Below are 53,578 nucleotides of genomic sequence, written 5' to 3' on the forward strand. Positions count from 1 at the left end.
TGGAACAACTCCCACAACTCATCCGGCACCAGCCGCTCAACGATCCCCACCACGGCCCATAGCCTACCGAGTCAGCCAAATGAGATGACCTCTAAAGCCGTGGAGCCGACCGGCCCCAGCGCCATGCCGGCCTTTCTCTGACGGTTGGTGTCCGCGCTCGGTGCGCCGCCGCCCGGCCGGGGGCAACCGGGCGAAGACAGAGGCAAGCCCGCGGCCGGGGGCCGCGGCGCGCGCCGCGCTTGAACCCGTAGAGAAGGTTTCTACTCACCCCCGACACAGCCTTGGGTCCAGTGATCGTCATCTGTTGGCGGTCAGCCCCGGCAGCTACGCTGGTCCGCGCCAGCTGATGACATCAGGGAGTGGGCTCAAGGGATGGGACCGAAGTCGGAGCGGGTCTACCGCACGATTCGCGAGTGGGTGGCCTCGGGGCGGCTCAAGCCCGGCGAGAAGCTGCCCTCTGAGCGCACGCTCGAGAAGGAGCTGGAGATCGGCCGGACCCAGCTGCGCACAGTGCTGGCCAAGCTCGTTGCAGAGAAGGTCATCGACGCTCCACGGTCTACGACCTCATCCGCTCGCGCCGCCTGACCTCCATCACCATCGGCCGGTCCCGCCGCGTACCCGCAGACGCCGTAAGGGACTTCGTCACGCGCGAGATCGAGGAGGCTGCGTGATGGCCTCCCAGCGCAAGCGCAACCCCAACGGCGCGGGCACCATCACCAAGCGCAAGGACGGCCGCTTCCAGGCAGCCGTCTACGTCCTCCAGCCGGACGGCACCCGCGCCCGCAAGTTCGCCTACGGCAAGACCTGGGCCGAGTGCGACGCCAAGCGCCGTGACCTCCTCGACAAGGTGGCGAGCGGCACCCCGGTTCCCACCCGGTCGGCCAAACTCTCCGACTGGCTGGCGTACTGGCTGGACAGCGTGATCAAGCCTCGGCGCAAGCTCAGCACGTACGACAAGTACGAAGCACACGTGCGCCTCTACCTCGCCCCGATGCTCGGCACAAAGCGCCTGGAGTCCCTCAGTGCTCCCGACGTCCGCCGCTTCCTCCTCCAGCTGGAGAAGAAGACGACTGCGGCGACGGCCAAGGAATCGCATCGCGTGCTGCGTACGGCCCTCTCTGCCGCCTGCCGCGAGGAACTGATCACCCGGAACGTGGCCAAGCTCGTGGAGCCTCCGCGGGCCGCCCCGCGCGAGCTGAGTCCGTGGTCTCTCGACGAGACCCTGGACTTCCTCGCAGCGGCCCGCCGCGACCCGCTGTACGCGGCCTTCGTGCTCGCCATCGCCATGGGTCTGCGGCGCGGTGAGATCGTCGGTCTGCGCTGGCAGGACATCGACCTGGAGAACCGCGTCCTCCTGGTCCGCCAGCAGGTACAGCGCCGACGCGGGGTGCTCTACAACGACGAGACCAAGGGGCGTCGCTCCCGTGCCGTGCCCCTGCCGGCCATGTGCATCGCTCCCCTGCGCTGGCACCGGATGCGACAGAGGACGGCATACGCGGATGCCGGGATTGACTGGAACGCCAGGGGCTACGTCTTCACCACCCGTACCGGACGGCCGGTCGAGCCGCGGAATGTGCACCGGTCGTTCGTCCGCGTCAGCGAGGCGGCCGGTCTCCGGCTCGTCCGGCTGCACGACGCGCGCCACGGCTGCGCAACCTTGCTCACGGCCGCCGGGGTCGCTCCCCGCGTCGTGATGGAGATCCTCGGCCACAGTCAGATCAGCCTCACCATGGACGTCTATACGCACGTGGTGCAGGACACACAGCGAGAGGCGATCAGCCACATGGACCGGCTGCTCAAGAGGCGGCCCGGCCGTGAGTGACCGCAGCTGTTGATGTCAGCCGTGGATGTCAAAGACCCCCAGCCTTGATCAGCTGGGGGTCTTTTCGCTGGAGCCTCCTGTCGGGTTCGAACCGACGACCCCCGCTTTACAAGAGCGGTGCTCTGGCCAGCTGAGCTAAGGAGGCAGCCGTAGCAGTGTAACCAACCTCCGCGCCGCCCCGGTCGAGAATTTCACCGGCCCACGGCTGCTGACAGATCCCGCATCGCCAGGTAGCGTCACGGCAGGTCCACTGCGGTGGACTGGACCACTCCCCTTACAACGGATCGTCCGGCACGTTCCTGCCGGTGAAGGGAGCCATGCACCATGGCTACTGTCACGTTCGACAAGGCAACCCGGATCTACCCGGGTTCCGAGAAGCCCGCCGTCGATCAGCTCGAGATCGAGACGGAGGACGGCGAATTCCTCGTACTCGTCGGCCCGTCCGGCTGCGGCAAGTCCACCTCCCTGCGCATGCTCGCGGGTCTCGAGGACGTCAACGGCGGGTCCATCCGGATCGGTGACCGCGACGTCACGCACCTGCCGCCCAAGGACCGGGACATCGCCATGGTGTTCCAGAACTACGCGCTCTACCCGCACATGAGCGTCGCCGACAACATGGGCTTCGCCCTCAAGATCGCGGGCGTCAACAAGAGCGAGATCCGCAAGAAGGTCGAAGAGGCCGCGAAGATCCTCGACCTCACCGACTACCTGGACCGCAAGCCCAAGGCGCTCTCCGGCGGTCAGCGCCAGCGCGTCGCCATGGGCCGTGCCATCGTGCGTGAGCCGCAGGTCTTCCTCATGGACGAGCCGCTGTCGAACCTCGACGCCAAGCTCCGCGTCTCCACGCGTACGCAGATCGCGAGCCTCCAGCGCCGCCTCGGCATCACCACCGTGTACGTCACGCACGACCAGGTCGAGGCCATGACCATGGGCGACCGGGTCGCCGTGCTCAAGGACGGTCTGCTCCAGCAGGTCGACTCGCCGCGCAACATGTACGACCGCCCGGCCAACCTCTTCGTCGCCGGCTTCATCGGCTCCCCGGCCATGAACCTGGTCGAGGTCCCGATCACCGACGGTGGTGTGAAGTTCGGCAACAGCGTCGTCCCGGTCTCCCGCGAGGCCCTGTCCGCCGCCGCCGACAAGGGCGACACCACCGTGACGGTCGGCGTCCGCCCCGAGCACTTCGACGTGCTCGAGCACGGCGGCGCGGCAGCCAAGTCCCTGTCCAAGGACAGCGATGACGCCCCGGCCGGCCTCGCCGTCGCCGTGAACGTCGTCGAGGAGCTCGGCGCCGACGGCTACGTCTACGGCTCCGCCCAGGTCGGCGGCGAGCACAAGGACCTCGTCGTCCGGGTCGGCGGCCGCAGCGTGCCGGACAAGGGCAGCGAGCTGCACGTCGTGCCGCGCCCGGGCGAGCTGCACGTCTTCTCGACGTCGACGGGCGAGCGCCTCAGCGACTGACCCCGCAGCAACAGGCACCAGGGCCGGGCCCCGCACTCGACGTGCGGGGCCCGGCTTTTCGTGCAGTCCGCAGAAAACGGTCCGCACAAGGGCAATTCAACCCCGGTCGTCAACACGCGATTCGAAAAGTGGTCTCGAACCATCCCCCGCTTGAGTGACTAAATGTCGCCAAATCATCACTGGCCGCTACGCTCGCTCGCGTGACCCACACAGCCCGCCGAATCGGCCGCACTCTCGCCCTTGTTCTGCCCGTCGTCCTGGTGCTCTCCGGAACGCTCGCGATCTCCAGCGTCCCGTGGGCGGGCCAGGCCACCGAGTCGCAGATGCTCACCGCCTCGTCCGAGAAGGTGTCCACACGCGCCGCGTCCCGCGCCCCGCAGGATGTTCTGCGCGAACAGCTGCTCACCGAGCTCCAGACGAAGGACCCTGGCGTCGCGCTCACGCATCTCCAGCGCGCGGTCGAGGCGCGTCCCTCGCTCGCCCACCACTGCATGTCGATCGCCCAGTCGCTCGGCCGGGCCGCCGTCGACCGCTACGGCCCGACGCAGGCGCAGCGCTTCTCCCGGCCCGTCTGCGACACCTCGTTCGCCACAGGCGTCTCGCAGCAGGCCCTGGGGCACTGACGTAGGGGGCGCCGAGGCGCGAGGCACCCGGCCACGCCGGTTCACGGACCGGACCCGCCCAGGCGGGTCCGGTCCGTGTCGTGTCCGCGGGGGCGCATATCGTTCACGGCATGCAAACGCCTACGTATCCGACGCAGGCCGTGGTCCTGGCAGGCGGCCAGGGCTCGCGGCTGCGCCCGTACACCGACGACCGCCCGAAGCCGATGGTCGAGATCCCCGGCACGGGGACGCCGATCATCGGGCATCAGCTGGCCTGGCTGGCGGCCGAGGGCGTGACGGACGCCGTCGTCTCCTGCGGACATCTCGCCGAGGTGCTCCAGGATTGGCTGGAGAGCGCCGAGTTGCCGCTGCGGGTGACGACGGTCGTGGAGTCGGAACCGCTGGGCCGCGGCGGAGGTCTGAAGTACGCGGCGGCGAGCCTGCCGCACCGGGATCAGCCGTGGTACGCGACGAACGGCGACATCTGGACCCGTTTCTCGCTGCGCGAGATGGCCGCCTTCCACACGGAACGGGATGCCTCGGCGACCCTGGCGCTGGCCCGTCCACGGATTCCGTGGGGCGCGGTGGAGACGGACGCGTTCGGGCACATCACGGACTTCATCGAGTCCCCGCCGTCCCCGTATCTCATCAACGCCGGCGTGTATGTGTTCTCCGCGGAGTTCACCGGACTGCTGCCCGATGTGGGCGACCACGAGCGCACGACGTTCCCGCGGCTGGCGCGTGAGCGGCGGCTGGCGGGCTATCCGCTGCCGCAGGGGGCGTACTGGCGGGCGATCGACACGGCGAAGGACCTGACCGAGGCCGCCAAGGAGCTTGCGTCGCAGACGCGTTGAGGCGGGCGTACGCGCGGAGGGCGGCCACCGGTCCGGTGGCCGCCCTCCGCGCGTGTGGGTCGGTGTTCCTCAGCCCAGCAGGCCGCCGATCACCCTGCCGCCTTCGGACGAGCCGCCGCTGCTGCCGCCGGATCCCGACGAGCCGCCGCTCGAGCCGCCGGTGGTGCCCCCTGAGCCGGTCCCGCCGCTTGCCGTGGGGCCGGAGCTGGTGGACGGCGGCGGGGCGGGCTGTGAGCCCGTCGGCGGCCGCTGGCCGGTGCCCTGGGTCTGGCTGGGCGCACTGCCGGCGCTTCCGCTCTCGCGGACCGTGCCCTCGGCGGGTGTCGAGGTCTTCGCCGAGGGGGTCTTGGAGCGGGTGGCGGACGGGGACGGCTTGTCCTTGCGCACTCCGGAGGAGCTGCGCTCGGCACCCGGCTCCTGCGGGAGCGGGGACCCGGGCAGGTGGTTGACCGGGTCCTGGCCGGGGCCGGGGACGGTGACCATCTGGGTCGAGCGGACGGCGCCGCCCAGCATCGAGCCGATGAGCATGGTGAGACCGACGACGACGGCGGCGACGAGGCCGCCGCGACGCAGGACGCGGCGGCGCAGGTCCCAGATCTCGGAGCGCGGTCCGAGGGTGCGCCAGGCTTCGCCCGCGAGGCGGCCGTCGACGGAGTAGACGGGTGCGCCGGCGATGACCAGCGGGGACCAGGCGGCGAGGAAGATGAAGTCCGGCGCGTCGTAGACGGGGACGTTCTTCCAGCTGACGGTGAGGATCAGCGCGGCGGACAGGAGGGCACCGACGACGGCGGCCACGCGCTGCCACAGTCCGAGGACGGTGAGGACGCCGACGACGACCTGGAGGAAGGCGACGGTGAGTCCGGCGCCGACGGGATGGGCGAGGGCGAAGTCGCGCAGTGGTTCCGCGAGGGCCCAGGGGTGGAGCGAGCTCAGCCACCTGACCATGGAGCCACGGTCGCCGCCCTCGAAGTAGACGGGGTCGCAGAGTTTGCCCATGCCGGCATAGATGCAGATGAGGCCGAGGAAGACGCGCAGCGGCAGAAGCACCACGCCGAGGTTCAGCCGGCGCCCGGGGTAGTAGGCGTGCCGTGTGGGGTCGCCGGCCGGCCGCTGGTCGGCGGGCGCGTCGGCGGTGGTGGTGCGGTCGATCTCCTCCTCGTACGGCTCCGGTCCGTAGTCGTCGTACGGATCCGGGGCGTAGGGCGTGGCGGGGGCGTCGTAAGCACCGACGGCCTGGCGCATGGGCGGCAGCAGGGGCCTGTCACGTTGCCCGGGCATACCGGTGCCGGTGACCGCGGGGTGCTGCACGGTGTCGGTGCCGAGGTCGATGCGCGGGATGACCTGGGTGGCGCCGGCGTTGTACGGATCGTGCTCCAGGGTGGTGTTGCGCACCGCCTGGAGGAGTCCTGTCGCCCCCGAGTCCCCGGGGGCGGACCTGCCGCTCCACACGACGGGTGCCCTGCGGCGTGCGGACGTGCCCGCGACGCCGACGGAGGCGAGCAGTGCGGTGTCCGTGAGGGCACGTGCGGGGCGCGGGCTCCGGGCGAGCTGCACCCGGAAGCTGGCGTGGCTGACGATGACCTGCGCAGGATCGCAGTTCACCTTGACCATGCTCAGCGCAGGCTGATCGTCGAACCCGGACCGGGGCGTTCTGGTGTCCACACTCATCTAACCGAGTGACGTGTGTTTAGGGCACGGCCCTGACGGGCCCGATCTGTCCGAGACCCGTCAAGAGCGCCTATTGAACCTTTTCGACCGTCCGTTACCGGGTCTGTCCGCGTGCGCGACGCCGGAGGAATCAGGCGCGGTGCTTGGCCGCCTCGTAGAGGACGACACCGGCCGCGACTCCCGCGTTCAGGGACTCCGCGCCGCCCGGCATCGGGATGCGGACGAGGGCGTCGCACGTCTCGCCGACCAGGCGGGACAGGCCCTTGCCCTCACTGCCGACCACGATGACGACCGGGCCGCCGAGGGCTTCCAGGTCGCCGACCTCGGTGTCCCCGTCGGCGGCGAGGCCGACGACCGTGAGTCCGGCCTTCTGGTACGCCTCCAGGGCGCGGGTCAGGTTGGTGGCGCGGGCGACCGGGGTGCGCGCGGCGGTGCCCGCCGACGTCTTCCAGGCGCCTGCGGTCATGCCGGCGGCGCGCCGCTCGGGCACGACCACGCCGTGGCCGCCGAACGCGGACACGGACCGCACGACGGCACCGAGGTTGCGCGGGTCGGTGACCCCGTCGAGCGCGACGATCAACGGGTCCTCGCCGTCGTCGAAGGCGGCGGCCGCGAGGTCCTCGGGGTGCGCGTACTCGTACGGCGGGACCTGCAGCACCAGACCCTGGTGGTTGAGCCCGTTCGTCATCCGGTCGAGCTCGGGGCGCGGCGCCTCCATGATGTTGATGTTGCCGCGGCCGGTCGCGAGCTGGAGGGCCTCGCGGACGCGCTCGTCATTGTCGATGAACTGCTGGACGTAGAGGGTGGAGGCGGGCACGCCGTCACGCAGCGCCTCGAAGACCGGGTTGCGGCCGACGACCATCTCCGAGCTGCCCTTGCCGCCGCGGCGGGCGACGGGACGCCGTGCGGCCTGCTTGGCCTGGGCGTTGGCGACGCGGTTCTTCTTGTGGCCCTTGCGAGCCGATGCGGGGGGTGTGGGGCCCTTGCCCTCGAGGCCGCGGCGCCGCTTGCCACCGCTGCCGACCGTCGCGCCCTTCTTGTTGGACGTGCGGCGGTTCCTGCGCTGGCTGTTCCCGGCCATGACTACCTGTTTCCCTGATTCTTCGTGGATCGTGAATGCGTACGTGGGTGAGGTGCTGCCGGCCCGGGGGCCGGCCCCCGGGCTCCCTGCCGATCCGGAGTGCCGGGAGCGGGCCTCACTTGAAGTGTGCCGCCCGGGAGGCCGGGCGGCACATTGTTGCGGGTCAGCGCGGTGCGAGCGTCCACCGCGGGCCGTCATGGCCGTCCTCGACGACGAGTCCGGACTGACTGAGCTGATCGCGGATTGCGTCGGCGGTCGCCCAGTCCTTGCGGCTGCGGGCGGCCTCGCGCTGCTGCAGCACCAGACGCACGAGCGTGTCGACGACTCCGTGCAGGTCGTCGCCGCGGCCGCCGTCCTCGCCGGCCCAGTGGTCGTCGAGCGGATCGAGGCCGAGGACGCCGAGCATGGCGCGGACCTCGGCGAGGCGGGCGACAGCGGCTTCCTTGTCGTCGGCGGCGAGTGCGGAATTGCCCTGGCGGACGGTGGTGTGGACGATCGCGAGGGCCTGAGGGACCCCGAAGTCGTCGTCCATGGCCTCCGCGAACGCCGGCGGCACCTCCTCGGCGGGCGCGACCACGCCCCCCGCCTTCTCGACCACGCGCTGGATGAAGCCCTCGATGCGCGCGAACGCGGATTCCGCCTCGCGCAGCGCCTCCTCGCTGTACTCGATCATCGAGCGGTAGTGCGGGGTGCCGAGGTAGTAGCGCAGCACGATCGGGCGCCAGTTCTTGACCATCTCGCTCACGAGCACCGAGTTGCCGAGCGACTTGGACATCTTCTCGCCGCTCATGGTGACCCAGGCGTTGTGCACCCAGTACGAGGCGAAGTCGTCGCCGAAGGCCTTGGCCTGGGCGATCTCGTTCTCGTGGTGGGGGAAGATCAGGTCGAGACCGCCGCCGTGGATGTCGAAGGCGGAGCCCAGGTACTTGTGGGCCATCGCCGAGCACTCCAGGTGCCAGCCGGGACGGCCGCGTCCCCAGGGGGTCCCCCAGTCGGGCTCGCCGGGCTTGGTGGCCTTCCACATGGCGAAGTCGCGGGAGTCGCGCTTGCCCGTGATGCCTTCCTCGGCGGGCTGACGCAGATCGTCGATGTCCTGGTTGGACAGGGACAGATAGTCGGGGAAGGACCGCACGTCGAAGTAGACGCTGCCGTCGGCCTCGTAGGCGTGCCCGCGCTCGATGAGGCCCTGCATCATCTCGACCATCTCGGTGACATGGCCGGTGGCGCGCGGTTCGTAGGTGGGCGGAAGGCAGCCGAGCGCCTCGTAACCGTCGTTGAACGCGCGCTCGTTCTCGTAGCCGATCGACCACCAGGGGCGGCCCTGCTCGGCCGACTTGTTGATGATCTTGTCGTCGATGTCCGTGACGTTCCGTACGAACGTCACGTCGTAGCCGCGGTACTCGAACCAGCGGCGCATGATGTCGAAATTGAGGCCCGACCTGATGTGCCCGATGTGCGGAGCGGCCTGCACGGTCGCACCGCACAGGTAGATCGAGACACAACCCGGCACGAGGGGGGCGAAGTCACGGATCTGCCGGGCGCTGGTGTCGTACAGGCGAATGGTCACGCAACAAGGGTAGTGGCCCACCGGCAGTGCCCCGCGCCCCTTGTGGAGGACGCGGGACAACAATGTGACGCGGCAGACAGGCACCGCCGAAGCGGAGTCAGGCGGTCCGGACCACGAGCGCGGTGGCGATGGCGGCGAGCCCCTCGGCCCGGCCGGTCAGGCCGAGTCCGTCGGTGGTCGTGCCCGACACGGACACGGGTGCTCCGGCCGCCGCGGAGAGCGCCTTCTGCGCCTCCTCGCGCCGCTTGCCGATCTTCGGCCGAACGCCGATCACCTGAACGGAGACATTCCCGATCTCGAACCCCTCGGCACGCACGATCCGCGCGGCCTCGGCGAGCAGGCTGACGCCGGACGCGCCGGACCACTCGGGCCGCGAGGTGCCGAAGTGCGCACCGAGGTCGCCGATGCCGGCGGCGGAGAACAGGGCGTCGCAGGCGGCGTGGGCGGCGACGTCACCGTCGGAGTGGCCGGCCAGGCCGTAACCGTCGGCGTCATCCCAGAGGAGCCCCGCACACCACAGTTCGCGGCCCTTCTCGAAGGCGTGCACATCGGTGCCGATGCCGACGAGCGGGATCGGCGGGGTGCTGCGCTGCGGCTCAGAAGCCATCGTTGGCCCTCCTGCGGGCGAGTACGGCCTCGGCCAGTACGAGATCCAGCGGCCGGGTCACCTTGAACGCTTCCTCGTGGCCGGGTACGACGACGACCTTGACCCCGAGCTGCTCGACCATGCTCGCGTCGTCGGTGACGTTGTCGGTGACGGTCTCGTGCGCGCGGACCAAGGTGGCGTGCGCGAAGCCCTGCGGGGTCTGCACAGCGCGCAGCCGGGCCCGCTCGGGGGTGGCGACGACCGGTTCGGGCTCGCCCTGCGGGGCGGGCTCGATCTCCTTGACGGTGTCGGCGAGCGGCAGCGCGGGGACGACCGCGGGGGCGCCGTCACGCACGGCCTCGATGACGGCGTCCACGGTGTCGACGGGCACCAGCGGGCGCGCGGCGTCGTGGACGAGGACGATGTCGACGCCCTCGGGCAGCGCGTCGAGGCCCAGGCGCACGGACTCCTGGCGGGTCTCGCCGCCGGGGACGACGAGGTAGTCGGTCCGCTCGGGGAGCGCATGGGCGTCGAGGAGGCGCTTGACGTCGGGGGCGCCGTCGGGCGGAGCCACGACGACGACGAGCGAGACAGCACGGGATGCGGCCATGGCGCGGACCGCGTGGACGAGCATGGGCGTGCCGTTCAGCACACGCAGAGCCTTGGGGGCGCCCGGTCCGAGGCGTACGCCCCGGCCGGCGGCCGGGATCACGGCTGCGGTGCGAGGGGGGCGCGGTTGGTCTGACATCGGTTGCACTCCGGCAGGTTTGTTTCCGCGGCCGACATGGGTATGGCCTGGGGGTACCCCCGGCCCTGGGTCGGGGGAGTGCCGGGCGCGACGCTTGACCGGACCCTTCCGTGACCCCTGGTCTGCGCCAGCCGCCCGGGCCCGGCACACCACAACATCGCACGGTGCCGTGCACCTGCGACGGCCGACGGATGTACGGGCAGTGGACGGACATGCCGCAGCGCCCGGCGACATACTGGATTTCTCCAGCGTGTCAGCGGGCACCGCGGCATTAATCGTGCGTCAGGACGCGAGGACCTCGTCGAGCAGAGCCTCGGCCTTGTCTTCGTTGGTGTTCTCCGCGAGGGCGAGCTCGCTCACCAGAATCTGGCGCGCCTTGGCGAGCATCCGCTTCTCACCGGCGGAAAGCCCGCGCTCACGCTCGCGGCGCCACAGGTCACGTACCACTTCGGCGACCTTGATGACATCGCCGGAGGCGAGCTTCTCGAGATTTGCCTTGTAGCGACGGGACCAGTTCGTCGGCTCCTCCGCATACGGTGCACGCAGCACCTCGAAGACCCGGTCCAGTCCGTCCTGACCGACCACATCGCGCACACCGACGAACTCCGCATTGTCCGCCGGCACACGAACCGTCAGGTCGCCCTGAGCGACCTTGAGCACCAAGTAGGTCTTGTCCACGCCTTTGATCTGACGAGTTTCGATGGCCTCGATCAGCGCGGCCCCGTGATGGGGATAGACCACGGTGTCGCCAACCTTGAACGTCATGTGACAGGTACCCCTTCCGTGGCTATCCAGAGTAACACGGATACGGCTTCTTCTGAATGGCGTTTTCGCAGGTCAGGGCATATCTCGGGGCTTGACAACAGCGATACCAACGTGCTGCGGGCGACTAGCGGAAGGGGGTATTCGCAGGTCGGGAGGGCTGCGCGGGCGGGCAGAAACGCGCACGTTACACACCGCACAACCCCCTCCCAAGGGGTCGAACGTCCCGATTTGCCGGGTTGTCGACCGGCCGGTTCCCGTAGTCCGTTCGCAGATCGCTCACCCGTACGGACGGATGAGCCGCCGAATCCCGAATTCGATCACCGGCGCTATTTCGTAAGGAAAGCGTGGCGGCGCCGGAAATTGATCACCGGAGTTTTGCGAACGGCGTGCGTATCGCCATGATCGGCTCCCTTCCGGAACACCGCGACGCCCTCGGAGCGACGGCGTGCCGACGAGCGGTCCCGGCAAAGGGCGGGTCGGGTGCGGGGCACGACCTGCGGCTCGGTAACCTGAGCGCGAGCTGACGCCATCAGGCCGGTGACAGCCGCCCATCAGCCGTCCGTACGTCCAAGGAGATGCCGCCGCCGTGAGCAGCAGCCTTCGACGCGGTGCCCTTGCCGGCGCTGCCATCGTTTTCTCGATCGCCTCGCTCTCCGCCTGCGGTGCGGGCAACGACGCGCAGACCCTCGGGGTGAAGCCGGACAACGCCGCGACCGCGGTCGACAACCTGAAGCTTCAGAACGCGACCGTCATCACGCAGCCCGAGATCGACGCCGAGGGCCCCGCGGTCGTCGCCCTGACGATCTTCAACGACGGCACCACTGCGCAGACCCTCGAGTCGATCACGCTGCCCGGCTCCGACTCGCAGGTCGCGCTCAAGCCCGCCAAGGGCTCGGGCAAGATCACCGTCCCCGCGGGCGGCTCGGTCGTCCTCGGCGGCAAGGGCAATGCCTCCGCGGTGATCGCCGACGGCCGCGAGGCGGTGAAGGACGGCAGCGCGCAGGAGGTCGTCTTCCGCTTCAGCGAGACCGGCGACGTGAAGATGGCCGCCTTCGTCGTCCCGGCGACCAGCTACTTCAAGGGCTTCGGCCCCAGCGAGCTGCCGAAGCCGCCCGCCGAGAAGCCGGCGCAGACGCCGTCCGGCACGCCGTCGGGTGCCGCGACCCAGTCGCCTGCGGGCACGCCTTCGGGCAGCCCCAGCGGTGCCGCCACCCAGGAGGCCGCGGGTGGCGAGGCCGGGACGACACCGTCGGACTCCGCGTCCGCCTCGCACAGCTCGGGTCACTGACCCGCCCCGACGCACCGGAAGGGGCGCCCCCCTCATCGGCGGGCGCCCCTTCCGTCATGCCGCGCGCGGCGCATGCAGGGTCTACGGCTCGAACTTGTAGCCCAGGCCGCGGACCGTCACCAGGTACCGCGGGGCACCCGGGTCGGGCTCGATCTTGGCGCGCAGACGCTTGACGTGAACGTCCAGGGTCTTGGTGTCGCCCACGTAGTCGGCGCCCCAGACCCGGTCGATCAACTGCATGCGGGTCAGCACCCGGCCGGCGTTGCGCAGCAGCATCTCCAGCAGGTCGAACTCCTTCAGCGGGAGGTCGACCTTGCCGCCCGAGACCGTGACGACATGGCGGTCCACGTCCATCCGGACCGGTCCGGCCTCGAGGGCCGCGGGGGTGACCTCCTCCGGCTCACCGCGGCGGCGCAGCACCGCGCGGATGCGGGCGACCAGCTCCCGCGAGGAGAAGGGCTTGGTGACGTAGTCGTCGGCTCCTATTTCCAGCCCGACGACCTTGTCGATCTCGCTGTCCTTGGCGGTCACCATGATGACCGGGACGTTCGAGCGGCCGCGCAGCTGGCGGCAGACCTCGGTACCGGGCAGGCCGGGCAGCATCAGGTCGAGGAGGACGAGGTCGGCGCCGTTGCGCTCGAACTCGTCGAGCCCCTCGGGACCCGTGGTCGCCACGGCGACCTCGAATCCCTCCTTACGGAGCATGTAGGACAGGGCGTCGCTGAAGGATTCCTCATCCTCGACGACAAGCACTCGGGTCACGGAAGGACCTCCGGGGCAGGGATTTCACTGTTCGGATCGGTGTCGTAAGGCCGGTCGTCGTCCTCGTCGACGCGATCCGGGCCGGTGGTGGAGCGGTCCCTGGCGACTCCCGCTTCGGGCAGTCGCAGGGTGAACGTGGAGCCCTGACCCTCGGAGCTCCACACGGTGACCTCCCCGCCGTGCGAGGCGGCCACGTGCTTGACGATGGCCAGTCCCAGGCCGGTGCCCCCGGTGGCACGGGAGCGGGCGGGGTCGACGCGGTAGAACCGCTCGAAGATCCGCTCCCGGTCCTTCTCGGAGATACCGATGCCCTGGTCGGTGACGGCGATCTCGATGAGGTCGCCCCCGGGGGCGTTGACCCGGCGGGCCGAGATGCCGACGCGGGTACGAGCGGGTGAGTAGTTGACGGCGTTCTCCACGAGATTGCCGAGTGCGGCTGCGAGCTGGCCGCGGTTTCCCCAGATGCGCAGGTCGGCGTTGCCGCCCCCGGAGCCTGCGGTCTGGGAGTTGCCCCCGACGGCCATGGTGATCTGCTTGTTCGAAGCGGTGTGCCGGGAGCGGTCGATGGCCTCGGCGACCAGTTCGTCCACGCGCACGGGCTCGGAGTCCTCCAGGGGGTCGTCGTTCTGGACCCGGGAGAGGTCGATGAGCTCCTGCACGAGGTTGGTGAGCCGGGTCGCCTCGATCTGCATACGGCCGGCGAAGCGGGTGACCGCTTCGGGGTCGTCCGAGGCGTCCATGACCGCCTCGGAGAGCAGGGAGAGGGCGCCGACCGGGGTCTTGAGCTCATGGCTGACGTTGGCGACGAAGTCGCGCCGGACCGCCTCTATGCGGCGGGCCTCGGTGAGGTCCTCGACCAGGAGCAGGACGAGACGGGAACCGAGGGGGGCGACGCGGGCGGAGACGGCGAGGGCTTCGCCGCGGCCGGTGCCACGGCGTGGCAGGTCCAGCTCGACCTGTCGTATCTCTCCGTCGCGCCGGGTGTCGCGGGCCATGTGCAGCATCGGTTCGACGGCGAGCTTTCCGCCGCGGACCAGACCGAGTGCGTACGCCGCGGAGCTGGCCTTGACGACGGAGTCGGACTCGTCGAGGACGACCGCGGAGGAGCGGAGCACGGACAGGACCGTATCGACGCCGGGCGGGAGCACGGCATCGGTGTGGAGCGAGGTGCGGGTGGGGCGTTTCTGTTCCCGCTCGCTCCAGCGGAACGCCAGCACCGCGATGACGCCGGTGCACAGACCGGCGATCGCTGCTGCTGCGGCGACCGCCGCGTTCACGTCCATGCCCCCAGGTTATGCGTGGCCGCGGGCACTCTCCCAGCCAAACGGGTGGCAGCTCGAACACTCGTCGCTCAGAGTTCACCAAGGGGAAAGTGGTGGTTCATTTGCGGGGGAGCGTCCCGACCACTAAAAGACGGAACGTGGGAGCGTGTGGGTCTCGGAGCCCCACCCGGACCCCGTCGCATCAAGAGAGGGACACCCATGCGGGACGCGTACCACGAGGAACTGGACTCGATCGGCGAGGGCCTGGTCGAGATGGCCCGGCTGGTCGGGTCGGCGATCGGGCGCGCCACCACGGCCATGCTCGATGCCGATCTGAAGCTCGCCGAGAATGTGATCGCCGCCGACCAGAAGGTCGACGACCTCCAGCACGACCTGGAGGCCCGGGCGATCGCCCTGCTGGCCCGGCAGCAGCCGGTCGCCACGGATCTGCGGATCGTGGTGACCTCGCTGCGGATGAGCGCCGACCTGGAACGTTCGGGTGACCTGGCGCAGCACGTGGCGAAGCTCGCCCGGCTGCGTTTCCCGGACCGGGCGGTGCCCAACGACCTGCACGCGACGATCCTGCAGATGGGCCAGCTCGCGCAGCGTCTGATGGCGAAGGCGGCCGAGGTCATCATCACCAAGGACGTCGACCTGGCGCTCCAGCTGGAGCAGGACGACGACGAGATGGACCTGCTGCACCGCACGCTGTTCCAGCACCTGATGGACGACCGCTGGAAGCACGGCATCGAGACGGCCGTCGACGTCACGCTGCTCGGCCGCTACTACGAGCGCTTCGCGGACCACGCGGTGTCGGTGGCCAAGCGGGTCGTCTACCTGGTGACGGGCGAGCACGCGGACGAGCTGCAGCAGCCGACGTCGGTCGAGGGCGCGTAGCGGCACCGACGGCGCACACGGGGGCGCTTGCGCGTGTGCGCCGTTGATGCGCCCGGTCCGCTGGGCATGCAATGGGCGGAGGCGGCATTTCCGGGCCGCCCGTGATGCGTACGCGCCCCATGCCGCGTACGCCCATGAGGAGGCACCCATGGCCGAATCCCCCGTCACCGACCCCGAGCGGGAGACGACCTCCGCCGAGCTGGTCTTCCTGCCCGTCCTCGGCGCCTGCGGCTGCGGCTCCGGCTGCGGCTGCGGCTGCCAGTCGGGGGCCCCGTGCCAGTGCGGCGGCTGCTGCGGCTGACCGGGTCTGTTCGCACGGGAGAGGGCTCCGCCGATGCGGGGCCCTCTTCCCGTGCGGCGTGCGGCGTGCGGATAGGGTCGCGAGGCATGACTGCCCCGGAGCCCACGATCGTCGCCACGTCCGGCGGCCACCGCGTCGGACACCGCACCCGCGTGACCTTCGACGCGCTGGTGCATCACGCCGTCGACCTGTCCGGCGCGCACGGACGCAGGCCCCGGGTGATGTACGTGGGCACGGCGATCGGGGACGCCGAGGCCTTCACCCTGCGGATGCATGAGGCGGCACGCGTCGCCGGGTTCGATCTGACACCCCTGCACCTGTTCCCCATGCCGAACCTGGAGGACATCGAGGGCGCGGTCCTCGAACAGGACGTGGTCTGGGTGATGGGCGGTTCGGTCGCCAATCTGCTCGCCGTGTGGCGTGTCCACGGCCTCGACGCAGTCTTCCGCCGCGCCTGGAGGCAAGGCGTCGTGCTCAGTGGCGTGAGCGCGGGCTCGATCTGCTGGTTCCGGGGCGGCACCACCGACTCCTTCGGCCCCGAGCTGCGGCCCGTGACCGACGCTCTCGGCTACCTGCCGTACGGCAACGGCGTCCACTACGACAGCGACGCGGGCCGCAGGCCCCTGGTCCACCGGCTGGTCGCCGATGGCACCCTGCCCGAGACCCACTGCACGGACGACGGCGTGGGCCTCGTCTACCGCGGGACGCGGCTCGTCGAAGCGGTCGCGGAGACGGCGGGCAAGGGCGCATACCTCGTGACGCGCGAGGGCGACTCGGCCGTCGAGGAACGGCTCACCCCGAGGCTCCTGCCGGCACCGACGCGCTGAAGGCTGCCGTCCGGCTCATGCGGTCCACGACGCGCCTGCCGTCCGGCTCGCCCGCGACGTGCCTGCCGCCCTCACCCCGACAACCGTCCGATGTCGAGGGGTTCCCGTGTTCCGGTTGTCGACAGATGAACTGGGCCCGTGCGGCAACGAGATCGGGAGTCGCCACTTCGGCGCACGGTGACCGAAAGTCACTCTGTTGACGGTGTGTGACATGCCACTGATGGCGCAAATGGTGCTTTCTGGGCCGTTTGGCCCGTCACCCTGTGTGTGCGTTGATCACGGTCGTCTCAGGAGCCCGTGGGTGTCCAGGGGCCCGGACGACGCGGGGCCTGCCGCCGCGCATCGCGACGAGCCCACGGCGACCCGGGTGCCGCTACCGGAGGTCGACGCCGAGGACGCTTCGATCGACGAGGCCGGGCGCCAGGCCGAACCTGGCCGGTGGACGAGGGTTGGGGAGCCGACGTGGACAGCCCTAACGCCCAGTACCTCCGACTGCCGGAGCTGCTGCATCCGAAGACGCCTGCAGTCCGCCAGGAGCAGTGGGGCGACGAGCACTTCTTCATGGTGGTGCATCAGTCGGCGGAGCTTCTCGTGCGGCAGGCGCTGATTGACCTGTGCCCAGACGGTCCGGCCCATCAGCGGAGGTTTCGGCGGGCTGAGGAGACCGTCGAACTGCTGGAGCGGCTCCTCGCATTGCTCGAGCATCTTCCGGTGGCCAGTTTCGCCGCGTTCCGGCCGCTGCTCGGTGACGCGAGCGGTGGGCAGTCCATGCAGTTCGCCAAGCTTTTCCGGACAATCGCTGCGCTGGACGATCGCGAAGCTGCCGGGCTACGGGCAGCTGTGGTCCGGTGGAAGACCCGGCACTTGCACCTGGTGGAGCGGATGATCGGTGACGACCCTGGCACCGACGGCACAGCCGGACTGGCATACCTGCGCGAGAGGGTCGACCTCCCGCCTCACGGCGCTGCAGAGCCCGGAGCCTCGGCGCCGAGGGAAGTTGACGGATAGTCGCCTCGGTCCTGCTCGACGCGACAGAAGGGCCCAAGGAGGGCACACAGCAGACGAAGGCCCCTGACCCGCACCGTAGGTGCGGGTCAGGGGCCTGATCGCCGTTCCTGCTACTTCTTGCCCTGGTTCTTCACGGCCTCGATCGCCGCCGCCGCGGCGGCCGGGTCGAGGTACGTGCCGCCCGGCTTGACCGGGTTGAAGTCGGCGTCGAGCTCGTAGACGAGCGGGATGCCCGTGGGGATGTTGAGGCCCGCGATGTCGGCGTCGGAAACGCCGTCCAGGTGCTTGACCAGCGCGCGAAGGCTGTTGCCGTGGGCGGCGATCAGGACCGTGCGGCCGGCCAGCAGGTCGGGGACGATGCCGTCGTACCAGTACGGCAGCATGCGGTCCACGACGTCCTTGAGGCACTCGGTGCGCGGACGCAGCTCGCTCGGGATCGTCGCGTAACGCGGGTCGTCGGACTGGGAGAACTCCGTGCCGTCCTCGAGGGGCGGCGGCGGGGTGTCGTACGAGCGGCGCCAGAGCATGAACTGCTCCTCGCCGAACTCGGCCAGGGTCTGGGCCTTGTCCTTGCCCTGCAGTGCACCGTAGTGACGCTCGTTGAGGCGCCACGAACGGTGGACCGGGATCCAGTGGCGGTCCGCGGACTCCAGCGCGAGCTGCGCCGTGCGGATGGCGCGCTTCTGGAGCGAGGTGTGCAGCACGTCGGGGAGCAGGCCGGCGTCCTTCAGCAGCTCACCGCCGCGGACTGCCTCCTTCTCGCCCTTCTCCGTGAGGTTGACGTCCACCCAGCCGGTGAACAGGTTCTTCGCGTTCCAGTCGCTCTCGCCGTGGCGGAGGAGGATCAGCTTGTACGGTGCGTCGGCCATGCGCCCGAGCCTAATCGACACCGCGAGCGCCTCGCGCGCGTGCCCGAGGAGCGGACTCGATTGACGCTCGCCGTCAATTGAGTGGCGGCCGGAACCCTTCGCTCTGTAATTTGCGGATGCCGATAAGGACCATTACAGCCACGTGGGGGGCTCCCGTATGTCCATCGCTTCGCTCAGACGCGCAGCGCGTACGACCGTCGCGGGCCTGCCGCCGGGTTTCTGGTGGCTGTGGACCTCGACGCTGGTGAACCGGACGGGCGCGTTCGTGCTCACCTTCTTGTCGCTCTACCTGACACAGGAGCTCGGCTACTCGGCCTGGTACGCGGGTCTCGTCATCGCACTGCACGGCCTCGGTGGCGTGGCGGGGTCGCCGCTGGGCGGCATGCTCACCGACCGGTGGGGGCGGCGGCCGACGATGATCTCCATGCACCTGGCCGGGGCGGCGTGCGCCGCCGCGCTCGCCCTGGTGCGCAGCGCCTGGGGCATCGCGGTCGTGGTGCTGCTGATGGGTGTGGCGATGCAGGCCGTGCGGCCGGCGATCAGCGCGATGATCGCGGACATGGTGCCCGAGAACGAACTGCGGCGGGCATACGCGCTGAACTACTGGGCTCTCAACCTGGGCTTCGCCGTCGCCGCACTCGGCGGCGGCGCCGCGATCTTCCTGGGCTACCGAACGCTGTTCGTCGTCGACGCCCTGGCGACGGCCCTGTGCGCCCTGATCGTCTTTCTACGACTGTCGGAGACCCGTCCGGAACTGCCGACGGGCACCGGGACGGTTCCCGAGCAGCAGGTGACCGTGCTCGACGTGCTGAAGGACGCACCGTTCCGGACCCTCGTCCTGCTCAACCTGCTGGTCTGCCTGATCTTCACCGCGCCGTGGGTGGGTCTGCCGCTCACCATGGCCGCGGAGGGACTGTCGGCCGACTCCTACGGCATGGTCATCGCAGTCAACGGTGTCGTGATCGTGGCGTTCCAGCTACTGGTCAACAAGATCACCGACAGGCGCTCGCCGGCCGCGTTGCTCACCGTCTCTTCCCTGCTCTTCGCCGCGGGGACGGGGGCGACGGCCCTGGCCGGTGCGCCCCTGGTGTTCGCGGCCACCGTGGTGGTGTGGACGATCGGCGAGATGGTGCACGTCCCGACCAACGCCGCCGCGACCGCCCGCCTCGCGCCGGAGCACGCTCGCGGCCGCTACCAGGGCGTGATGGGCATGTCCTGGGCGGTGGCGGGTTTCGTCGCCCCGATTCTGGCGGGCTGGGTGGTGGACGGCCCCGGTCCCGACGTGCTGTGGATGGGCTGCGCGGTGATCGGTGCTGTGGCGGCCGTGGGCTACTCGGTCCTGCTGCGGCGCGCACTTGCGGAGAACCACGCACCGGTGGAGGTCGAGCGGACGGAGGCGGCGAAGGCGGCCGCCGAGAAGGCCGAGCCCGTCGGCGGCTGAGGTCATCCCGTACGGGGCTCCGAACTCGCGGGCCGGCTCCTGCCTACGGAGCCTGCGCACCGCCCCGGGCCGCGTCGACGGGCTTCTCGTCCGTCACCCGCGTGCCCGGATGCCGCAGCGAGCAAAGGAACGCGATGCCGAGCGCGATGGCCATCCCGTAGAACACCCACTGGTTGGCCTCCGCGAAGTCGAGCCGGATCGCGTTCATCGAGTCGCGCATCACCGACGCCACGGGGCCGCCACCGCTCGGCTCCTGGGCGTCCGGATGTCCGGTGACGGCCTCGGCGACCGACCGGGCCGCTTCCTGTGCCGCCGCGTCCGGGACGCCCTTGGCCGTGAGCGTCTCGACCACACGGTCGGTGTTGACGTGCGTGAGGATCGTGCCGAAGACGGCCATCCCCACGCTGGCCGCGAAGTTGCGCACGGTCTGGGTGATGCCCGTGACCTCACCGTAGGAGGCACCGATCGCGCGGTTGACCGCGTCCGTCGACGCCGGCGCGAGCAGCAGACCGATGCCCGCGCCCGCCATGGCCGCGTACAGCCACTGGTCGTGCATCGACAGGTTCGTCAGTTCGCCGGCCCACAGGGCGAATCCGACGGCGCCGAGTGCCGTGCCGAGCTTCATCGCCGGCCGGGCACCGCGTTTGTCGAGGATCCGGCCGCCCCACTGGGACGCGATGCCGAACCCGATGAAGAAGTACAGCAGGAACAGCGCCGCCTGGTTCGGCGAGGCGCTCAGCGAGACCTGCGCGTACACGGAGGCGAAGAAGAACACCGGGACGAAGGCCAGCATCGCGAAGAACAGCACCAGGTTGTCGACGGCGAACGCCCGGTCGCGGAACACCTGGAGTCTGATGAGCGGTTGCTCGACGCCGAGTTCGTACACACAGAACCACGCGAGAACCACCAGTCCGCCGACGATGCAGGCCCACGTCGCGACGTTGCTCCAGCCCCACGCGGAGGCCTGCTGCAGGCCCAGCACACTCAGCCCCATGCCGACGGCCACCAGGGCCGCGCCGGGGACGTCGAGCCGTTCAGGGCGACGGCTCTCGGGGATCCTGGCCAGCACGGTGAGCACGATCGCGATGGCGGCGACGGGCACGTTGACCCAGAAGATGGCGCGCCAGGTCCAGTCGGTGAGCCAGCCGCCCAGCAGAGGACCGACGGCGGTGAGCGCACCGGACAGCCCGAAGAACAGGGCCAGGGCCCGCCCGCGTTTCTCCACGGGAAAGACCGCGATGACGACGGCGAGGGCCGCTGGGAACATCAGTGCCGCGCCGACGCCCTGGGTCGCCCGGAAGATGATGAGCCAGCTCTGCGCGAAGTCGCCCTCGGGAACACAGCCGCACAGCACGGACGAGACCACGAAGATCAGCGTGCCGATCAGCATCATCCGCCGTCGGCCGAAGATGTCGGCCAGCCGCCCGCCGAGGGCGAAGAACGCGGCCAGGGTGAGGAGATAGGCGTTGACCACCCACTGCATCCCGGAGGACGAGAGGCCGAGTTCCTCGATGATGCTGGGTGCGGCGATGGAGACGATCGTCTGGTCGATGAACGTCATGGATACGGCGAAGAGCATTGCCGCCAGGGCCACCGACTGGTTCGGAGCGCCGTGCGGGCGCACGGCGGTGCCGGCTCCCGGAGCGCCCCCGTTGTCGCTCATGCCTTCGATCGTGCATCCGGTCGGCGCGTCCCGCATGCGGAGCGGGGCGCGCCGGCCGGAGGCGCACGGCGGTCAGCAGCGCAGGGCCCGCTGCGCCTCGTAGAGGTTCGCCGGGCGCACGCTGCCCGGTGATCCGTAGGCCTCCAGGCGGGAGTGGAGCGCCCCGGCGAAGTCCGGCACATCGGTCTGGTCGAATTCGCGGACGGTGCTGATGGCGACGGTCGCGCTGTACGGGGCGATCTCGTCGATCTTGACGAGTCCGGCGCGTTCGTTGGTGACCGTCACGTTCCAGTGGGTGAACCGGGCTCCGTACAGGGGTCCGGCGCTGGCGTCGCCGCCGTGGCGGCCGTTGTTGTTCACAGCAATCTCGGTGCGCACGTTGGCGAACGGCATGCCGCGGTGGGTGTCGAAGGTGCCCATCTCCATCACACCGCGCGACCAGACGTTGTAACTGGACAGACCCTCGACGTTGATGCCGTGCAGCTGGGTCCCGGCGGGCGCGGGGACGGTGCGCTGCGCGATCGTGAAGTCCTCGATCAGGTTGTCGTGCGCGCCTTCCCGGCAGAAGTAGGGGTGGTGGGAGCCGCGGCCCTCGACGCGGGTGCGACGCAGGGTGCAGGCGGAGGCGGCGACGAGCCCGAACCCGTTGCCGACGTGTCGGACGGTGATGTCGTCGGCCCAGCAGTCGTACGCGCACTGGAAGGTGACGCCGTTGTAGCCCTTGTCGAGCAGATGCGGCGACTGCGGTGTCTCGACCGCCTCCAGGGTCAGCCCCTCGACGCCGGAGCCGGTGAGGGGAGCGACGAGGGTGGTGATGCGCGGGTCCCATTCGGGGCGTACGTCCAGGGGCAGCGGCCGTTCGAGGGTGATCCTGTTGCGCTTGACGGCAGTGATCCGGACCGGCCACTCGTAGGGGACGTAGGACGTCAACTTCGTCTTGTCGTCCCAGACATAGGAGCGGGCGCCTTCGCCGTCACCGGCCATGTGCTCGAGCAGGGTGTGGTCCGCGTCGTCGGCGAGGCGCAGCAGGACGAGCTGTCCGGCACACAGCTTCGAGTCGTCGGCAACGGTGACGGTGCGGTCGCCGCGGCGGGCGGGGGCGGGCCTGGCGAGGGTGGTCCATTCGTCGCGCTTGTTGCCCGTCCAGCCCTCGAAGGGCCATGCCTTTGCCTTGATCGCACCGGTGAGGGAGTCCCAACGGGCAGTGGGGCAGAGCCAGATGAGGCCGCCCGCCCACGACCAGGAGGACTTGTCGCCTCCGTAGCGGGAGCCGTAGACGCCGATGAGGTCGGTGAGGTGCTTGGTGGCAACGAGCTTCGTGCGCCCGCTGCCCGTGCCGCGCAGCACCACATTGCTGTGGCCGATACGTATGACGTCGTCGATGCGGTACGTGCCGGCGGGGATGAGGACCGTGCCGCCGCCGCGTTCGCCCACAGCGGCGACGGCACGGTTGATCGCGGGGGCGGCGTCGGCGGAGCCGTCCCCCTTCGCCCCGTACGTGAGGACGTTCGCCCTGACCGGGCGGCGTGGCAGGCGCGTCGCTCCCGCGCGTGCTCCGGCCCGTCCCACGTACGGGATCTGGGGGTGGGTGTACGGCGCGCGGCGGTACTCGCGCCACAGCGGCGAGTCCGAGGCCGGGTGCGCGGGCGAGGCCGCTGCCGGGGATGCGGTGAGGCCGCCGGTCGCCACGGCGGCCGCCACGGCCGTGGCGCTGCCGAGCAGGGTGCGTCTGCTGATGGCACGGTGATCGGTCCCCATGACCCACCTTCCAAGGATGTGAACTGGGTTCATATCTGCGTCGGCGGTGAGCATGCCACGGCGACCGGGCGCGCGGAAGGGTCCGCGCACCGGTTTACCCGCCTACGCCCTGCCCGCCCGGACAGGGCGCAGGGGCACGGGGCGGTGACCGATCGACAGAGGGGGCCGGGTTGTCAGTTGGCGGGGCGCCGGGTCAGATTCGTGAACGCGTCCAGATTGCGCGTCGACTCGCCGCGCGACACCCGCCACGCGTACTCGCGCCGGATCGCGCTCGCGAATCCCAGCTCCAGCAGCGTGTTGAAGGAACCGTCCGCGGCCTCCAGGACCGAGCCGAGCAGACGGTCCAGCTCCTCGGCGGTGACCACGGACAGCGGGAGCTTGCCGACGAGATAGATGTCGCCGAGCCGGTCGATCGCGTAACTCACCCCGTACAGCTTCAGGTTGCGTTCCAGCAGCCAGCGGTGCACGGCGGCGTCGTTCTCGTCGGGGTGGCGGATCACGAAGGCGTTGATGGAGAGCGAGTGCTTGCCCACGAGGAGCGAACAGGTCGTCGACAGCTTGCGCGTACCGGGGAGTTTGACGACGTACGACCCCTTCTCGGGGCTCTCCCACTCCAGTTCCGCGTCCTTGAAGCTCTGCTCGATGACCTGCGCCACCTGCTGCTCGTCCACGTCCGCCATGGGGGGAGCGTACGTCAGAGGTGTGGCGACCGCGTGCGGTGGCGGTGCTCGTACATCGCGGCCGAGTACACGTCCGCCGTCGCGGACGCCGCCGTGCCCCAGCCGAACGACTGCGCATGCCGCGCCGCGGCCCGCCCCATCCGGTCGGTCCGCGACGGGTCGCGCACGAAACTCGCCAGCACGTCCGCGTAGTGCGCCGGGTCGTGCCCCGGGACGAGGAATCCGGTCTCCTCGTCGCGCACCGCCACCGGGAGGCCGCCGACGGCGGCGGCCACGACCGGCGTTCCGGCCGCCTGGGCCTCTATGGCGACCAGCCCGAACGACTCGCTGTACGACGGCATCACCAGCACGGACGCGGCCCGGAACCAGTCGGCGAGCTGCGCCTGCCCCACCGGGGGACGGAAGTGGACGACATCCGCGATGCCGAGCCGCGCGGCGAGCTTCTGCAGGCCCTCGGGCTTGGCGAGCCCGCTGCCGCTGGGGCCGCCGACGACCGGCACGAAGATGCGCTGCCGCAGGGACGGGTCACGCTCCAGCAGCAGGGCGACCGCGCGGAGAAGGATGTCGGGCGCCTTCAGAGGCTGGATCCGGCCGGCAAAGAGCGGAATGAAGGCGTCCTGCGGCAGGCCGAGCCGGGCGCGGGCCGCGCTCCTTCCGTCTCCGGGACGGAACACGTCCAGGTTGACGCCCGGGTGGACGACGGCGACCTTCGCCGGATCGGCGTCGTAGAAGCGGACCAGTTCGTCCGCCTCCTCCGCCGTGTTGGCGATCAGCCGGTCCGCAGCGTCGACTATCTGCGTCTCGCCGATGACGCGGGACGCCGGCTCGGGGGTGTCGCCCTCGGCGAGCGCGGCGTTCTTGACCTTGGCCATGGTGTGCATGGCGTGCACGAGCGGGACGCCCCAGCGCTCGGCGGCAAGCCAGCCGACATGGCCTGAGAGCCAGTAGTGGGAGTGGACGAGGTCGTAGTGGCCCGGCCGGTGCCCCGCCCATGCCTGCATCACGCCGTGGGTGAAGGCGCAGAGCTGGGGCGGCAGATCCTCCTTGGCCAGGCCCTCGTAGGGGCCGGCGTCGATGTGCCGCACAAGAACGCCCGGGGCCAGCTCCACGACGGGCCGCAGACCACCGGTGGTGGCCCGGGTGAAGATCTCCACCTCGATGTTGATGGCGGCGAGCCGCTTGGCGAGCTCGACGATGTAGACGTTCATGCCGCCCGCGTCCCCCGTGCCCGGCTGGTGCAGCGGGGAGGTGTGGACGCTGAGCATGGCGACCCTGCGCGGCTTGCGATGGCCGCCGGGGAACCGGAGACGCGGGGCCATCCGGCTGCTGCCGAGGCGGGAGACGTACTGGCTCACGTCGGCGGTCCTCTCGCTGCGGGCACGACAAGCTGCGGGATGGGGGGTCCCGCCACGGCTGACAACAGCGGAGCGAACACTTCCATTTCCGGACGGCGCCCACTTTGCCAAATCATTACCCCGTCGGGGCGATGCGCAGCGCACGGCGCCGGGGCGGCGACCCCTGCCCGGCCACACCCTGGCCCCCCTCCTCGGCAGGCGCGTCCGCCGCAAGGACGCCACCCTGCGGCTCCACCGCGCAGGCCCGTCGGACCCGGCCACGGCGAGACCGCCACGGTCCGCCGCGGACCGGGCAGGCACCCCGCGGACGGGCACGGCGAAGCGCATACCCTCGGTGACATGAACCGTCCCGTCGGCACCGCGACCCGCGGGACGACCAACCCCAACCGGCTGCGCCGCATGGACCGCTGGATCGCCGCGACGCACGGCCTCGCGCTGCGCCGCAGCGTGCACGCGCCCGTCGCCGTCGACCTCGGGTACGGGGCGGCTCCCTGGACCGCCGTCGAGTTGCTGCAGCGGCTGCGCACCGCCGATCCGCGGTGCGAGGTCGTCGGTATCGAGATCGACCCCGCGCGGGTCGCGGCGGCGAAGCCGTACGAGCAGCCCGGACTCACGTTCCGGCACGGCGGATTCGAGGTACCGACGGCCGAACGGCCGTTGCTCATCCGGGCCGCCAACGTGCTGCGCCAGTACGACGAGGAGGAGGTCACCGCAGTGTGGTCCCGGCTCTGCGGCCGGCTGGCACCTGACGGGCTGCTCGTCGAGGGCACGTGCGACGAGATCGGACGGCGTCATGTGTGGGTGGCGCTCGGGCCCGAGGGACCGCGCACGGTGACGTTCGCGACCAGGCTCGGTTCCCTGGAGCGCCCTTCCGACCTGGCGGAGCGGCTGCCCAAGGCCCTCATCCACCGCAACGTGCCGGGCGAGCCGGTGCACGCCTTCCTGCGGGACTTCGACCGGGCGTGGGCGGCGGCGGCGCCCTACGCGTCGCTGGGCGCCCGCCAGCGATGGATCAAGGCGGTCGTCGATCTGGCCGTCGACTGGCCGCTGCGCGACGACCGGAGGCGATGGCGGCAGGGCGAGATCACGGTCGCCTGGGAGGCGCTCGCGCCCGCCGGCGGATGACGCACGGCACGCCCTGAACCACCGTCACGGGCGAAGACACCCCGGTTTGGGCCGATCGGAGCACCGTCCCGGGTGAACATTGCGCGCACGGGAACGCAGGGACGGGGCCGCTCGTCAGTGACGATGGGGAACGAGCGGCAGACATCGCCGGGGTGGGGATATCCACGGGGGGACGAACTGCCGGTCAACCCTGTCGTTTTTGCGGACGTCATGACACCATCACGACGTCACGCGCAAGTTACTGACGGTAAATCACATATACATTGTCTGGCGTTCGCCCGGAGGGGGAGTCGTGAACCGACGCCGCTGTGCCACTGCTGCCGCGATCGCCGTGGTCTGCGCGCTGACCGTGCTCGCCGTGCCGGGACAGGCCTTCGCGAGCCCCGATCCCGCGCCGCAGGCCCCGGCCTCCGTCACCGTGCCCGGCCCCATGGCACCTCCCCCGCCGAATCCGACGCTCGAAGCGGTACGGCGGCAGATCGACGCCCTCTACCGCCAGGCGGCCTCCGCGACCGACGCGTACAACCTCGCCGAGGAGCGCGCGGAGAAGCAGTCCGACGAAATCGTGAAGCTGGCACAGCAGATGGCCAAGGGCCAGGCCCGCATCGCGGACCTGAAGAACCGCGCGGGCGCCGCCGCCCGCGCCCAGTACCGCGGCGGCGGGCTCCCGCCCGAGGCCGAGCTCGCGCTTGTCGACGACCCCCAGCTCTTCCTGGACGGCGTCGGCCGCATCCAGCAGGGCCACAAGGCCACCCGGGATCTCCTCACGGAACTGAACCGCACCCAGGCGGACTTGGCCGCATACAGCAAGGACGCCAGCGCCCAGTGGGTGAAGCTGGAGGCCAGCCGGGTCAAGCGGGAGAAGGCCAGGAAAGAGATCAAGACCAAGATCGCGGAAGCGAAGAAGCTCGAGGACAAGCTGGAGAAGGAGGAGTTGCAGCGACTCCTCCAGATGGAGCAGCACGCGCAGTACACCGCGCAGACGCAGTGGCTGAGTTCGGGCGTGCTCAAGGAGATCAACGGCCGCGCGAGCGAACAGGGCAAGAAGGCGGTCGAGTTCGCCACCGCCCAGCTCGGCAAGCCCTACGTCTGGGGAGCGGAGGGCCCGGCTTCCTACGACTGCTCGGGGCTCACCTCCGAAGCCTGGGCGGCGGCCGGGCGTGGCATCCCGCGCACCTCGCAGGAGCAGTGGCGACTGCTCCCCCGCATCGCCATCAAGGACATGCGCCCCGGCGACCTGATCATCTACCACGCCGACGCGAGCCACGTCGGCATGTACGTCGGGGACGGCGCGATAATCCACGCTCCCCGGCCGGGCCGGAACGTGACCGTCGCGGGCGCGGGCTCGATGAGCATCCTCGGGGTCGTGCGCCCCGACAAGTGAGGTGTGCGGCGGTCGCCGGAGGCGACCGCCGGCTCCGGCGCGGCGTGATGTCCGTCGCACGGACCGCGGCCGCCCCGGAGGAACGCGACACGGCGCGCCCTGCGCAAGTGACCTGCACCACGCGGCAGATCGGGCGAATCGGACGGGGCGGTCGGCCCGGCGTGATGTTCGTCATTGCCCGGTGGGCAACTACCTCCCCATGCGCGGCATATGCCATCGGCTCTTCTTTGATCGGCATTCCGTTCGGCCGCCGCATACCGCTATGGTCCCCGTCTGGCAGGACGTCGCTCGACGTCCCGCCGCGCCCTCGGGGGGAGGGAAGGAACAGGACCGATGCCCGTACCCGTACCGCGACAGAGGAACGTGCCCGTCGCGGAAACCACCCCTGGTGGGACGACCAGCAGTGGCGACCTCACGCTCCTGGTCATCGAGGACGACCCCGCGGGCACCTTCAGCGTTCCGGAGCTGCTCGACGCATCCGGCACCCGGGTGCGCATCCGCACCGCACGGAACCTCACCGAGGCGGAGCGGCTGCTCACCGACGACGTCCACTGCGTCCTCGTCGACCTCGCGCTGCCCGGCCGCGTCCAGGAGGACGAGCTGGGGCCGCTCAAGCATGTGCTGCGTCTCGCCCCGCGCCACGCCGTCCTCGCCCTGACCGCATCCGGCGACGCCGAGCTGGCCGCCGAGGCGGTACGGGTCGGCGCCCAGGACCATCTGGTGCGCGAGGAGCTCGACGGCCGGCTGCTCAACCGCGCCGTCCGGTACGCGGTGGAGCGCAAACGCGCCGACACCGCACAGGTCAAGCTCGCCGAGTCCCGGATGCGCGCCCAGGAGAACGCCCGCCTGGAGCGTGGACTGCTGCCCACCCCCCTGCTGGACGGCTCCGATCTGCGGTTCGCCGCGCGCTACCGCCCCGGGCGGTCCCGCGCCCTGCTCGGCGGCGACTTCTACGACACGGTCCGCACCCCGGACGGCACCGTCCACGCCATGATCGGCGATGTCTGCGGACACGGCCCGGACGAAGCGGCACTCGGTGTGGAACTGCGCATCGCCTGGCGGGCGTTGACGTTCGCCGGACTCTGCGGGGACGAGCTGCTCTCCACCCTCCAGCAGGTACTGGAGCACGAGCGGGAGAGCGAGGAGATCTTCGCGACGCTGTGCACGGTCGACATCGCGCCGGACGGCCGACGTGCCGGACTCTGCCTGGCAGGCCACCCGACGCCCCTGATCGCCCGCCACGGGCGAGCGGCCCAGCTGCTGCCGTACGACGACGGCGGCCCGGCGCTCGGTCTGCTGCCGCGCGCCCGCTGGCCGCGCCGCCAGGTGGAGCTCGGCGGCGCCTGGAGCCTGATGATGTACACGGACGGGCTGATCGAGGGCCGTCAGGGCCCGGACACCAAGCAGCGGCTGGGTCAGGACGGCATGGTTGCGATGATCAACCGGCAGCTGGCGGCGGGCCTGGACGGCGAAGCGCTGCTGGAGGCGGCGGTCGGCGAGGTGCGCGAGCTGAACGGCGGCGAGCTGACGGACGACGTGGCAGTGCTGCTGCTGAGCCGGAACGGCGCGCGCGGCTGAGTGGTCAGCGGCCGCCGTTGTAGGGGCCGTACGGACCGTCGCTGCTGGAGCCGCCGCGACGGCCACCGCCGGACACTCCACGGAGCGCGGGTCGCACGTCCACGAAGAACACGATCGTCGCGATGAGTCCGGCGATCTGCAGGAACAGCAGGGAGACGAACGGAATCACGTTCACCGCCACCGTGAGGCCGAGAATGATCAGCCAGAAGGACTTCGTCTTCTTGTCGGCGGCACGGTAGGCGTCCTCGCGCGCCATGGCAGCCATGACCAGGGCAGTCACGGATGTGACGAGGAAGACCAGATCGATGATCAACCAGAGCCCGAAGTCGAAACCTGCGCTCAGCATCCTCAGCACCGCCTAGTCAGTGGGTTGGTGTCGCTCGCGGCCAAGGTACCTCCGAGGGCGCCTCCTGCGCGATGACGTGAGCGACTGACGGGCGCCGCGTCGCCGCGGCGCCCGTCAGCCCGTTGTCACTTGCCGGCCGAGGGGGTGGCCTTCTTGGCCGCGGGCTTGCGCGCGGCGGGCTTGCGCGCCGGAGCGGGCTTCTCGGACTTGGCCTCGGCGGGCTTGGCCTCCGGCGCAGCCGCGGGCTTCGCGGGGTCCGGCTCGACGGCGACGGCGATCTCGGTGATCTCCTCGGCCGCCTCGCCGCGCCAGCCCCGCACGGCCTGCTCGCCGTGCTCGGCGACCTTCTCGTACGCCTCACGGGCCTTGACCGCGTACTCGGCCGCCACACCGACACCGCGCAGCGCGAAGTCCTGGGCGTTCTCGCCGAACTTCTTCAGATCGGTGTCGAGGCTGCCGAGCACCTCGGTGACCTTGGCCTGGACGGAGGCCTGCGCCTCCTTGGCCTGCGCGGTCACCTTGTCCTGCACGGCCTTGGGGTCGGCGTTGCGCACCGCCTCGAATCGGCCCGGCGCCTCGGCGGCGAGCTGCTCGAGCAGGGCGGGCACCTTCTTGGCCTGCTGCACGGCCAGATCGGCGGTGCCGGCCGCAAAGTAGAGGGGAGTCGGGTCGCTGAAGGTCTTGCGCAGGTCATCGGTGATGGCCATGACTGTCGTCCTCCCGGAACGCAGATCGGTTCGTGCTCAGTCGGTCTTCGGATCGGCATCGCCCGCGTCGGCCGTGCGGGGGCCGTCAGCGGTGGTGTCCTCGGTGGTGTCCGTGGTCTCGAGCCCGTTCTCCTTGCGGAACGACTCGTAGATCTGGAGCAGCACCTGCTTCTGGCGCTCATTGATCGAGGGGTCGGCGAGTATGACGGCGCGCGTCTCCAGCTCGTCCCGCTCCTGCTCGTCGAGGATCCCGGCACGGACGTACAGGGTCTCGGCGGAGATCCGCAGGGCCTTGGCGACCTGCTGGAGCACTTCCGCGCTCGGCTTGCGGAGCCCTCGCTCGATCTGACTCAGATACGGATTGGACACCCCGGCGGCGTCGGCGAGCTGACGCAGCGAGAGCTGCGCGCTGCGCCGCTGCTCGCGGAGATACTCACCGAGATTGCCGACGTTGAGCGATGCCATGTGTTGATGGTGCCCCAACCGTGCTAACTATTGCAAGCAACTGCTTGCAATAGTGTTCCACACCACGTGCGCCCGAGCGGTGAGGCTCAGCACGCGTGTCCGTTCCACCCCGTCTCTGTCCTGCCTCGGCGACCTGCTCCGATCTCACCGAAGACGGTCCGATCCGGGCCTGCGTCTCACTGAACCTGCTCTGCGACTGACTGCCGTTGTCCCGTCTCAGGCGAATCGGCCCCTGTCTCAGGTGATCTGGTCCGATTCGCTCACCACCTCAGGCGATCTGGTCCGTTGGCGCTGCTCATGTCCCGCGAGACCTCGACCCGCACGGCGATGAAACGCAGGATGTCGGTGAGCAGCACGCGCCCATATGGTGGGCCGATGACGTCGATCAAGCAGTTCCAAGTCACCTTCGACTGCGCAGAACCTGAGCGCCTCGCTCGTTTCTGGTGCGAGGTGTTGGGGTACGTCGTACCGCCGCCACCGGAGGGGTTTGCCACTTGGGACGATTTCAATCGCTCGCAGCCACCTGAGCAGCGGGATTCATGGTTCGCCTGCAGTGATCCCTCAGGTGTGGGCCCGCGACTGTACTTCCAGCGCGTCCCCGAAGGGAAGGCCGCCAAGAACCGGCTGCATCTTGACGTGCGGGTCGGCACCGGACTCGTGGGTGAAGAGCGCCTCGCCGCACTTGAGGCCGAATGCGCACGACTGGTCCCGCTCGGCGCGGTACACGTGCGAACGCTGTATGACGGCAATGATTCGTGCATCCCGATGCAGGACATCGAGGGCAACGAGTTCTGTATCGACTGAGGAGCCGCGAACGCGGCCTCGTTGTACCGGACATCCGCCGCGCCCACGGTCGTCGCACCTGGTCGGCGCCGAATGAGGGCCGGCTGGTGGACGCCGAGGATTTCGCCTTACCGGCCGGCTCCCGGTTCGGCATACGCGAAGTCGTACACAACGAAGTCGGTGACCGGGACGTATCCGATGCGTTGGTAGAGGGCGTTGCTGGTGGGATTGGCCGCGTTCGTGAACAGCACGACCTCCGTGGCGCCTGCGGCCAGCGCGGCCCGGCTCACATCGACCGTCACGGCGCCCGCGTAGCCTCGGCCGCGTAGGTGGGCCGGGGTGTAGACGGGGTCCACCCGGACCTGGCCGCCGACCATCGGGTTCACGCCCGCCATGGAGACGGGCGCGCCGTCCGGGGTCTCCCAGAAGGTATAGCGCTTCTCGGCGAAGCGGGTGCCGGCCCAGGAAGCGGCGTCGATGGAGACGACCTCCCCGACATCCGCGGCGAACTCACGGCACCAGCGCATGAGGTGCTCACGGTCCCGCTCGCCCACGAGCCGCCCCCGGCCCGCTGGGACCGGCTCCGGCGGGGTGAGCGTGCCGAGGCGGTACAGGTGGAGCCGAACGCGGAGCGTCGGCGTTGCGCCTGTGTACCGCTGCCAGGCTTCGGCGAAAGCAGTGGCGGTGCTGTGGTCCGCGGTGACGGAGGGAAGGGAGTGCCCGAGGGCAACCAGGTGGGCGGCAAGGGTGTCGGCCTGCCCGGGAGTGAGAGAGGTGACGCTCAGGCCGCGGGACGGGAAGCGGTAGAAGGTGGCACCGACCTCGCCCGCTCGCTCCAGCCGGCCGAAGACGGGGACTCCGGCGCCGTATGCGGCCGCCCCGAGTGTGCGTAGCTTCTCGGTCACCGACAGAGACATGGTGTGCAGGGCTGGTCGCGAGCGCAGGAATTCTCCGGCTCCGGCGAGAAAGTCGTCGACGTCTTCGGTGAGGTGCCAGTCATCCGGGCGCATGGTTCATGATCTCCGATCTGCTCGCTGCGGGGAATACGAGAGACTCCTCCGCGAGATGCAGTCGTGCAGCCGCCGCCTTCGGCATCGACCTGCGCAACCCTTCCCGCCACGATCCGCACCCCGATGCCCGAACGACCGGGACAGATCCAGGGGGCCCGCTCCCGCACAACTCCGCGTACCGGAAGCCCGGATGGATGCGCAGGAGTGTCGGGCAGACTGGCCCCATGACCGCATCGGATGCCAAGGCCGACCTTCACTTCTACCTGCAGTCCGCCCGCGATGCCCTGCTGTGGAAGCTCGAAGGGCTCTCGGAGTACGACGTCCGCCGACCGCTGACGCCGACCGGCACGAACCTCCTCGGCCTGGTGAAACACGCGGCCGGAGTGGAACTGGGCTACCTGGGCGACACCTTCGGACGACCCTCCGGCGAGCCGCTGCCCTGGCTCGAGGACGGCGCTGAGGACAACGGGGACATGTGGGCCACCGCCGACCAGTCACGCGAGCACATCGTGGAGCTCTACCGCCGGGCCTGGGTGCACGCGGACGCGACGATCGACGCACTGGCCCTGGACACGATCGGCAAGGTGCCGTGGTGGCCCGGCGACAGGAACGAGGTGACGTTGCACCACGCCGTCGTGCGCGTGATCGCCGATACGCACCGGCACGCCGGGCACGCCGACATCATCCGGGAACTGATGGACGGCGCCGTGGGAATGAACAAGGGCAACGACAGCATGCCGCCGGGCGACGCGGCGTGGTGGGAGAAGCATCGAAGCAGGCTGGAGCGGGCGGCTCGGGAAGCCGCTCGAGATGCGTAGCGTGGATGTGCCTGGTTTGTACAGCTTCCCGGGGGGTCTGTAGCGTGCCCAATGTGCCTCGCGTCCCTCTCCCCGACCTCGTCCGGCTGCGCCGGGCCCGTGACCTGATGGACCGCGACTACGCGCAGCCACTGGACGTAGCGGCGCTGGCGCAGGTCGCCCTCATGTCGTCGGGTCACTTCTCGCGCAGCTTCCGCGCTGCCTACGGCGAGACGCCGTACAGCTATCTCATGACCCGCCGGATCGAACGGGCCAAGGCATTGCTGCGGCGTGGCGACCTGACGGTGACGGAGGTCTGCATGGAGGTCGGCTGTACCTCGCTCGGCTCGTTCAGCTCGCGGTTCACCGAGCTGGTCGGCGAGAGCCCGAGCGCGTACCGGGACCGCGATCACGAGCACGGCGCCGCCATCCCGGCCTGCATCGCCAAGATCCACACCCGGCCGGTCAGGAACGGAAAAGGCGAAACACGGCCCCCGCCCGTAGCGTGAAACGCGTGGATCTCGAGCCTGCGCAGTGCTTCATCGCCGTCGACGACCACGAACAGGCGCTCGCCTTCTACCGGGACGTTCCCGGACTCGAAGTGCGCACCTACGTCGGTTTCGAACCGACGTAGGTGTGGGTGCGGGTGTACGCGGTGAAGCCCATGGACCCGTAGAGCTGCTCGGGGACGGGGCGGGCGGCGTGGCCGCGCGCATCGACGACGGCTCGGTGGCCACCGGCGTCGGCGAGCAACGGGGTGTTCCTTGCCAACGAGCCCTCGCAGGAAGGGCCGACGCCGGCGGAAAGTCACTGGCTTCCGCGCCGTCCGGCGAAGACACTTCCGAGGTGACGCTTCACCGGAATGAGATCTCGGTCGACAAGGCGCTGGTCCGCTCGCTGCTGGAGGCACAGCGCCCGGAGTGGGCCGACCTGCCGCTGTCGGCCGCGGGCGCGGGCACGGACAACGTCATGTACCGGCTGGGCGACGACCTCCTCGTGCGGCTTCCACGAACCCCGGACAACGGACGGTCCGTGCGGAAGGAGCAGGTGTGGCTTCCTCGCCTGGCACCCCTCCTCCCGTGTCCTGTCCCCGAGCCGGTCCACGCCGGGACACCCACCGACGCCTTCCCGGTCGTCTGGTCGGTCCACCGCTGGATCGACGGTGCCGAAGCCGGCCCGGACACCGTCCGGGACTGGGCGGCCTTCGGAGCCGACCTGGCAGGGGTCGTGCGGGAGCTCCACAGCATCGACCTCATGGGAGCGACGCGCGCGGATGACCTCAGCTGGTACCGCGGGGGCAGCCTGCAGGCATGCGACCAGTGGATCAGCACCTCTTTCGAGGACTGCCGGAACACCGTGGGTCTCGAGCTCGACGTCGAGACGTTGGAACAGTTGTGTCGAGCCGCGCTCGCACTGCCTGAGCCTTCCGGACCTCAAGTGTGGCTCCACGGCGACCTCAAGCCCACCAACCTCCTGGTCCGGGAGGGCAGGCTGCACGCGGTCATCGACTTCGGTGGCCTCTCGGTCGGGTTTCCCGACGCCGAGCACGCGACGCTCTGGGACCTGCCGCCCCAGGCACGAGAGGCCTACTGGAACACCCTGGACCTCGACGATGCGACCTGGACCCGCGCCCGCGCCTGGGCGATCGCGGTAGGCGTGAGCGGAATCTCCTATTACTGGCACACCTACCCCGCGTTCGTCGCCGAGTGCCGCGCGCGACTGCAGGCGATTCTCACCGACGCCGCTGCGCGTTGAGCGGCCTCCACCCGAAGGCGAGACGACCTCTCCCGAAGGAGCACCCGCAGCCGTACCCACCTTTTTGTGGGTACTTGGCAGCGTGTGCCGGAAGGGCGAGCCTGGTGACGGGCGGTCGGCAGAGCGCCTGATCCGGGCGGAACGGAGGTGGCGTCACATCAGGAGGCCGTAGGGGTCTCGGTCATCTTCTCCAAGCGGCGGTGGCCCCAGTCGGAAACGGGCCCCAACGCCTCCGACAGCTCGCGGCCGAACGCGGTCAGCGAGTACTCGGTCCTCAACGGGAGAACGTCGTACACCTCCCGGCGTACCAGGCCGTCGGCCTCCATCTCGCGGAGCGCCGACGTCAGCACCTTCTCGCTCAGACCCGGCAGCCGCCGGCGCAGTTCGCCGGGGCGGTGCGGGCCGGATTCCAGCAGCCACAGCAGGACGGTCTTCCACTTTCCGTCGATCACTGCGATCGCGGCAGCTACCCCGCAGACATTCGGGTCCTGGGCACGACTGCGCGTCATCTTTGTCCTTCCGTCACCAATCAACAGCATTTTCACGGGAGTTGAGCCATGTCCATGCACTCCGAACAGTCTGCCGTCACCGTGCTCGGTCTGGGGCCGATGGGCCGGTCCCTGGCCGGTGCGTTCCTGGACGCGGGCCTGCGGACCACGGTCTGGAACCGGACACCGGGCAGGGACCGGGAGCTGGTCGAGCGCGGCGCGGTCGGCGCCCTCTCGGCCGAGGAGGCGGTCGCGGCGAGCCCGCTGACCGTGGTCTGCGTGGTGAACTACGAAGCGGTGGACGGCATTCTGCGGCGGGCCGCGGTCACTGATGCGCTCAAGGGACGCACCGTCGTGAACCTGACCGCCGACACCCCCGACCGGGCGCGTGACGCCTCGGACTGGGCTGCCGGGCACGGCATCCGATACCTGGACGGTGCGATCATGACGCCGACCACCACCATCGGAACGCCCGACGCGGTGTTCATCCTCAGCGGTCCGGAGGAGCTCTACCGGGAGCACCGGCCGGTACTGGACGCGCTGGGCGGCATCCACACGCACCTCGGTGAGGAGATCGGCCGGGCAGCGGCGTACGACATCGCGCTTCTCGACATCTTCTGGACGGCGATGGCGGGCTACGCGCACGCCCTGGCGGTGGCGCGGGCGGAGGGTGTCACCGCGCGGGAGCTCGCACCGTTCGCCAAGGGGATCGGCGCGATCCTCCCACCGCTCTTCGAGGCGACCGCGGAGGAGGTGGATGCCGGCACCTTCTCCGGTGAGGGCAACCCGATCACCTCGGCGGCATCGTCCATCGCGCATATCGTCCACACCTCCGAGGCCCACGGCATCGACGCGAGTGTGATGCGCGCGGTCGAGAGCCTGACCCGCCGCGTCGTCGAACGGGGCCACGGCGCCGACGGGTTCATCCGGGTCACCGATCTCCTCGGCCGCGGCTGACGGGTCCCCCCGGTCCTCGATCCTCGCGAGAAAGTTTTCGCATTCACTGCCCCGAACTCGTCACATCCCTCCTCCCCGATCCGTCAGTGCAGTGACGGACAAGGAACGAAGAAGCCATGAGGAGAGAGCAACGATGAAGGCTCGTATGAACAACCCCGCGGTCGTCCTTCCCGAGGCCGTGCAGCCCGTCCTCGATCTGCTCAAGGTTGCCCGCAAGGGCGGAGTGCCGCATTCCACACTGGAGTTGGTGCATCTGCGGGCCAGCCAGATCAACGGGTGCAGCTACTGCGTGGTCGGCGGCGCCGAGAGCGCGCGCAAGGCCGGCGAGACCGACCAGCGGCTCTTCGCCCTCGCGGCCTGGCGTGAGGCGCCGTTCTTCGACGACGCCGAACGCGCCGCGCTCGCCCTCACCGAGGCCGCGACCCGCCTGGCCGACTCGTCCGACGGGGTGCCCGACCATGTGTGGGACGAGGCTGCCAGGCACTACGACGAGCGCCAGCTCGCCGCGATCACGCTCATGATCGGCGTGACCAACCTGTTCAACCGGCTCAACGCCACGACCCGCCAGGTCGCGGGCGCGACCTGGTAGGTGGCGGAGTGCGCGCAGGCGGGGTACGTACCCCGCCTGCGCTACCTCGGCAGTCGCCCCAGGAAGTCCAGCAGCGCCGCGTCGAAGTCCGCCGGGCGCTCCAGGTTCGGCATGTGCGCCGCCCCTTCGACGATCGTCAGCGTCCCGTCCGGCAGCAGGGCGTGCATCTCCCGCGCGTCGGTGACCGGCGTGTACGTGTCGTCCGCGCCGACCACCACCAGCACGGGCACCGACGCCCCGGCCAGCGAGGCGCGGTAGTCGGGGCGTTCGGCCCGCCCGCGAAGCGCGGCGGCGGCGCCCTCCGGAGCGGTGGCCCGCATCATGGCGAGGACATGACGGGCGACCTCGGGGGTGCCGGTGACGTTGTACGGGGCGATCATCCGGTCGATCACCTCGTCCGCGTACCCGCCGATCCCCTCGGCGAGCAGCCGGTCCGCCATCGCGTTGCGCACCGCCTTGCCCTCGTCGCTCTCGGCAGCCGGTGAGGTGTCCGCCAGAATCAGGGCCCGTACGCGCTCCGGGAACAGCCGGTGGAACTCCATCGTGATCTGACCGCCCATCGACAGTCCCCCGACCACGGCCCGTTCGACACCCAGCCGGTCCAGCAGCGCCGCGGTGTCCTCGGCGAACACGGACAGCGGTGTCGTGCCCGGGACGACCTGGCTCGTGCCGTAACCGCGAAGATCCGCGGCGATGACGCGGTATCCGGCGCGGGTGAGCGCGACGGCCTGGGGATCCCAGATGCTGCGGTTGAACGGATGCCCGTGGACGAGGACGACAGGCAGGCCGTCGGCCGGACCGCGGTCGTCGTAGCCGATCGAAATGCCGTTCACGGTAAGGGAGTTCATGCCGGTCAGCCTAATCCGCGCACGGTGGCGGACGATCCGGGGGCACGTCACCGGCCGTGCGCGCCGACGCCTGCGGGTAAGCGGCTGTCCACGGGATCGCCGCTGCCCGTTCGAGAGCTGCCGCCGTGGGGAGACCGGAGCCGCGCGCCTCAGGCGCCCCCGGCCATTTCCGGCGGGAGCGGACGCGTGTGCAGCACGTCGAGACGGGAGACCGCGCGGGTGAGGACCACGTAGAGCCGGTGCAGCCCGCGCGGCTCGGCCGCCACGATCGCCGCGGGTTCGACGACCACGACATGGTCGTACTCGAGGCCCTTGGCGAGCGTCGCGGGCAGGACGGTCACCCGGTCCGGGGCGTGCCCCGACAGAGCGGCACGCAGCCGTTCCGTGTCCGCGCCGGCCGCCGCGATGACACCGACCGAACCCTCGCGGGCGAGTGCCGCCCGTACCGCGTCGCTCGTCGCGGCCGTGATGTCGTCGACCGCGCGGATGGTCAACTCGCCGTCTCCGCGCAGCGACCGCGCCACCGGAACGTCCACGTCCAGCGCACCCACCAGCCGGTTCGCCAGCTCGACGATCGCGGCGGGGACCCGGAAGCCGGTGGTCAGCGTGACGACCGCGCCGTGTTCCTTGCCCAGGTGGGCCAGTTGGGCGGCCCAGTCGCGGGCCGCCCACGGCGTGGTGCCCTGAGCGAGGTCACCGAGCACTGTCAGAGAACCGAAATCCGCCCTGCGGGCGATGGCACGGCACTGCATCGGGGACAGGTCCTGTGCCTCGTCGACGACGACATGGCCGTAGCCGGCGGGGCGTTCGACAAGGCCCGCGAGTTCGTCGAGGAGGACGAGGTCGGCCGCTGACCACTTCGCCGAGCGGTACGAGCGCGGCGGTTTCGCCCAGCGGATCGCGTCCTGCTCGTCGTCCGTCAGCAGCGGATCGCGCGGGTCGGTGAGCAGCCCGGCCAGCACCTCCTCGGGCTGGGTCCTCGGCCAGACCGTGTCGGTGAAGGCCGCGACGGCCCGCGACCGGGTGATTTGCTGCACCCAGGTGTTGTTCACGGGCCAGGCCCGCCGTTCGGCCCGGAGCCGGATGGCCCGTACGGCACGGCTGCGGACCCGCTCGCGGCCGACGGCGTACGGGGGCGCCTCCTCGCGCACGTCGTCGACGATCCGGGCCAATTCGTCGAGCGGGACGCGCCAGCGGTAGGAACCGTCGGGCACGACGAGCGGTTCGGCGGGCAGGGCGACCCGCGTGTACAGGGCGCGGTGCAGGACGGCGGCCATGCGGATGTCGTGCTTGACGGTCGCGGCGGCCGGCGTGTCCTCGCCCCGCACCTCGTGGCGTGCGATCTCCTCGTCGACCGTCGACTGGCGGATGCCTGCCTCCCCGAGCGCGGGCAGCACCTCGCGGATGTAGGACAGGAACGTCCGGTTGGGGCCGAGGATCAGCATGCCGCCGCGGCTGATGCGCCGGGGGTGGGTGTAGAGGAGAAACGCGGCCCGGTGCAGACCGACGGCGGTCTTGCCGGTGCCGGGGGCACCCTGCACACAGACGGTGTCGCCGAGCGGGGCGCGTACGAGGTCGTCCTGCTCGGGCTGGATGGTGGCGGCGATGTCGCGCATCGGACCGACCCGCGGCCGTTCGATCTCGCCGGCGACGATGGCGCTGTCGCGCGACTCTCCCGCGCCGAGGTGCTCGTCCTCCAGGCCGGTGAGGTCCGCCGAGTCGCCCGTGCTGTACGGCGCCCAGCCGAACCGGCGGCGTACGGCAACGCCCTGGGGGTCACGGGCGCTCGCCCGGTAGAAGGGGCGTGCGACGGGCGCGCGCCAGTCGATGACGAGCGGCGGGGACGCGGGGTGCTCGCTGATGCGGCGGCCGATGTGATGGCACTGCCCGTCCTCGTGGTCGAGGCGCCCGAAGAACAGCGGCCCCGGAGGTTCCTCGCGCAACTCCTTGGCCTGGCTGCGCAGTTGGTAGCCGAGGGCTTCGGCGTCCGCGCCGGACGCGGAGACGTCGGCACCGGTGGCGACCTGGTGGTCGGCGCCGTCGGCCATCGCGATCAGCGCGGCGCGGCATGTGTCGTGGAAGGCGCGTTCCCGGCCGAGTGCCTGACCGAGTGCGTCACCGGGGGCATGGTTGTGGGCATGGTCGAGGGGCGTCATTCCGGGAAGAATAACGTAACCAAGTAACGTTTTTAACCAGGGAATCCTTCTCGCAGCTGAACGAAGGCGAGATCCGCGGCCGACACCGCGTCCGGAGCGACCTGGTCCGCGCCCTCCCCCGCCGCGATCCGGCGCCAGTTCTCCTCCGCGAGGATGCGCTGCACGGCGACGATCTGACCGGCCGCGAGCAGAGCACCGAGCCCCGCACCCATCACCTCGCCCAGTTCCCGCGCGAGCGCCCGCTCCGACCGGTCCCGGTAGGCGTGGAGCCGGGCGACCAGGCTCGGCGTGCCGTACAGCAGCCGGTGGAACGCAAGCACCCCCTGCTCGTCGCTGAGGCCGGTCACCGGGTCGCGGCGCGCGAGGCCGTCGAGGAAATTCCGGTGAAGCGCGTCCAGCGGCGCGACACCCTCCGCACGCCCCCCGGCGACGACGCGGGCGGCCTCGTCCTCGTGGTCGGCGAAACGGTGCAGCACCAAGTCCTCCTTGGTGGGGAAGTAGCGGAAGAGGGTCGGCTTGGAGACGTCGGCCGCAGCCGCGACCTCGGCCACCGACACCGCGTCGAAGCCCTTCTCCAGGAAGAGGGTGATCGCGGCGTCGGAGATCGCCCGGTACGTCAACTGCTTCTTGCGCTCACGCAGCCCCGGCTCACCGCTCATCCGCGTCCACCTCCCTCGCACTGCTCCGCACGCCGTGCGATCAGGACCTCCACCCCGTCCAGCACGCGATCGAGGCCGAAGACGAACTCCCAGTCGGGGTCGTCGGGTTCGTACATCACCCGGCTCTCCATCAGCCGCGCCAGCGCCGGATAGCGGTCCGGGTCGGCGAAGCGCTCCAGCGTGCGGGCGTGGGCGCGCATGACCTGCTCGGGCGACCTGCCGCTCGCCGCGATGGCGGCACCCAGGTCCGCCATGAGCATCGCCTCGTTCCGCACGAAACCGCCGAGCAGCAGGATCACCGAGATCTTCTCGCCCTCGTCGAGCGGGGTGTCCGCCAGGGCGGCGAGGCCCCGGTCCCACCAGGCGACCGAATGGGGGGTGGCCGGCGGGCCCGAGATGGGGATGCGCAGCATCCACAGATTCCGGTGGAAGACCTCGCGCTGCGCGCGGGCCCACGCCTCCAGGCACTCCCGCCAGCCCGTGCCGGGCGCGGGGGGCTCGGGAGGCAGGCCGAAGGCGGCCTCCTGCATCAGGATGTAGAGCTCGTCCTTGGCGGCGACGTACCGGTAGAGGGACATGGTCGACACGCCGAGCTCCTTGGCGACGCGCCCCATGGAGACGGCGGCGAGGCCCTCGGCCGCTCCGACCGCGAGGGCCGCCTCGACGATCCGGTCGACACCGATGCCGGGCTTGGGGCCCTTGCCCGGCCGCTCCCGCAAGCCCCAGGCGGCCTCGATGCTCGGCGGCAGACCGTACTCCTCGTCCGCGCCCGCACCCGCTCCCGCACTGTCCGCCATCGCCTCCGCCTCTCCGCTTGACGCCCATCCTAGTAATGCGTAACCCTTACGCAGTAACGCGTATGGCATACGCAGAAGAATCCAGGAGCGCGACCCGGAGCACGCACGGAGAGGGGACCCCCATGGCATCCACCCTGTCGACACCGGCAGTCGAGGAGCCCGAGGCGGCGATCGAGGCCGAAGGCCTGCGCAAGTCCTACGGCAAGGTGCCGGTGCTCGACGGCGTCGACCTGCGCGTCGCACGCGGCAGCGTCTTCTCCCTGTTGGGACCCAACGGCGCCGGCAAGACGACCACCGTGCGGATCCTCGCCACGCTCACGACCGCCGATGCCGGCCGCGCCCGGGTCGGCGGCCACGACGTCGTCGCCGAGCGCGCCCGGGTGCGCAGGGCTATCAGCCTCACCGGCCAGTTCGCCGCGGTCGACGAGAAGCAGACCGGCGAGGAGAACCTGCGCATGATGGCCCGCCTCTGCGGACTGCCCCGTACGGCGGCGCGCCGCCGCGCCACCGAACTCCTCGAACGTTTCGGCCTCGCCGCCGCCGGTCGTCGCCTCGCCCACACCTACTCGGGAGGCATGCGCCGCCGTCTCGACCTCGCCGCCGGACTGGTCGCAGAGCCCGACGTCGTCTTCCTCGACGAGCCGACGACCGGTCTCGACCCGCGCAGCCGCCAGGAGCTGTGGCAGGTCGTGCGCGATCTGTCCGGCGGCGGTACCACCGTCTTCCTCACCACGCAGTACCTGGAGGAGGCCGACCGGCTGGCCGACCGCATCGCGGTCATGGACGGGGGCCGTGTGATCGCCGAGGGCACGGCCGCCCAACTGAAGGCCAGGGTCGGCGGGCACCGCCTGGACCTGGAGTTCACGGACTCGGCCGCCTACTGGCGGCACGAGTCGCGCGCCGTGCACCGCTCCCCCGACTCTCTCACCCTCGGCCTGGCGACGGACGGTTCAGCGGCCCAGGTCCGCGCACTGCTCGACGAGATCGATCCCGACCGGCGCGATGTGACCCGCTTCCGCCTGCACACGACGACGCTCGACGACGTGTTCCTTTCCCTCACGCACTCGGGCACCGGCGCCGACGGGACAACGGGCTCCGACACCAACACCGACACCGACGGCCGAACGGAGCCCGCCCATGTCTGACGCACCCGGCCCCCTGGTCCCCGCCCTGACCATGACCGGCCGCTGCATCCGCCTCAGCCGTCGCGACGTCGACGCGCTGATCACCTCCCTGATGCTGCCGCTCATGCTGATGCTGGTCTTCATCTACTTCTTCGGCGGGGCGATCAACACCGGTACGCAGTACGTGAATTACGTGGTCCCGGGCATCCTCGTGCTGTGCGCCGCCTTCGGCGCGGCGGGTACGGCTGTGCGTGTCAGCGAGGACATGAAGGGCGGCATCATCGACCGCTTCCGTTCCCTCGACATCGGCGGTGCGTCGATCCTCGCGGGCCATGTCGCGGCGAGCACCCTGCGCAATCTGCTCTCCACCGCGCTCGTTCTCGGCGTCGGCCTGCTCATCGGCTTCCGTCCGTCGGCCTCGGCGGCCGGCTGGCTCGCGGCGGCGGCCGTCCTGCTGGTGTTCCTGGTGGCGATGTCCTGGCTGTCGGCGGCCGTCGGACTGCTGGCGCGCACCCCCGAGGCGGCGGCGGGCTTCACGTTCTTCATGATGTTCCTGCCGTACCCGAGCAGCGCGTTCGTGCCGATCCACACGATGCCGACCTGGCTGCACGACTTCGCCGACCACCAGCCGGTGACCCCTGTGATCGAGTCCCTGCGCGGCCTGCTGCACGACCAGCCCGTGGGCTCGGCACCGTGGCTGGCCCTGGCGTGGTGCGCGGGGATCCTCGCGGTGGCGGTGGCGCTGTCGACGGTGCTGTTCAGGGTGCGGACGGCGTAGCCGTCGGCCGGGCACCGGCCCGCAGCCAGCCCCCGTACGCGGACATCACCTGGGGAACGGTGGGCACATGCCCGAGCCCGAGCGGTTCCTTCGCGGCCTCGAGAGCCCGCCGGATCTTCCAGGCCGCGATCGGCAGCGCCGCCCGGTGCGGATCCTCACGCGGCCCCAGGGCCACCGCCGCGCGGATGACATCGGTGAAGACGGACTGGATGCGCTTGTAGGTGAGCAGATGCGGAAGGTCCCGCCGCCATTCCCGGGTGGCACCGGGGCGGGCCCCCTCCACGGCGTCGGCCCACAACTCGGCGACTCGTTTCGCGTCCCGTTGCGCATAGCGCATGAGATGCAGATGGGTGGCCAGCTCGTAGAGGGGATCGCCGATCATGGCGAGCTCCCAGTCGATGGTCCACAGGTCGCCGGCCCGGTCCTCGATGAAGTTGCGGCGGTGCAGGTCCCCGTGGACGAGCGTGAAGGGGCGATGGGCCAGCAGCCCTTCGGGCAGCCTCAGCGCCTCCAGCGCCGACCGTCGTACGCCGAGGCGCTCGAACAGCTCGCCGTACTCGTCGGCGTTGCGGTCGTGGACCTGTGTCGCCGTGAAGGCGATCAGCCGGTTGAGGAACGCGGTCGAATCGTCCTCGATGGCCGGATGCCCGTCGGGCAGGCAGGTCCGCGGCATGTCGTCGAACTCGTCCGTCTTGATCGAGACCATCTGCCGGAACAGCGTGCCGAGCTGACGCTCGTGGTGCCCGGACAGGGGGCGGCCGGGCAGCGGCCCGCTGCTCGGCAGCCGGCCCTCGATGAAGCCCTGCAGAAAGACGCCGGGCGCCACTTCCGCAGATTCCGGAATGCGGTCCACGCGCTCGTGCAGCAGACGCAGCAGCAGGTCCTCGGAGGCGAAGCAGCGGCGGTCGTACCACAGCACCCCGCTGCGCGGTGAGCGCAGCTTTCCCCGGACGTATCGCGGGCGGAGTGGATTGTGCGGCGCCAACGGAAAGGCGTACGTCTCGTGGTGGTACCCCCTGAGGGGGCCCACGATCGCGCGGTCGCCGCCGTCGCTCCACTGCACGGCCTGCCGACGAACCTCGGAGTCCGCTTCCGCCTCGACTGTCATCGTTGGTGCCCTTGGTGCTCCGGATCAGGAACTGATTCGAGGAAAATTACCCCTCCGGCCGGCCTTTCGTGGGGAGCTCCGTGCCGACATCGTCAGACCGGGCCGAAATGCCCAGCTCCGGGCGGAGCCGGCAGGGCGCGACCGACCGGAGGCGTTACCCGCTCGGGTGACGGCATCCTGTGAAAATACAGCAGTGGACAACTCATGTCAGTTGGTCGGCGAAGTCGGCCAACTCTCCAGGAGTGGTCAGGCACTTGGCCGGCCGTCGAGCGGACGGCCGGTGTCCAGGCCGTTCAGGACGGGCAGCAGCGCCGTCATGGTCGACACGATGTGCGTCGCCCCCGCCCGGGTGAGTTCCTCCCGCTTCTGCTCGCTGCGCGCGTAGCCGAGGAACGGGACACCGAGCCGGTCGGCGGCCAGGCAGTCGGCCTCCGAGTCACCGATCATCACCGATTCGGCGGCGGTACGGCCGGTCGTCGCCAGGGCCTGCACGAGGCAGTTCGGATGCGGCTTCATGAGATGCGGGTCGGGCGTCCGGCCGTGTATGTGGTCGCCGAAGTACACCGAGAGGCCCCGGCGGCCGAGATACTTCCGGACCGCGGCCGCGGAGTTGTTCGTCGTGACGGCGAGCTTGAAGCCGGCGCCGGCCAGACGGGGTATGAGCCGGTCCGTGCCGTCGGCGGGTGTCGCGTGCTCCGCGGCCCGCAGTTCGTGCCCGGTGAGCTGTGCCTCCAGCTCGGCCACGATGTCCGGCAGGCCGGCCGCCGCCTGTCGCAGGAGGGCGAGCGGATCGTCCATGTGCTGCGGCTCCACCGGCACGACGACCGAGGGACCGTAGCGCTCGGTGATCCAGGCCCGGAGCTCGGCGGCCACGTTCTTCGACGGATGGCCGCTGAACAGATGACATATCGGTCCGTCGAAGTCGAAGAGAATGCACTTGGCGGCGCCGAAGAGGTCGAGCACAGCGGTCGGGTGCGCGTCGATCACATCGCTCCGTCCGTCGGGGCAGCGACGGCTGCCGACGCCGTCACTCCCCATGGTGCCCGCAACAGCGGTCGCAGGACGCCTAGTCGGCGTCCGGAGTGTCCTGCCGAACGGTGGCCGATGGGCTGCCGAGCTTGATGTCCCTGGCGAGCGTGCCCCAGAGACTGTCGAACCACTCCTGCGACTGCGTCACAAAGACCTCGTCGCGGAGCGGCCCGGACGTCTCGAACGGGAACAGCACCGACTTGTTGCCGAGCGTGTCGAAGATCTCGGACCGGGTGCCCCCGATCTTCTCCTCGCGCCGGGACACGTTGTAGAACGCGAAGAGCGCCTCGGTGCCGTTCAGCAGATAGAGCTTCACGATCGGCGTCACCGGCAGCGTCTTCAGCGTCACCTCGACGTCGATGCCACGGGTCATCAGCGCTTCCAGACTCATGCTCAGCACGCCTCCGTGGCCGTCGCGCCTCCGCAGCCAGTGCGCGTGCACCTTGTCCTCACCGACCGACTTCCCGGCCGGGCGGGGGAACGCCAGATGGAGATCCCTCGCGGGCACCAGTACCCGGACCCGCACGCTGCGGGGCGTCAGCTCACCGGCCTGGACGCGCCGCAGCGGCTCGGCGAGTGCCTGGTTGAGGGTCTCCGTCGTCAGGCAGATCGCGTCGATCCGCACGTCACGCGCCTTGAACGCCTCGATGATGCGCGGTCCGAGGCCTGCGGCCGTCTGCTGCGGCTCCTCGGGCACCGACGTCTGATCGGAGCGCGAGGCGACGCGGGGCGACGCGCCCTTGCCCCCTACGGTGATCAGACCGGCCTTGCGCAACAGGGCCTGGGCCTGCCGGATCGTGCGCCGTTCCACCCCGAACTCGGCGGCCAGCTGCTCCTGCGTCGGAATCCGCTGGCCCTCCCGCAGGAGGCCCGTCCGGATGCGCTCGGTGAGGTCGCCCGCCACCTGGCTCGGTGTGGGCGTCCCGCTGCCGTTCTGCGCGTGGTGCTCAGGGGTCACACCATGAACGTTACAACTTATGGACATCTTGGGGGAGTTACCTGCAGCTTGTTTATCTATCTCGGCCAAGTGGGGACAACTTCAGTGAAGTTGGCAACCAAGTTGGCCAACCAGAGGCACAGCGCCGATGATCGCTCGCCCCCTGCTCGCCCGTCCAGAGTCGTACGGGTGCCGCGCGCGGACTCGTCCGCACATCCCCCGCAGCTCCGCTCCCCATCCGAGGAGGGATCGCCGTGCCCTTGATCACTCTTGTCATCGAGCAGTACGTGCAGTGGCGCTTCGGCCTCTCGGCCGCGGTCGGCTTCGCTCTCCTGGCCGTCGGCGTGAAGGCGGAGAATGCCGCCTGCGCCGGAATCGGCGGCCTTCTGCTCATGGCCCCCGCCATGGCCCCCGGCGCCTGAGGCGCCGCCCCCGGCCCGGACCCGGCCACGGGTCCGGGGCCACCCCGGCTCAGAACACGTCCGGGCACCACGGGCGCCGCGCCGTCCGGAACACGGACTCCGCCACCGCCGCCGCGCCCGGCGTCGACTCCTCCAGCCGCCCCAGCGCGGCCAGCCGCACCGCCGAGACGTCGCCCAGGTACAGCGCCCCCAACTCCCGTACGTCCAGCGTCAGATCCGGCGTCCTGGTCGACGGCGCGCACACCGCGCCGTCCGGCGAGACGTCCAGGCCGAAGCGGCCCCCCGCGAGGCCGGCCTGATCCACGATCTCCATCACCAGGGACGCGGACACCGTGTACGTGCGTGCCTGGAGTGCCCGTACGACGTCCAGGATCCGCACCCACAGGAAGTCCGCCTGGGTCACCACCCGCGCAGCCCTCGGGTCGGGGAGCAGGTCGGGCAGCAGGTCGTCGGGGGCGCGGTAACCGGAGCGGACCGTGGTGATCCAGTCCACCGAACACACGAAGTGCCACAACGCACGCTCCGCGGCCGGGGTCACCGCGATCAGATCCCGCACGGAGGCCGTGTTCAGCGGCTGCTTCCCGTCGCCCCACTTGTCGTCCGCGCCGTAGGTCAGCAGCCCCTCGGCCTCGCCGGACGCCGAGCGGTACACCGCGTGGAACGGCTCCGTCCAGGGATCCCACGGCGAATGCGACCCGTCCGTGGTGCGCTGCCACCACCGCTCGTCGCGGCTGACCACACCGTGCTGCCGCTCCGCGAGCCGCCCGTGCAGCTCGGGTCCGGTCTTGCGTACGTCGATGCCGTCGACGAGATCGACGCGCCCGCCGTCGTCCGGACGCGACCAGCGGCCGTCGAGACCGGAACGGGGCACGTCGACGGCCCATTCGGTGACCGAGGAGGCCGGGCCGAAGCCGAACCGTCCGTAGATCGGGTACTCGGCGGCGATCAGGGTGGAGACGACGTCGCCGCGCTCCTTCGCCACGGCCAGATCCGCGGTCATCATGCGGCTCAGCAGTCCGCGGCGGCGGTGCGTCGGCGACACGGTCACGTTCGACACGGCGTTCGCCGGTATCCGGGCCCCGCCGACCACCGTGAGCTGCTGGGCGAACGTGCGGTACGTGGCCACGCAGCGCCCGCCGGCGAACGCTCCCCGCACCCGCGCCATGTCCGTGTGGGGACGGCGGCCCGCGACCTCCGCGTCCGTGATCACCGGCGGACGGAGGAAGCCGGTGTTCAGCGCCCGCAGCCAGTCGGGGTACTCGGACTCGTTGATCAGGCGCGTCTCGACAGTCATGCCTGACACGCTAGGCGGACCGACACGCGGCCCGCATCAGGATTTCAGCGCCTCCGCAGCGGCCGGCGGCACCACGGGTGCGCCGCCTCCGGACCGCCCGTCACGCCTCAGAACGCCGCGCGGATCTCGCCCACCTCGACCCCGCCGCCGAGCAGCGGCATGCGCCCGATCCTGGCCACCACGGGCGACTCCACGCCCATCATCCGCAGTGCCCGCGCCAGCACCGGACCGAGCGCGCGCGTCGCCCCGTCCTCGACCTTGAACGCCAGCGCACGCCCGTCGGCCAGCGCCACCGCCTGCACCGCCTCGGCGCCCATCTTCGACAGCGCCCCCGGCACCTCGCGCATCAGCCAGGTGTCCGGCCGGCGGGTACCGGCGACGTACTCGGGATGGGCCCGCATCGCGTCGGCGACCCGGCGCTCGGCCGAACCGGGCTCCGCGAGCACGAAGTGACGGAAGGCGCGCGCCAGTCCGGTGAGAGTGATGGCCATCAGCGGCGCGCCGCAGCCGTCCGTGCCGACGGCCGTGACCGGCTCCCCGGCGGCCTCTTCGACGACCGTGTGCACCAGCCGCTGCAGCGGGTGCGAGGGGTCCAGATAGGTCGTGCGGTCCCAGCCGTTCAGTGCGCAGGCGGCGAGCATCGCGGCGTGCTTGCCGGAGCAGTTCATGGCGACCTTGTCGCGTACGTGCCCGGCCGCGAGGTAGGCCTCGGCCTCCACCGGGTCCAGCGGGAGATCCAGCGGCGTCCGCAGATCGTCGGCCGTGAGCGAGTGCTCGGCGAGCATCGTGCGGACGAGGTCGAGGTGGAAACGCTCGCCCGAGTGGCTGGCGGCGGCCAGCGCGAGCCGCTCGCCGGACAGATCGAGGCCCGCGCGCAGCACGGCGGCGGCCTGCATGGGCTTGTTCGAGGAGCGGGGGAAGACGGGTGCCGTGGGGTCGCCGAGCGCCAGCTCGACGCTGCCGTCCGCCGCGAGCAGGACCAGTGAGCCCCGGTGATGGCCCTCGACGAAGCCCGAACGGACGACCTCGGCGAGAACCGGGGATATGACTGCGGTGGCGGAGGGGGTCATGACGGGCGGGCCTTCCGGAACATGCGACCCGCCCGCGAGGGCCGTTCCGGAGGATCGCCCCGAGGACCTCGTCAGCCGAGCAGGTCGTCTACTTGCGCTTCGCCCTCACGGTACCTGCGGGCAATCTCGCCACTGCAATCGTCGGCGGTGTGCTGAAGCTGCTGCCTGCGGCGCGAGACCTGCTGTTCGTAGGCGAACAGCCGTCCCATCGCGGTGTGCAGCTCCTCGTCCGTCCGGGCGTCGAGGTCGGAGAGACCGACCTCGTCGAGCATCTCGGAGGCCAGCCGGCGGTACTCCTCGCCGCGGGGTGTCGAGAGCGTCACATGCCGGGCGGACGACCCGCGCCGTGAGGGGGCGTCGGCGAGGATCTCGGAGAGCCGGTCGACGACCGGGGCCTCCGGGTCCGCCCGGCGCGCCAGCTCGGCCCGCAGGATGTCGATACGGCCCTGCACCAGCCGCCGGACGTAGCTGAGGTCGGCCTCGTCGCGCTGCGAGTCCCGGCGCAGGGTGCGCAGCTCGGGCAGGCGCAGTGCGCCGAGGTCGTGCTGCGGATGCTCGGGCAGCCTGCCCCCGGCACGATGCTGGGGCGGCCGGCGCGCCGCCGGGATCTCGGACGGCCGGTCCGACACGGAAACCGGTACGGGACCCAGTGGCCGCCCGGCGCCAGAAGTGCTCATGTGCGTAGTCCGTCCCCTCGACCGGTGCATTGGGGTCTCCCCGGGCCCGGAGGGCCCAGGGGCTGCACCGCCTTGGTGCATCGTGCCACTCGATACGTCCGTTCGCATGCGGTCTGCACCCGTTCGGCCCCGAATGGCGGCCGGGTAGTTTTCTCCGTATGCGTGCAGTGGTGCAGAGGGTGGACGGCGCGAGCGTCGTCGTGCCGGGCGAATCGGGTCCGGAGACAGTCGGCGAGATCGTGGGCGAGGGACTGTGTGTGCTGGTGGGCGTCACCCACGAGGACACCAAGGAGAAGGCGGCCCAACTGGCCCGCAAACTCTGGTCCGTTCGCATGCTCCAGGACGAGAAGTCCTGTTCGGACGTGGACGCGCCACTGCTGGTGATCTCGCAGTTCACGCTCTACGGCGACGCCCGCAAGGGCCGCCGCCCCACCTGGAACGCGGCTGCGCCCGGCCCGGTCGCCGAACCGCTGGTGGACGAGGTCGTCGCCCAGCTGCGGGCGCTGGGGGCGACCGTGGCGACGGGCCGGTTCGGAGCGCAGATGCGGGTCTCGCTCACGAACGACGGCCCGTTCACGGTCCTCGTCGAGATCTAGGGTCCTTCGTTCGGATCAGGGCCGGGCCCGCCCTACGGCTCGACGACGGTCTCCTGCGCCGCGGCCGTGTCCCCGGCCATCAGCTCCGCGTCCACGGGCACGTTCCGCTTCACCAGGGCGAGCGCGATCGGCCCCAGCTCGTGGTGGCGCCCCGACGTGGTGACGAAGCCCAGCTGCCGGCCCTCGTCGCCGTCCGCGGCCAGCCGGATCGGGCTGCCGGGCGCCGGCAGATGCACCTCGCTGCCGTCCAGGTGCAGGAACACCAGTCGGCGCGGCGGCTTTCCGAGATTGTGGACGCGCGCGACGGTCTCCTGGCCGCGGTAGCAGCCCTTCTGCAGATGGACCGCGCTGCCGATCCAGCCGAGCTCGTGCGGGATGGTGCGGTGGTCGGTCTCGAAGCCGAGCCGGGGCCGGTGGTTCTCGATGCGCAGCGCCTCGTGGGCGAGGATCCCGGCCGCCGGGCCGTGCTGCGCGGCGAACGTCTCCAGGTCCTCGCGCGGCAGGAACAGGTCCCGGCCGTACGGGGTCTCCCGTACCACCACGCCCTGCGGAGCCTCCGCGATCGAACCCGCGGGCAGATGGACCACCGCGAACTCGTCGGTGCGGTCGGCGACATCGACCCGGTAGAAGAACTTCATCGACTCCAGGTACGCGATCAGCGCCTCCTGGGTGCCCGGCTCGACATGCGCCCACGCCGTCGTGCCGTCGTCGACGAGATACAGGGCGTGCTCGATGTGCCCGTTCGCGGAGAGGATCAGCGCCTCGGTGGCCTGCCCGGCGGGCAGCTCGCTCACATGCTGGGTGAGCAGCAGATGCAGCCAGCTGAGCCGGTCGTCGCCGGTGACCGTGACGACCCCGCGGTGCGAGAGGTCGACGAAGCCGTTGCCGTCGGCGAGTGTGCGCTGCTCACGGAACAGGTCGCCGTAGTGTGCGGCGACCCCTTCGTCACGACCCTCGGCGGGAACCGCGCCGGGCAGGGACAGGAGAGGGCTCTTCATACGAGCAAGCCTACGACCCGCCGGACTGCGTCTCCCCGGCCGCCTCCGCAGCCGCTTGCGCCTTGCGCGTGCAGTCCTCGCACCGGCCGAAGATCGCGAAATGCTTCAGATCGGTGTCGAACCCGAACGTCGTCCGCAGCTTCGCGGTGAAGTCCGCCGCCACCTGCACGTCCGCCTCGATCACGTCCGTGCAGTCCCGGCACACCAGGTGCAGATGGTGGTGCCGGTCGGCGAGGTGGTAGGTGGGGGCGCCGTGGCCGAGGTGGGCGTGGGAGACCAGACCCAGCTCCTCCAGCAGCTCCAGCGTCCGGTAGACGGTGGAGATGTTGACGCCGGACGCCGTCTTGCGCACCTCGACGAGGATGTCGTCCGGAGTGGCGTGCTCCAGGGTGTCGACGGCCTCCAGGACAAGCTGGCGCTGCGGAGTCAGCCGGTAGCCGCGCTGCCGCAGATCGCTCTTCCAGTCGGTGCTCACCACGCCCCCAGTGTAGGCAGCGCTGCCGCTCGTGACGGGGCTCCTACTTGAAGAAGGCGATGCCGTCGTCGGGCAGGTCGCCGAGGTCCTTGGCCCAGGACGCGACCTCCTCCTGCGTGACGACCTTCTTCAGGTGCGCCGACATGTAGGGCCGCAGCGGCACCTCGGGGGTGGACTTCTCGCCCACCCACATCAGGTCGCTCTTCACGTAGCCGTACAGCCGCTTGCCGCCGCTGTACGGGCCGGAGGCCGCGGTACGCGCCACGGCGTCCGTCACCAGGTCGATCTGCGGCTTCTGGTCGGCGAGCTCGCCGTACCAGATCTCCACGATGCCCTGGTCGCGCACCATGACGACCTCGACCTTGCGGTCCTTGTCGATGCGCCAGTAGCCGCTCTCGCTCTCCAGCGGCCTGACCTTGTTCCCCTCGGCGTCGAGGACCCAGGAGTGCGAGACGTATTCGATGAAGTCCCGGCCGTCATGGCTGAAGGTGACGGACTGGCCGAAGTTGCACTTCTCGGCACCTGGGAAGTCCGATACGCCCGCACCCTCCCAGGTGCCGAGGAGGAACGCGAGGGGGACGAGGTCCGGATTCAGGTCGGACGGGATCTCGATCATGAGCAGCTCTGTCGATCAGTAGAGGTACGGGGTGACTAACGCTGACCCTGGTACAGCTTCTTCACAGCCAGACCGGTGAAGGCGAGAACGCCGACGCAGACCAGGACCAGCAGGGCTTCGAAGAAAACGATCACGGAGTGCTCCTCGAATGAGCGGTGAAGGCAGAACGGGCCGGACTCCAGCTTAGTGGGGTCCGGCCCGGCGCTCGCCGTGAGGTCTGCCTCGCGCGTCAGCCCAGGAGCTGATTCTGCAGAACGACGGTCTGATGGAACGGGACGTCGGGAGCAGAGCCCTTGCGGGAGTGGACGATCAGGGCGACGGTGTCGCCGGCCTGGAGGTAGGCCTGGCGGGTGTGCTCGGGGCCGTACGGCCTCCCCTCGGTGTAGAGCGCCACCTTCGCCTTCCCGTCCGCCGGGGTCTGCGGCTCCCAGCCCTCGTCGATCGCGACCTCTCCCGTGGCCGACTTCAGCGCCATGTCGGGCGACAGTCCGGCGCCAATCGTGCCGTTCATGTAGCGCTCCGCCATCGATCCCGAGTGGAACCGGAGGAGGTAGACACGGGCCGTGGTGCCGTCGGGCATTGTCCAGCCGCGTGCGGTGATGTGCCGGACGGCGTAGTCGGACAGAGCCTGCCGAAGGTCGGCGCGGTGATCCTTCGCATACTCGGACGCGTACTGGTCGTCGCTCACCCAGCCGCCGTCCAGCTTCTTGTCGACCGTGGCTCCGGCCGGCGCGGGCAGCAGCAG

General features: G+C 70.4%; 57 protein-coding genes, 1 tRNA gene and 2 pseudogenes (1 of these 60 cut by a window edge). 26 read left to right on the forward strand and 34 right to left on the reverse strand.

Annotation, left to right across the window (positions count from 1 at the left end):
• The first annotated feature begins 372 nt into the window (after positions 1–372).
• The 3 genes and pseudogenes from AC067Z_RS30860 (at position 373) to AC067Z_RS30870 (ending at position 1,822) form a co-directional block, all read left to right on the forward strand.
• Positions 373–585 carry a winged helix-turn-helix domain-containing protein gene (locus tag AC067Z_RS30860; protein ID WP_478792946.1) on the forward strand — a complete coding sequence of 71 codons (213 nt, stop codon included), beginning with the start codon at positions 373–375 and terminating at the stop codon, positions 583–585.
• Positions 546–671 (forward strand): annotated as a pseudogene (locus AC067Z_RS30865) (excisionase family DNA-binding protein); the annotation flags it as partial. The gene AC067Z_RS30860 and the pseudogene AC067Z_RS30865, both read left to right, overlap by 40 nt.
• Positions 671–1,822 carry a tyrosine-type recombinase/integrase gene (locus AC067Z_RS30870; RefSeq protein ID WP_478792947.1) on the forward strand — a complete coding sequence of 384 codons (1,152 nt, stop codon included), beginning with the start codon at positions 671–673 and terminating at the stop codon, positions 1,820–1,822. The pseudogene AC067Z_RS30865 and the gene AC067Z_RS30870, both read left to right, overlap by 1 nt.
• 68 nt (positions 1,823–1,890) lie before the next feature.
• Here AC067Z_RS30870 and AC067Z_RS30875 read toward each other — a convergent pair.
• Positions 1,891–1,967, reverse strand: a tRNA-Thr gene (locus tag AC067Z_RS30875).
• A 179-nt stretch (positions 1,968–2,146) separates the two neighbouring features.
• Between AC067Z_RS30875 and AC067Z_RS30880 the strand changes: the two genes are divergently transcribed.
• From AC067Z_RS30880 to AC067Z_RS30890, 3 genes are all read left to right on the forward strand, one after another.
• Positions 2,147–3,283, forward strand: a complete 1,137-nt coding sequence (locus AC067Z_RS30880) for an ABC transporter ATP-binding protein (protein WP_478792948.1) — start codon at positions 2,147–2,149, stop codon at positions 3,281–3,283.
• A 200-nt stretch (positions 3,284–3,483) separates the two neighbouring features.
• Positions 3,484–3,906 (forward strand): hypothetical protein, encoded by a 423-nt coding sequence (locus AC067Z_RS30885; RefSeq protein WP_478792949.1) that lies wholly within the window; start codon positions 3,484–3,486, stop codon positions 3,904–3,906.
• Between the two features lie 110 nt (positions 3,907–4,016).
• Positions 4,017–4,739, forward strand: coding sequence for a nucleotidyltransferase family protein (locus tag AC067Z_RS30890; protein ID WP_478792950.1), 723 nt, complete (start codon positions 4,017–4,019; stop codon positions 4,737–4,739).
• A 69-nt stretch (positions 4,740–4,808) separates the two neighbouring features.
• On the opposite strand, the gene AC067Z_RS30895 is transcribed toward AC067Z_RS30890, so the two are convergent.
• From AC067Z_RS30895 to AC067Z_RS30920, 6 genes are all read right to left on the reverse strand, one after another.
• Positions 4,809–6,407, reverse strand: coding sequence for a DoxX family membrane protein (locus AC067Z_RS30895; RefSeq protein ID WP_478792951.1), 1,599 nt, complete (start codon positions 6,405–6,407; stop codon positions 4,809–4,811).
• 130 nt (positions 6,408–6,537) lie between these two features.
• Complete coding sequence (gene rlmB / locus AC067Z_RS30900) at positions 6,538–7,488, reverse strand: 23S rRNA (guanosine(2251)-2'-O)-methyltransferase RlmB (protein ID WP_478792952.1); 951 nt, start codon at positions 7,486–7,488, stop codon at positions 6,538–6,540.
• Positions 7,489–7,651: 163 nt separating this feature from the next.
• Positions 7,652–9,055, reverse strand: a complete 1,404-nt coding sequence (gene cysS / locus AC067Z_RS30905; RefSeq protein ID WP_478792953.1) for a cysteine--tRNA ligase — start codon at positions 9,053–9,055, stop codon at positions 7,652–7,654.
• Positions 9,056–9,152: 97 nt separating this feature from the next.
• Positions 9,153–9,662 carry a 2-C-methyl-D-erythritol 2,4-cyclodiphosphate synthase gene (ispF, locus tag AC067Z_RS30910; protein ID WP_478792954.1) on the reverse strand — a complete coding sequence of 170 codons (510 nt, stop codon included), beginning with the start codon at positions 9,660–9,662 and terminating at the stop codon, positions 9,153–9,155.
• Positions 9,652–10,389, reverse strand: coding sequence for a 2-C-methyl-D-erythritol 4-phosphate cytidylyltransferase (gene ispD, locus AC067Z_RS30915; RefSeq protein ID WP_478792955.1), 738 nt, complete (start codon positions 10,387–10,389; stop codon positions 9,652–9,654). The genes ispF and ispD overlap by 11 nt, the downstream gene beginning before the upstream one ends.
• Before the next feature lie 282 nt (positions 10,390–10,671).
• Entirely contained in the window at positions 10,672–11,154 is a 483-nt protein-coding gene (locus AC067Z_RS30920) for a CarD family transcriptional regulator (RefSeq protein ID WP_003953493.1), read from the reverse strand.
• A gap of 586 nt (positions 11,155–11,740) precedes the next feature.
• Here AC067Z_RS30920 and AC067Z_RS30925 point away from each other — a divergent pair.
• Positions 11,741–12,442, forward strand: a complete 702-nt coding sequence (locus tag AC067Z_RS30925; protein WP_478792956.1) for a copper chaperone PCu(A)C domain-containing protein — start codon at positions 11,741–11,743, stop codon at positions 12,440–12,442.
• Positions 12,443–12,523: 81 nt separating this feature from the next.
• Here AC067Z_RS30925 and phoP read toward each other — a convergent pair whose 3' ends face one another.
• Both phoP and phoR read right to left on the reverse strand, forming a co-directional pair.
• Complete coding sequence (gene phoP / locus AC067Z_RS30930) at positions 12,524–13,195, reverse strand: two-component system response regulator PhoP (RefSeq protein ID WP_020610279.1); 672 nt, start codon at positions 13,193–13,195, stop codon at positions 12,524–12,526.
• A 5-nt stretch (positions 13,196–13,200) separates the two neighbouring features.
• The gene (gene phoR / locus AC067Z_RS30935) at positions 13,201–14,487 is read right to left on the reverse strand and encodes a two-component system sensor histidine kinase PhoR (protein WP_478792957.1); all 1,287 of its coding nucleotides are present in this window, start codon (positions 14,485–14,487) and stop codon (positions 13,201–13,203) included.
• Between the two features lie 198 nt (positions 14,488–14,685).
• Between phoR and phoU the strand changes: the two genes are divergently transcribed.
• From phoU to AC067Z_RS30955, 4 genes are all read left to right on the forward strand, one after another.
• Positions 14,686–15,363, forward strand: a complete 678-nt coding sequence (gene phoU / locus AC067Z_RS30940; protein WP_478792958.1) for a phosphate signaling complex protein PhoU — start codon at positions 14,686–14,688, stop codon at positions 15,361–15,363.
• 148 nt (positions 15,364–15,511) lie between these two features.
• On the forward strand, positions 15,512–15,664 hold the full coding sequence (locus AC067Z_RS30945) for a hypothetical protein (protein ID WP_478792959.1): 153 nt from the start codon (positions 15,512–15,514) through the stop codon (positions 15,662–15,664).
• An 86-nt stretch (positions 15,665–15,750) separates the two neighbouring features.
• Positions 15,751–16,491 (forward strand): Type 1 glutamine amidotransferase-like domain-containing protein, encoded by a 741-nt coding sequence (locus AC067Z_RS30950; protein ID WP_478792960.1) that lies wholly within the window; start codon positions 15,751–15,753, stop codon positions 16,489–16,491.
• Positions 16,492–16,953: 462 nt separating this feature from the next.
• Complete coding sequence (locus tag AC067Z_RS30955; RefSeq protein WP_478792961.1) at positions 16,954–17,499, forward strand: tryptophan 2,3-dioxygenase family protein; 546 nt, start codon at positions 16,954–16,956, stop codon at positions 17,497–17,499.
• A 110-nt stretch (positions 17,500–17,609) separates the two neighbouring features.
• On the opposite strand, the gene AC067Z_RS30960 is transcribed toward AC067Z_RS30955, so the two are convergent.
• Entirely contained in the window at positions 17,610–18,368 is a 759-nt protein-coding gene (locus tag AC067Z_RS30960; protein WP_478792962.1) for a phosphoglyceromutase, read from the reverse strand.
• A 157-nt stretch (positions 18,369–18,525) separates the two neighbouring features.
• On the opposite strand from AC067Z_RS30960, the gene AC067Z_RS30965 reads away from it, so the two are divergent.
• Positions 18,526–19,809, forward strand: a complete 1,284-nt coding sequence (locus tag AC067Z_RS30965) for an MDR family MFS transporter (RefSeq protein ID WP_478792963.1) — start codon at positions 18,526–18,528, stop codon at positions 19,807–19,809.
• Between the two features lie 43 nt (positions 19,810–19,852).
• Here the strand turns inward: AC067Z_RS30965 and AC067Z_RS30970 are convergent, their stop codons facing one another.
• The 4 genes from AC067Z_RS30970 to mshA form a co-directional block, all read right to left on the reverse strand.
• A complete protein-coding gene (locus tag AC067Z_RS30970; RefSeq protein ID WP_478792964.1) occupies positions 19,853–21,472 on the reverse strand; it encodes an MFS transporter in 1,620 nt (539 codons plus the stop codon).
• Positions 21,473–21,544: 72 nt separating this feature from the next.
• Entirely contained in the window at positions 21,545–23,230 is a 1,686-nt protein-coding gene (locus AC067Z_RS30975; protein ID WP_478792965.1) for a glycosyl hydrolase family 28-related protein, read from the reverse strand.
• A gap of 173 nt (positions 23,231–23,403) precedes the next feature.
• Positions 23,404–23,910: a type III secretion system chaperone family protein gene (locus AC067Z_RS30980; RefSeq protein WP_478792966.1), complete on the reverse strand. Its 507-nt coding sequence runs from the start codon at positions 23,908–23,910 to the stop codon at positions 23,404–23,406.
• 14 nt (positions 23,911–23,924) lie between these two features.
• Positions 23,925–25,265 (reverse strand): D-inositol-3-phosphate glycosyltransferase, encoded by a 1,341-nt coding sequence (gene mshA, locus AC067Z_RS30985; RefSeq protein ID WP_478792967.1) that lies wholly within the window; start codon positions 25,263–25,265, stop codon positions 23,925–23,927.
• A 339-nt stretch (positions 25,266–25,604) separates the two neighbouring features.
• On the opposite strand from mshA, the gene AC067Z_RS30990 reads away from it, so the two are divergent.
• The 3 genes from AC067Z_RS30990 (at position 25,605) to AC067Z_RS31000 (ending at position 29,352) form a co-directional block, all read left to right on the forward strand.
• Complete coding sequence (locus tag AC067Z_RS30990; protein ID WP_478792968.1) at positions 25,605–26,390, forward strand: class I SAM-dependent methyltransferase; 786 nt, start codon at positions 25,605–25,607, stop codon at positions 26,388–26,390.
• 292 nt (positions 26,391–26,682) lie between these two features.
• Positions 26,683–27,774, forward strand: a complete 1,092-nt coding sequence (locus AC067Z_RS30995) for a C40 family peptidase (RefSeq protein ID WP_478792969.1) — start codon at positions 26,683–26,685, stop codon at positions 27,772–27,774.
• Between the two features lie 333 nt (positions 27,775–28,107).
• On the forward strand, positions 28,108–29,352 hold the full coding sequence (locus AC067Z_RS31000; RefSeq protein WP_478792970.1) for a PP2C family protein-serine/threonine phosphatase: 1,245 nt from the start codon (positions 28,108–28,110) through the stop codon (positions 29,350–29,352).
• Between the two features lie 4 nt (positions 29,353–29,356).
• Here AC067Z_RS31000 and AC067Z_RS31005 read toward each other — a convergent pair whose 3' ends face one another.
• From AC067Z_RS31005 to AC067Z_RS31015, 3 genes are all read right to left on the reverse strand, one after another.
• Complete coding sequence (locus AC067Z_RS31005) at positions 29,357–29,698, reverse strand: DUF2516 family protein (protein ID WP_478792971.1); 342 nt, start codon at positions 29,696–29,698, stop codon at positions 29,357–29,359.
• A 125-nt stretch (positions 29,699–29,823) separates the two neighbouring features.
• The gene (locus tag AC067Z_RS31010; RefSeq protein WP_478792972.1) at positions 29,824–30,405 is read right to left on the reverse strand and encodes a hypothetical protein; all 582 of its coding nucleotides are present in this window, start codon (positions 30,403–30,405) and stop codon (positions 29,824–29,826) included.
• Between the two features lie 36 nt (positions 30,406–30,441).
• Positions 30,442–30,870, reverse strand: a complete 429-nt coding sequence (locus AC067Z_RS31015; RefSeq protein ID WP_478792973.1) for a helix-turn-helix domain-containing protein — start codon at positions 30,868–30,870, stop codon at positions 30,442–30,444.
• 375 nt (positions 30,871–31,245) lie between these two features.
• On the opposite strand from AC067Z_RS31015, the gene AC067Z_RS31020 reads away from it, so the two are divergent.
• Complete coding sequence (locus AC067Z_RS31020) at positions 31,246–31,674, forward strand: VOC family protein (RefSeq protein ID WP_478792974.1); 429 nt, start codon at positions 31,246–31,248, stop codon at positions 31,672–31,674.
• 107 nt (positions 31,675–31,781) lie between these two features.
• On the opposite strand, the gene AC067Z_RS31025 is transcribed toward AC067Z_RS31020, so the two are convergent.
• Positions 31,782–32,663, reverse strand: a complete 882-nt coding sequence (locus AC067Z_RS31025; RefSeq protein ID WP_478792975.1) for a GNAT family N-acetyltransferase — start codon at positions 32,661–32,663, stop codon at positions 31,782–31,784.
• A gap of 224 nt (positions 32,664–32,887) precedes the next feature.
• On the opposite strand from AC067Z_RS31025, the gene AC067Z_RS31030 reads away from it, so the two are divergent.
• The 3 genes and pseudogenes from AC067Z_RS31030 to AC067Z_RS31040 form a co-directional block, all read left to right on the forward strand.
• Positions 32,888–33,481, forward strand: a complete 594-nt coding sequence (locus AC067Z_RS31030; protein ID WP_478792976.1) for a DinB family protein — start codon at positions 32,888–32,890, stop codon at positions 33,479–33,481.
• Between the two features lie 107 nt (positions 33,482–33,588).
• Positions 33,589–33,969, forward strand: a complete 381-nt coding sequence (locus tag AC067Z_RS31035; RefSeq protein WP_478793050.1) for a helix-turn-helix transcriptional regulator — start codon at positions 33,589–33,591, stop codon at positions 33,967–33,969.
• A gap of 5 nt (positions 33,970–33,974) precedes the next feature.
• A pseudogene (locus tag AC067Z_RS31040) lies at positions 33,975–34,085 on the forward strand (VOC family protein); the annotation flags it as partial.
• Here the strand turns inward: AC067Z_RS31040 and AC067Z_RS31045 are convergent.
• Positions 34,070–34,213 (reverse strand): hypothetical protein, encoded by a 144-nt coding sequence (locus AC067Z_RS31045; RefSeq protein WP_478792977.1) that lies wholly within the window; start codon positions 34,211–34,213, stop codon positions 34,070–34,072. The pseudogene AC067Z_RS31040 and the gene AC067Z_RS31045 sit on opposite strands and share 16 nt — an antisense overlap.
• A gap of 93 nt (positions 34,214–34,306) precedes the next feature.
• Here AC067Z_RS31045 and AC067Z_RS31050 point away from each other — a divergent pair, with 93 nt between their 5' ends.
• On the forward strand, positions 34,307–35,215 hold the full coding sequence (locus AC067Z_RS31050) for an aminoglycoside phosphotransferase family protein (RefSeq protein ID WP_478792978.1): 909 nt from the start codon (positions 34,307–34,309) through the stop codon (positions 35,213–35,215).
• Positions 35,216–35,373: 158 nt separating this feature from the next.
• On the opposite strand, the gene AC067Z_RS31055 is transcribed toward AC067Z_RS31050, so the two are convergent.
• Positions 35,374–35,724: a winged helix-turn-helix transcriptional regulator gene (locus AC067Z_RS31055; RefSeq protein WP_478792979.1), complete on the reverse strand. Its 351-nt coding sequence runs from the start codon at positions 35,722–35,724 to the stop codon at positions 35,374–35,376.
• 48 nt (positions 35,725–35,772) lie between these two features.
• Between AC067Z_RS31055 and AC067Z_RS31060 the strand changes: the two genes are divergently transcribed.
• Both AC067Z_RS31060 and AC067Z_RS31065 read left to right on the forward strand, forming a co-directional pair.
• The gene (locus AC067Z_RS31060; protein ID WP_478792980.1) at positions 35,773–36,660 is read left to right on the forward strand and encodes an NAD(P)-dependent oxidoreductase; all 888 of its coding nucleotides are present in this window, start codon (positions 35,773–35,775) and stop codon (positions 36,658–36,660) included.
• 133 nt (positions 36,661–36,793) lie between these two features.
• Positions 36,794–37,249: a carboxymuconolactone decarboxylase family protein gene (locus tag AC067Z_RS31065; protein ID WP_478792981.1), complete on the forward strand. Its 456-nt coding sequence runs from the start codon at positions 36,794–36,796 to the stop codon at positions 37,247–37,249.
• Between the two features lie 41 nt (positions 37,250–37,290).
• On the opposite strand, the gene AC067Z_RS31070 is transcribed toward AC067Z_RS31065, so the two are convergent.
• From AC067Z_RS31070 to AC067Z_RS31085, 4 genes are all read right to left on the reverse strand, one after another.
• Positions 37,291–38,097, reverse strand: a complete 807-nt coding sequence (locus AC067Z_RS31070; protein WP_478792982.1) for an alpha/beta fold hydrolase — start codon at positions 38,095–38,097, stop codon at positions 37,291–37,293.
• Between the two features lie 149 nt (positions 38,098–38,246).
• A complete protein-coding gene (locus tag AC067Z_RS31075) occupies positions 38,247–40,253 on the reverse strand; it encodes a HelD family protein (RefSeq protein WP_478792983.1) in 2,007 nt (668 codons plus the stop codon).
• A 32-nt stretch (positions 40,254–40,285) separates the two neighbouring features.
• Positions 40,286–40,912 carry a TetR/AcrR family transcriptional regulator gene (locus tag AC067Z_RS31080; RefSeq protein ID WP_478792984.1) on the reverse strand — a complete coding sequence of 209 codons (627 nt, stop codon included), beginning with the start codon at positions 40,910–40,912 and terminating at the stop codon, positions 40,286–40,288.
• Positions 40,909–41,709, reverse strand: coding sequence for a TetR/AcrR family transcriptional regulator (locus tag AC067Z_RS31085; protein ID WP_478792985.1), 801 nt, complete (start codon positions 41,707–41,709; stop codon positions 40,909–40,911). Before AC067Z_RS31085 ends, AC067Z_RS31080 begins: the two co-directional genes overlap by 4 nt.
• A gap of 122 nt (positions 41,710–41,831) precedes the next feature.
• Between AC067Z_RS31085 and AC067Z_RS31090 the strand changes: the two genes are divergently transcribed.
• Both AC067Z_RS31090 and AC067Z_RS31095 read left to right on the forward strand, forming a co-directional pair.
• Positions 41,832–42,854, forward strand: a complete 1,023-nt coding sequence (locus AC067Z_RS31090) for an ATP-binding cassette domain-containing protein (protein ID WP_478792986.1) — start codon at positions 41,832–41,834, stop codon at positions 42,852–42,854.
• A complete protein-coding gene (locus AC067Z_RS31095) occupies positions 42,847–43,611 on the forward strand; it encodes an ABC transporter permease (RefSeq protein WP_478792987.1) in 765 nt (254 codons plus the stop codon). Before AC067Z_RS31090 ends, AC067Z_RS31095 begins: the two co-directional genes overlap by 8 nt.
• Here the strand turns inward: AC067Z_RS31095 and AC067Z_RS31100 are convergent.
• The 3 genes from AC067Z_RS31100 to AC067Z_RS31110 form a co-directional block, all read right to left on the reverse strand.
• Positions 43,592–44,719 carry a phosphotransferase gene (locus tag AC067Z_RS31100; protein WP_478792988.1) on the reverse strand — a complete coding sequence of 376 codons (1,128 nt, stop codon included), beginning with the start codon at positions 44,717–44,719 and terminating at the stop codon, positions 43,592–43,594. The genes AC067Z_RS31095 and AC067Z_RS31100 overlap by 20 nt on opposite strands.
• Before the next feature lie 246 nt (positions 44,720–44,965).
• Positions 44,966–45,757, reverse strand: a complete 792-nt coding sequence (locus AC067Z_RS31105; RefSeq protein WP_478792989.1) for an HAD family hydrolase — start codon at positions 45,755–45,757, stop codon at positions 44,966–44,968.
• A 28-nt stretch (positions 45,758–45,785) separates the two neighbouring features.
• The gene (locus AC067Z_RS31110; protein ID WP_478792990.1) at positions 45,786–46,706 is read right to left on the reverse strand and encodes a winged helix-turn-helix domain-containing protein; all 921 of its coding nucleotides are present in this window, start codon (positions 46,704–46,706) and stop codon (positions 45,786–45,788) included.
• 233 nt (positions 46,707–46,939) lie between these two features.
• Between AC067Z_RS31110 and AC067Z_RS31115 the strand changes: the two genes are divergently transcribed.
• Positions 46,940–47,107 (forward strand): hypothetical protein, encoded by a 168-nt coding sequence (locus AC067Z_RS31115; protein WP_478792991.1) that lies wholly within the window; start codon positions 46,940–46,942, stop codon positions 47,105–47,107.
• A gap of 49 nt (positions 47,108–47,156) precedes the next feature.
• Here AC067Z_RS31115 and AC067Z_RS31120 read toward each other — a convergent pair whose 3' ends face one another.
• The 3 genes from AC067Z_RS31120 to AC067Z_RS31130 form a co-directional block, all read right to left on the reverse strand.
• Positions 47,157–48,401 (reverse strand): GNAT family N-acetyltransferase, encoded by a 1,245-nt coding sequence (locus AC067Z_RS31120; protein ID WP_478792992.1) that lies wholly within the window; start codon positions 48,399–48,401, stop codon positions 47,157–47,159.
• Between the two features lie 107 nt (positions 48,402–48,508).
• Positions 48,509–49,471, reverse strand: a complete 963-nt coding sequence (locus AC067Z_RS31125; protein ID WP_478792993.1) for an asparaginase — start codon at positions 49,469–49,471, stop codon at positions 48,509–48,511.
• Positions 49,472–49,542: 71 nt separating this feature from the next.
• Positions 49,543–50,148: an RsiG family protein gene (locus tag AC067Z_RS31130; protein ID WP_478792994.1), complete on the reverse strand. Its 606-nt coding sequence runs from the start codon at positions 50,146–50,148 to the stop codon at positions 49,543–49,545.
• Between the two features lie 158 nt (positions 50,149–50,306).
• On the opposite strand from AC067Z_RS31130, the gene dtd reads away from it, so the two are divergent.
• Positions 50,307–50,744, forward strand: a complete 438-nt coding sequence (gene dtd, locus AC067Z_RS31135; RefSeq protein WP_478792995.1) for a D-aminoacyl-tRNA deacylase — start codon at positions 50,307–50,309, stop codon at positions 50,742–50,744.
• Between the two features lie 32 nt (positions 50,745–50,776).
• Here the strand turns inward: dtd and ygfZ are convergent, their stop codons facing one another.
• The 4 genes from ygfZ to AC067Z_RS31155 form a co-directional block, all read right to left on the reverse strand.
• Positions 50,777–51,742, reverse strand: coding sequence for a CAF17-like 4Fe-4S cluster assembly/insertion protein YgfZ (gene ygfZ, locus AC067Z_RS31140; protein WP_478792996.1), 966 nt, complete (start codon positions 51,740–51,742; stop codon positions 50,777–50,779).
• A 10-nt stretch (positions 51,743–51,752) separates the two neighbouring features.
• Complete coding sequence (locus tag AC067Z_RS31145; RefSeq protein ID WP_478792997.1) at positions 51,753–52,220, reverse strand: Fur family transcriptional regulator; 468 nt, start codon at positions 52,218–52,220, stop codon at positions 51,753–51,755.
• Between the two features lie 40 nt (positions 52,221–52,260).
• Entirely contained in the window at positions 52,261–52,833 is a 573-nt protein-coding gene (locus tag AC067Z_RS31150; protein WP_478792998.1) for a heme-binding beta-barrel domain-containing protein, read from the reverse strand.
• Positions 52,834–53,062: 229 nt separating this feature from the next.
• Positions 53,063–53,578: the 3' portion of a hypothetical protein gene (locus tag AC067Z_RS31155; protein WP_478792999.1), read on the reverse strand. The gene runs 357 nt beyond the window's last position; 516 of the gene's 873 nt are visible here — the last part of the coding sequence; its start codon lies off the right edge, out of view — the gene reads right to left on this strand; the stop codon is at positions 53,063–53,065.

The organism is Streptomyces sp. NPDC043812, assembly GCF_056436245.1.

Excerpts from the sequence above, each read along its gene's own strand:
- AC067Z_RS30860 (WP_478792946.1), top strand. The coding sequence starts at position 373 with ATGGGACCGAAGTCGGAGCGGGTCTACCGCACGATTCGCGAGTGGGTG.
- AC067Z_RS30870 (WP_478792947.1), top strand. The coding sequence starts at position 671 with ATGGCCTCCCAGCGCAAGCGCAACCCCAACGGCGCGGGCACCATCACC.
- AC067Z_RS30880 (WP_478792948.1), top strand. The coding sequence starts at position 2,147 with ATGGCTACTGTCACGTTCGACAAGGCAACCCGGATCTACCCGGGTTCC.
- AC067Z_RS30890 (WP_478792950.1), top strand. The coding sequence starts at position 4,017 with ATGCAAACGCCTACGTATCCGACGCAGGCCGTGGTCCTGGCAGGCGGC.
- AC067Z_RS30895 (WP_478792951.1), bottom strand. The coding sequence starts at position 6,407 with ATGAGTGTGGACACCAGAACGCCCCGGTCCGGGTTCGACGATCAGCCT.
- rlmB (WP_478792952.1), bottom strand. The coding sequence starts at position 7,488 with ATGGCCGGGAACAGCCAGCGCAGGAACCGCCGCACGTCCAACAAGAAG.
- ispF (WP_478792954.1), bottom strand. The coding sequence starts at position 9,662 with ATGGCTTCTGAGCCGCAGCGCAGCACCCCGCCGATCCCGCTCGTCGGC.
- ispD (WP_478792955.1), bottom strand. The coding sequence starts at position 10,389 with ATGTCAGACCAACCGCGCCCCCCTCGCACCGCAGCCGTGATCCCGGCC.
- AC067Z_RS30920 (WP_003953493.1), bottom strand. The coding sequence starts at position 11,154 with ATGACGTTCAAGGTTGGCGACACCGTGGTCTATCCCCATCACGGGGCC.
- phoR (WP_478792957.1), bottom strand. The coding sequence starts at position 14,487 with ATGGACGTGAACGCGGCGGTCGCCGCAGCAGCAGCGATCGCCGGTCTG.
- phoU (WP_478792958.1), top strand. The coding sequence starts at position 14,686 with ATGCGGGACGCGTACCACGAGGAACTGGACTCGATCGGCGAGGGCCTG.
- AC067Z_RS30945 (WP_478792959.1), top strand. The coding sequence starts at position 15,512 with ATGGCCGAATCCCCCGTCACCGACCCCGAGCGGGAGACGACCTCCGCC.
- AC067Z_RS30950 (WP_478792960.1), top strand. The coding sequence starts at position 15,751 with ATGACTGCCCCGGAGCCCACGATCGTCGCCACGTCCGGCGGCCACCGC.
- AC067Z_RS30960 (WP_478792962.1), bottom strand. The coding sequence starts at position 18,368 with ATGGCCGACGCACCGTACAAGCTGATCCTCCTCCGCCACGGCGAGAGC.
- AC067Z_RS30965 (WP_478792963.1), top strand. The coding sequence starts at position 18,526 with ATGTCCATCGCTTCGCTCAGACGCGCAGCGCGTACGACCGTCGCGGGC.
- AC067Z_RS30970 (WP_478792964.1), bottom strand. The coding sequence starts at position 21,472 with ATGAGCGACAACGGGGGCGCTCCGGGAGCCGGCACCGCCGTGCGCCCG.
- AC067Z_RS30975 (WP_478792965.1), bottom strand. The coding sequence starts at position 23,230 with ATGGGGACCGATCACCGTGCCATCAGCAGACGCACCCTGCTCGGCAGC.
- AC067Z_RS30980 (WP_478792966.1), bottom strand. The coding sequence starts at position 23,910 with ATGGCGGACGTGGACGAGCAGCAGGTGGCGCAGGTCATCGAGCAGAGC.
- AC067Z_RS30990 (WP_478792968.1), top strand. The coding sequence starts at position 25,605 with ATGAACCGTCCCGTCGGCACCGCGACCCGCGGGACGACCAACCCCAAC.
- AC067Z_RS31000 (WP_478792970.1), top strand. The coding sequence starts at position 28,108 with ATGCCCGTACCCGTACCGCGACAGAGGAACGTGCCCGTCGCGGAAACC.
- AC067Z_RS31005 (WP_478792971.1), bottom strand. The coding sequence starts at position 29,698 with ATGCTGAGCGCAGGTTTCGACTTCGGGCTCTGGTTGATCATCGATCTG.
- AC067Z_RS31010 (WP_478792972.1), bottom strand. The coding sequence starts at position 30,405 with ATGGCCATCACCGATGACCTGCGCAAGACCTTCAGCGACCCGACTCCC.
- AC067Z_RS31015 (WP_478792973.1), bottom strand. The coding sequence starts at position 30,870 with ATGGCATCGCTCAACGTCGGCAATCTCGGTGAGTATCTCCGCGAGCAG.
- AC067Z_RS31020 (WP_478792974.1), top strand. The coding sequence starts at position 31,246 with ATGACGTCGATCAAGCAGTTCCAAGTCACCTTCGACTGCGCAGAACCT.
- AC067Z_RS31025 (WP_478792975.1), bottom strand. The coding sequence starts at position 32,663 with ATGCGCCCGGATGACTGGCACCTCACCGAAGACGTCGACGACTTTCTC.
- AC067Z_RS31030 (WP_478792976.1), top strand. The coding sequence starts at position 32,888 with ATGACCGCATCGGATGCCAAGGCCGACCTTCACTTCTACCTGCAGTCC.
- AC067Z_RS31035 (WP_478793050.1), top strand. The coding sequence starts at position 33,589 with ATGGACCGCGACTACGCGCAGCCACTGGACGTAGCGGCGCTGGCGCAG.
- AC067Z_RS31055 (WP_478792979.1), bottom strand. The coding sequence starts at position 35,724 with ATGACGCGCAGTCGTGCCCAGGACCCGAATGTCTGCGGGGTAGCTGCC.
- AC067Z_RS31060 (WP_478792980.1), top strand. The coding sequence starts at position 35,773 with ATGTCCATGCACTCCGAACAGTCTGCCGTCACCGTGCTCGGTCTGGGG.
- AC067Z_RS31065 (WP_478792981.1), top strand. The coding sequence starts at position 36,794 with ATGAAGGCTCGTATGAACAACCCCGCGGTCGTCCTTCCCGAGGCCGTG.
- AC067Z_RS31070 (WP_478792982.1), bottom strand. The coding sequence starts at position 38,097 with ATGAACTCCCTTACCGTGAACGGCATTTCGATCGGCTACGACGACCGC.
- AC067Z_RS31075 (WP_478792983.1), bottom strand. The coding sequence starts at position 40,253 with ATGACGCCCCTCGACCATGCCCACAACCATGCCCCCGGTGACGCACTC.
- AC067Z_RS31080 (WP_478792984.1), bottom strand. The coding sequence starts at position 40,912 with ATGAGCGGTGAGCCGGGGCTGCGTGAGCGCAAGAAGCAGTTGACGTAC.
- AC067Z_RS31085 (WP_478792985.1), bottom strand. The coding sequence starts at position 41,709 with ATGGCGGACAGTGCGGGAGCGGGTGCGGGCGCGGACGAGGAGTACGGT.
- AC067Z_RS31090 (WP_478792986.1), top strand. The coding sequence starts at position 41,832 with ATGGCATCCACCCTGTCGACACCGGCAGTCGAGGAGCCCGAGGCGGCG.
- AC067Z_RS31095 (WP_478792987.1), top strand. The coding sequence starts at position 42,847 with ATGTCTGACGCACCCGGCCCCCTGGTCCCCGCCCTGACCATGACCGGC.
- AC067Z_RS31100 (WP_478792988.1), bottom strand. The coding sequence starts at position 44,719 with ATGACAGTCGAGGCGGAAGCGGACTCCGAGGTTCGTCGGCAGGCCGTG.
- AC067Z_RS31105 (WP_478792989.1), bottom strand. The coding sequence starts at position 45,757 with ATGGGGAGTGACGGCGTCGGCAGCCGTCGCTGCCCCGACGGACGGAGC.
- AC067Z_RS31120 (WP_478792992.1), bottom strand. The coding sequence starts at position 48,401 with ATGACTGTCGAGACGCGCCTGATCAACGAGTCCGAGTACCCCGACTGG.
- AC067Z_RS31125 (WP_478792993.1), bottom strand. The coding sequence starts at position 49,471 with ATGACCCCCTCCGCCACCGCAGTCATATCCCCGGTTCTCGCCGAGGTC.
- AC067Z_RS31130 (WP_478792994.1), bottom strand. The coding sequence starts at position 50,148 with ATGAGCACTTCTGGCGCCGGGCGGCCACTGGGTCCCGTACCGGTTTCC.
- dtd (WP_478792995.1), top strand. The coding sequence starts at position 50,307 with ATGCGTGCAGTGGTGCAGAGGGTGGACGGCGCGAGCGTCGTCGTGCCG.
- ygfZ (WP_478792996.1), bottom strand. The coding sequence starts at position 51,742 with ATGAAGAGCCCTCTCCTGTCCCTGCCCGGCGCGGTTCCCGCCGAGGGT.
- AC067Z_RS31150 (WP_478792998.1), bottom strand. The coding sequence starts at position 52,833 with ATGATCGAGATCCCGTCCGACCTGAATCCGGACCTCGTCCCCCTCGCG.